Raw genomic sequence first — 56,214 nt, forward strand, 5'->3', positions numbered from 1 at the left:
TAAACACCCAGTGGCGAAGAAAAGCGCGCGGTGCCGGACGTCGGCAACACGTGGTTTGGACCTGCGCAATAGTCGCCCAGGGCTTCGGACGTGTGACGGCCCATGAAGATCGCACCGGCGTGACGGATCTGCGGCAACCAGGCCTGCGGATCGGCAACCGACAACTCCAGGTGTTCTGGCGCGATACGGTTGGCGACTTCGATGGCTTGTTCCATGTCGCGAACCTTGATCAACGCACCGCGGCCATTGATCGAGGTTTCGATGATTTCGGCGCGCTCCATGGTTGGCAGCAGTTTGGCGATGCTGGCGGCGACCTTGTCGAGGAACTCGGCGTCCGGGCTGACCAGAATCGCCTGGGCGTCTTCGTCGTGCTCGGCCTGGGAGAACAGGTCCATGGCGATCCAGTCCGGATCGGTCTGACCATCGCACACCACGAGGATCTCGGAGGGACCGGCGATCATGTCGATGCCGACCTGGCCGAACACGTGGCGCTTGGCGGTGGCGACATAGATGTTGCCAGGGCCAACAACCTTATCGACCTTCGGCACGCTTTCGGTGCCGTAAGCCAGCGCCGCAACTGCCTGGGCGCCGCCGATAGTGAACACCCGGTCAACCCCGGCAATGCAGGCCGCGGCCAGCACCAGCTCGTTGATTTCGCCGCGCGGAGTCGGCACGACCATGACCACTTCGGTCACGCCGGCAACCTTGGCCGGAATTGCGTTCATCAGCACTGAGGACGGGTACGACGCCTTGCCGCCCGGCACATACAAACCGGCGCGATCCAGCGGCGTGACCTTCTGGCCCAGCACCGTGCCGTCGGCTTCGGTGTAGCTCCAGGAATCCTGTTTCTGTTTTTCGTGGTAGCTGCGCACGCGGGCCGCGGCTTTTTCCAGGGCTTCGCGCTGAGGCACGGTGATGCGCGTCAATGCCAGTTCCAGGCGTTCGCGCGGAAGGATCAGGTCTGCCATGGAGGCGACTTGCAGGCCGTCGAACTTCTGGGTGAATTCCACCAGCGCCGCATCGCCACGCTCGCGCACAGCCTTGATGATGTCCAGCACCCGCTGATTGACCGAGTCGTCAGACACACTTTCCCAGCTCAGCAGATGATCCAGATGATGTGCGAAATCCGGGTCAGCAGCGTTGAGTCGGCGAATTGCAGTCGGTGCGGTCATAGCGAGAGCCTCATAGGAATGGCAAAAACTCAGGCGCCCTAACTTAGCAGTCGTTTCCGCTTGGGCACCTGAGAATTCTGGCTATGAGGCGGATAGACGGGCGCGACTCAAGGTCGCGCGGGTAAATCAGCCGCGGTGTCGAGACTCCACTGCCTTGCGCAGGGTGTCGATCAACGCCTGGATACGGGCGTGTTGCATTTTCATCGAAGCTTTGTTGACGATCAGCCGCGAGCTGATGTCGGCGATGAAATCCTGGGGTTCCAGGCCATTGGCACGCAGGGTGTTACCGGTGTCGACCACGTCAATGATCTTGTCTGCCAGACCGATCAGCGGCGCCAGCTCCATCGAGCCGTAGAGCTTGATGATGTCGACCTGACGGCCCTGCTCGGCGTAGTAACGCTTGGCGACATTGACGAATTTGGTCGCCACCCGCAGACGGCCCTTGGGCTCGACATCGCCGACACGGCCGGCGGTCATCAGCTTGCAGAGGGCAATTCGCAGATCCAGAGGCTCGTACAAGCCCTGGCCGCCATATTCCATCAGCACGTCTTTACCGGCGACGCCCAGGTCGGCGGCACCATGCTCGACGTAGGTCGGCACATCGGTGGCACGCACGATCAGCAGGCGCACATCGGCCTGGGTCGTGGGGATGATCAGCTTGCGGCTCTTGTCCGGATTCTCGGTCGGCACGATGCCCGCTTCAGCCAGAAGCGGCAGGGTGTCGTCAAGGATGCGGCCCTTGGACAGTGCGATGGTCAACATGGGAAACGTCAGTCCTTATCAGGCTACTGATGCCCGGTCGCAAACGGCGCCGGACACACATCGAGGGCGTCTCTCTAATGAAAAGACTACCCTCGACTTTAAACGAAACCAACGGGCGCGTCCCTGCGCCCATGCAGCAGAAACTAGCCCGGTACGCGGCGGATCTTGGCGCCGAGCATCTGCAGTTTCTCTTCGATGCACTCGTAACCACGGTCGATGTGGTAGATGCGGTCGATCAGGGTATCGCCTTCGGCGATCAGCGCCGAGATCACCAGGCTGGCCGAAGCACGCAGGTCGGTGGCCATTACTGGCGCGCCCTTGAGCTTTTCGATGCCGGTGACGATGGCGGTGTTGCCTTCGACCTGGATATGAGCGCCCATGCGGTGCAGTTCGTAAACGTGCATGAAGCGGTTTTCGAAGATCGTCTCGATCACCGCACCCGTGCCTTCGGCAATGGCGTTGAGGGAGATGAACTGCGCCTGCATGTCGGTCGGGAACGCCGGGTATGGAGCGGTCCGCACGTTGACGGCTTTCGGCCGCTTGCCGTGCATGTTCAGCTCGATCCAGTCTTCGCCGCAGGTGATTTCAGCACCGGACTCGCGGAGCTTTTCCAGAACGGCTTCGAGGATGGTCGGATCGGTGTCCTTGACCTTCACACGACCGCCGGTCACCGCTGCCGCCACCAGGTAGGTGCCGGTCTCGATACGGTCAGGCATCACCTTGTAGGTGGTCGGGTGCAGACGCTCGACGCCATCGATGGTGATGGTGTCGGTGCCGGCGCCAGTGATCTTGGCGCCCATGGCGTTCAGGAAGTTCGCCAGGTCGATGACCTCAGGCTCGCGAGCGGCGTTCGCCAGCACGCTGCGGCCCTTGGCCAGAGCGGCTGCCATCATGATGTTCTCGGTACCGGTCACACTGACGGTGTCGAAGAAGAAGTGCGCGCCACGCAGGCCGCCTTCAGGGGCCTTGGCCTTGATGTAGCCGCCTTCAACGTCGATGACCGCGCCCATGGCTTCGAGGCCACGGATGTGCAGGTCGACCGGACGCGAACCGATGGCGCAACCGCCAGGCAGTGCGACTTCGGCTTCACCGAAACGGGCAACCATCGGGCCCAGCACCAGGATCGAGGCCCGCATGGTTTTCACCAGTTCGTACGGTGCGATCAGGGTCTTGATGGTGCGAGGGTCGATTTCGACGCTGAGCTTCTCGTCGATCACCGGCTCAATGCCCATGCGACCGAACAGCTCGATCATGGTGGTGATGTCGTGCAGGTGCGGCAGGTTGGCAACGGTAACCGGGCCATCGCACAGCAGGGTTGCAGCCAGGATCGGCAGGGCAGAGTTCTTTGCCCCGGAGATGCGGATTTCGCCATCAAGACGAACGCCACCGGTAATAATCAATTTATCCATAAGAATCTCGACGCCCTTGGGCTCAGGTGCGCTCGGCCCAGGCCGCGCTGCTGAAAAATTTCATAGTGACCGCATGGATGCTGCCATCGGTGATCCATGGGTTCAAATGGGCATAGATCTGCTGCTGACGCTTCACCGGGCTCAACGCCGCCAGTTCATCGCTAATCACGTTCAGCTGAAAGTTGCAGCCTTCGCCCTCAACTTCTACCTGAGTTCCTGGCAGCTTTCCTTCAAGGAAGCTCTTCACTTCTACGGCCTGCATGCTCAACCTCAATCGGCGCCCTGTGCGCGCGGGTCGGACATCATACAAAAAAGCCCCGCGCCTGCGAACCCCGCGAAGCAGGACTCTGACGGGGGGCTTCTTTATAGATGTGGTTCAGGGATGCGCCAACAGCTCGGTCAATTCGCTGACCTGAGCGATTTCACGCATATCTTCGGGCATCTCACGAATGCTCAGGGCCTTGCCGGCCGCCTGGGCATCGCGCATGAAGCACAGCAGCAGCGACAAGCCGACGCTGCTGGATTTCTCCACCGCGGAGCAATCAACCACCAGCGCAGCCGCGTTACTGGACTTGATCAGCGCCTGCCCCTGCTTGCGCAGGTTCGGGCCTGTCCGGTAATCCAGCACGCCACTGAGCAGCAGCTCGCCGGATTCGCTCATGCGAATGGCCGACTCACTCATTGGGTTTGCTTCTCGGTAGATTGCCCAGTGGTTTCCTGGGTTTTTGCAACTTCCTTGGCCTTGGCGACTTCACCGGCCCAACCATCGATGGTCTTTTGCAGATCATTGCCATTGCGCTGCATCGCGTCAGCGAACTGATCGCGGAACAGCTTGCCAATGTTGATGCCGTTGATGATCACGTTGCGCAGTTTCCACTCGCCGTTGATCTTCTCCAGTGTGTAGGACACAGGATAGATCGAGCCGCTACTGCCTTTGACCGTCATGCCAACGCTTGTGCGGTCTCCCGACTCATCCTTGGCAGGTTCAACGGTGATGCCCTGGTTGTTGTACTCGAGCAAGGCGTTACCGTAGAACTGGAACAGGCCTTTCTTGAAGTTTTCCTGAAAGGTCTGCATTTGCTCTGGCGTAGCTTTGCGCGAGTACTTGACCGTCATGATGCTTTTGGAAATGCCCTCGGCATCCACCACAGGCCCGACGATGGTGTTCAGCGCCGTGTAGAAGTCTTGTGGGTCCTGCTTGTACTTTTCTTTGTTGGCGGCGAGATCCGCCAGCATCCGGCTCGTAGTGTCCTGGACCAGATCGTGCGCCGACTGTGCCGCCACGGCATTAGCGATCAACGGCAGCGCCGCGAGCAATACCAACAGGCCACGTCGAAAGATAGAGATCATTCAAAAGCTCCTCATTTAGCTTCTTTGCTAACGGTATTGAGCAGGAATTTACCGATCAGGTCCTCGAGCACCAGCGACGACTGCGTGTCGTGGATGGTTCCACCATCCTTGAGCGGGGTCTCTTCCCCGCCCACGCTGATACCGATGTATTTCTCACCCAACAGGCCAGCGGTCAGGATAGATGCAGTGGAGTCAGTCGGCAGGTTATCTACGCGCTTTTCCAGTTGCATGGTCACCCGACCGGTGAAGCTGTCGCGGTCCAGATCGATCGCCGTGACCTTGCCGATGGTCACACCGGCCATGGTCACTTTAGCTCTGACCGTCAAACCGGCGATATTATCGAAATATGCATAAAGTTTATAAGTATCGGTGGCTGCGCTCGGGGACAGACCACTGACCCGCAACGCAAGCAACAACAAAGCCAGGATGCCAGCCAGCAAGAAAAGGCCGACACCGATTTCCAGGGTGCGGTTTTGCATCAGAAATCTCCAAACATCAAGGCGGTCAGAATAAAGTCCAGGCCGAGTACAGCCAAAGAGGCATACACCACGGTCTTGGTAGTGGCACGACTGATTCCCTCGGAAGTGGGCTCGCAGTCATAGCCTTGGAATACGGCGATCCAGGTCACGACGAAGGCAAAAACGATGCTTTTGATAATGCCGTTGAGCACATCGTCGACAAACGTCACGCTGTTTTGCATGTTCGACCAGTAAGAGCCTTCATAGACACCCAGCCAGTCGACGGCCACCCACGAACCACCCCAGATGCCCACCACGCTGAAGATCATCGCCAGCACCGGCAGGGAAATGAAGCCGGCCCACAGGCGCGGGGCAACGATGTACTTGAGCGGGTCAACCCCGATCATCTCCAGACTGGACAGCTGTTCGGTGGATTTCATGTTGCCGATTTCGGCGGTCAGTGCCGAACCCGCGCGCCCGGCGAACAGCAAGGCCGTGACCACCGGACCCAGTTCACGCAACAGCGTCAGTGCAACCATCTGCCCGACTGCCTGCTCCGAACCGTAGCTGGACAGAATGTTAAAGCCCTGTAACGCCAGCACCATGCCGATGAATACCCCGGAGACCACAATGATCACCAGGGACATCACGCCCACCGAATGCAGCTGCTTGACCAGCAGGCCAAAACCGCCACCGATGCCGCCACGACCGAGCAAGGCATGGAACAGGAACAACGCCGAACGCCCGAACACCTCCAATACATCGATGCCGGCGCGGCCGAACCGGCGCACTCTTTCTATCAGTGAAATCTTGCGCATCAGCGCTTCCCCAGAAGATCTGCGCGGTAATCCGGCGCTGGAAAGTGGTATGCGACCGGACCGTCGGGTTCGCCTGTCAAGAATTGACGAATACGTGGCTCATCCGATTTCATCAAATCCTTCGGTGCGCCCTGGCCCAACACTTGCCCGTCGCCCACCACAATGAGGTGGTCGGCAATGCTCGCGGTCTCGGCCAGATCGTGGGAGACCACGATGCTGGTGATGCCCAGCGCATCATTGAGCAGGCGGATCAGGCGTACCAGCACGCCCATGGCGATCGGGTCCTGGCCAACAAAGGGCTCGTCATACATGAGGATTTGCGGATCGAGAGCAATGGCCCGGGCCAGCGCAACGCGACGCTTCATGCCGCCGGACAATTCGTCAGGCATCAGGTCAATGGCGCCACGCAAGCCCACGGCCTGCAATTTGAGCAGGACAATGTCGCGGATCATTTCTTCCGGCAGCTCGGTATGAACACGCAGCGGAAAGGCGACGTTCTCGAACACATCAAGGTCGGTAAACAGTGCGCCGCTTTGAAACAGCACACCCATTTGCTTGCGCGCATCGAACAGATCGCTGCGCGACAACGTCGGCAGGTTCTGGCCATTGACCCAGACTTCGCCGCTGGTAGGGCGCAATTGTGCACCTATCAGCCGCAGCAGCGTGGTCTTGCCACACCCGGAAGGCCCCATGATGCCGGTGACCTTGCCGCGTGGTATGCGGATATCGACGTTATTGAAAATGCTGCGCGCACCGCGCTTGAAGGTCAGTCCCTTCAGCTCGACCGCGTAGGCGTTATCGGCACTCATCTAAACTCCTTGCGATGCAGCCTCTCACTCGGACGCCTGGCTTTCTGGCGAAAGCACATACCTCCCCGGGCAGGCCGAACTGGCGGCGAACTATATCACCGCAAAGGCCAAGCGCCCAAGGCCCAAGCCGGGCACGTTCAGCATCATGACCACCTGAAATCATCTATTTAGAGAGATTCGGTAACAAGTAATGACAAACCGCGACGAACTTGCGTGAGGGTTTTGATCATTACCGTTATAATCGCCGCCTTTTCATCAGGCTATTCGATTTCCGACATGAACCAATCCAGCGACCTGATTCAATCAGCACAACGTACCATCCGCCTCGAACTGGAAGCCGTACAAGGTTTGCTGCCCCATATCGATGCAGATTTCGTACGTGCTTGCGAGATGATTCTGGCCAGCAAAGGCCGCGTAGTCGTGGTCGGCATGGGCAAATCGGGGCACATCGGCAACAAGATTGCCGCCACCCTGGCCAGCACCGGCACCACGGCCTTTTTCGTGCACCCGGCCGAGGCCAGCCATGGCGACATGGGCATGATCACCCGTGACGACATCATTCTGGCGCTGTCGAACTCCGGTTCCACCAACGAAATCGTCACCTTGCTGCCGCTGATCAAGCGCCAGGGCATTCAAATGATCAGCCTGACCGGCAATCCCGAGTCGCCGCTGGCCAAGGCAGCGGAAGTCAACCTCAATGTAAGCGTCGAACACGAAGCCTGTCCGCTGAACCTGGCACCCACCTCGTCGACCACCGCAGCGCTGGTCATGGGTGATGCTCTCGCCGTTGCCTTGCTTGAAGCTCGAGGCTTTACCGCTGAAGATTTCGCTTTTTCCCACCCGGGCGGTGCCCTTGGCCGCCGCTTGTTGCTGAAAGTGGAAAATGTCATGCATGCCGGCACCGAATTGCCGCAAGTGACATGCGGTACGCTGCTCAAGGATGCCTTGATGGAAATGACCCGCAAGGGGTTGGGCATGACCGTCGTACTAAGCACAGATGGAAAACTTGCCGGGATCTTCACCGACGGCGACCTGCGTCGCACTCTGGACCGCACCATTGATATCCACAGCACGACCATTGATGAAGTGATGACAGCCCACGGCAAGACCGCACGCGCCGAGATGCTCGCCGCCGAGGCGCTGAAAATCATGGAAGACCATAAAATCAACGCACTGGTAGTAGTCGACAGCGAAGACCGTCCGGTCGGCGCCTTGAACATGCACGACTTGCTGCGTGCGGGAGTAATGTAATGGGCACGGACCTGCTGCAACGCGGCAAACAGATCAAACTGGCGGTGTTCGACGTTGATGGCGTGCTGACCGACGGGCGCCTGTACTTCCTCGAAGACGGTAGCGAATTCAAGACGTTCAACACCCTCGACGGCCAGGGCATCAAGATGCTGATGGCCGCCGGCGTGCAGACCGCTATCATCAGCGGCCGCAAGACCCCAGTGGTTGAACGGCGCGCGAAGAACCTCGGTATTCCACACCTTTATCAGGGTCGCGAAGACAAACTGGTGGTGCTCGACGAACTTCTTGCCCAGCTCAACCTGAGCTATGAACAAGTGGCCTACCTTGGCGACGACCTGCCGGACCTGCCAGTGATTCGCCGCGTAGGCCTGGGTATGGCGGTGGCCAACGCTGCCAGTTTCGTGCGCGAACATGCCCACGGCATCACCCAGGCCCGCGGTGGCGAGGGTGCTGCTCGCGAATTCTGCGAATTGATCCTGCGCGCCCAGGGCCACCTCGATGCGGCCAACGCCGCGTACCTGTGAGCCCATCATGCTGAGCAAAAAAATTCGCAACATCCTGGTGTTCGGTTGCATAGCAGCGATTTTTGCGGCGGTCGGCTACTGGAACATCAGCCCGGAACGCTTCCTCGACAAGCCGGTGGCGAAGATCGATGAAAGCGCGATCGACTATTACGCCGTCAACGCCCACAGCGTGCAGTACCTGCCTGACGGCAAACTGCAATACGAGATGACGTCGGACAAGGTCGAACACCTGAAAGCGACCGAAGTGACGTTGCTGACCAATCCTGACCTGAACATGTTCCGCGGCACCGAATTCCCGTGGCATGTCCAGAGCGAGAAGGGTGAAGTCAATCCGGACGGCACTCAGGTCGAGCTGATTGATTCAGTACGTATCACCCGTTTCGACGAAAAAAACCGCAAAACCCTGATTACCACCACCCGTATGACAGTGTTCCCGCAGCAGCAATATGCGCAGACCGATCAACCCGTTAGAATCGACGGCGCTGGCGGTGTATCGACAGGCAACGGAATGAAAGCGTACTTGAAAGAAAGCAGGATACACCTGCTATCGAACGTAAGAGGACAGTATGAGGCTCGTTAAAACTCTCCCTATTTTGCTCAGTCTGGGCGCAGCACTGGGAAGCGTGAGCGCCTGGGCTCTGCCGAACGATCAAGAGCAGCCTATCCGCATTCAGGCCGACGATGCCCAACTGGACGACAAGAATGGCGTTGCCACCTATAAAGGTGACGTGATCATTACCCAGGGCTCGATGAAGGTTACCGGCAACACCGTGACCATCACCCGCACCCCGGCTGGCGACATCGACGTGGTGACTTCGGTGGGCAACCTCGCCTATTTCGAACAACTGCAAACGGCGGGCGATACCAAGCCGGTTCAGGGCTACGGCGTAACTATCCAGTATCACGCCTCGCAAAACCGCGTCGTGCTGATCGATCGCGCCAAAGTCATCGACAAGGACAACAACGTCACCCAAGGCGAGAAAATCGTCTACGACACGGTCAAAAAGCTTGCGAGCGCCGGTCGCGCCACGGGTAACAAGGTCACTGAGGCACGTCCTCGCATTGACATGGTGATCCAGCCGAAGAAGAAAACCGACGAGCAAAAGGCCCAGTAATGGCAACTCTGAAAGCTCAGCATCTGGCCAAGAGCTACAAGAGCCGCCAGGTCGTGCGCGACGTCAGCCTGTCCATCGACAGCGGTCAGATCGTCGGCCTGCTTGGTCCCAACGGTGCCGGTAAAACCACTTGCTTCTACATGATTGTCGGCCTGGTGCAGGCCGATCAGGGTCGCGTACTGATCGATGATCTGGACGTCAGCCACCAGCCGATGCACGGCCGTGCGAAGGCAGGTATCGGCTATCTTCCGCAAGAAGCGTCGATCTTCCGCAAACTGTCGGTGGCCGACAACATCATGGCCATCCTCGAGACCCGCAAGGAACTCGACAAGGCTGGTCGTCGCCAGGAGCTGGAAAGCCTGCTGCAGGAATTTCACATCCACCACATCCGCGACAACCTCGGCATGAGCCTGTCCGGTGGTGAACGCCGCCGCGTGGAAATCGCCCGGGCACTGGCCACCAATCCGAAATTCATCCTCCTCGACGAACCTTTCGCCGGCGTGGACCCGATTTCGGTGGGCGACATCAAGCAGATCATCCATCACCTCAAAGCCAAAGGCATTGGCGTACTGATTACGGACCACAACGTCCGCGAAACCCTGGATATCTGCGAAACCGCCTACATCGTCAACGATGGCCAACTGATCGCTGAAGGCGACTCTGCCACCATCCTGGCCAATGAACTGGTCAAGGAAGTGTATCTGGGCCATGAGTTCCGCCTGTAAGCACTGAGGTGCCCGGGTCGCCGAGAGCGCGCTCGCTTCAATAAAAAATCAATAAGTTTTTATTGTTACAGCGCTCTAGGCAAACACTTCAGTTTCGGGCATATAATTTGCTTATGTTTGGCGCTTCGGCGCTCTGTAGTGGATGGCGCATGTGCGCCGGCGAATAAGGTGTTAAGCCCCTGCCATGAAACCATCGCTAGTCTTGAGAATGGGCCAGCAGCTGACGATGACACCGCAGCTGCAACAGGCCATCCGCCTGCTCCAATTGTCGACCCTGGACCTGCAACAGGAAATCCAGGAGGCCCTGGAGTCCAATCCGATGCTCGAACGCCAGGAAGAAGGCGACGACTTCGATAACGCCGACCCCTTGGCCGATAGCGCCGAACAGAAACCCAACGCCGACATTCAGGAACCCTCCTACCAGGAAACCGCCCCAACGGTGGATAACCTTGAGGAAGGCGACTGGAACGAGCGCATCCCCAACGAATTGCCCGTCGACACGGCCTGGGAAGACGTCTACCAGACCAGTGCCAGCAGCCTGCCGAGCAACGATGACGACGAGTGGGATTTCACCACCCGCACATCGGTCGGTGAAAGCCTGCAAAGCCATTTGCTCTGGCAACTGAACCTGGCACCGATGTCCGACACCGATCGCCTGATCGCCGTGACCCTGATCGACTGCATCAACAATCAGGGCTACCTGGACGAAACCCTCGAGGAAATCCTCGAAGCCTTCGACCCGGAACTGGACATCGAACTGGACGAAATCGAAGCCGTCCTGCACCGCATCCAGCAATTCGAACCCGCTGGCATCGGCGCCCGCAACCTCGGTGAATGCCTGCTGCTGCAACTGCGTCAGCTGCCCGCCAAGACCCCTTGGCTGGCCGAGGCCAAGCGTCTGGTCACCGATTACATCGACCTGCTCGGCAGTCGCGACTACAGCCAGCTGATGCGCCGCATGAAGCTCAAGGAAGATGAACTGCGTCAGGTCATCGAATTGGTCCAGAGCCTCAACCCGCGCCCGGGCTCACAAATCGAGTCCACCGAAGCCGAATACGTCGTTCCCGACGTGATCGTGCGCAAGGACAACGAGCGCTGGCTGGTGGAACTGAATCAGGAATCGGTGCCACGCCTGCGGGTCAACGCCCAATACGCCGGTTTCGTGCGCCGCGCCGATACCAGCGCTGATAACACGTTCATGCGTAATCAGCTGCAGGAAGCTCGCTGGTTCATCAAAAGCCTGCAAAGCCGCAATGAAACCCTGATGAAAGTCGCCACCCAGATCGTCGAGCATCAACGCGGCTTTCTTGAATACGGTGACGAAGCCATGAAGCCGCTGGTGCTGCACGACATCGCCGAAGCGGTGGGCATGCACGAATCGACGATTTCACGGGTGACCACGCAAAAATTCATGCATACCCCACGGGGCATCTATGAACTGAAATACTTTTTTTCCAGCCACGTCAGTACCTCCGAAGGCGGTGAATGCTCGTCCACGGCGATCCGCGCGATCATCAAAAAACTGGTTGCCGCGGAAAATCAGAAAAAGCCGTTGAGTGACAGCAAGATCGCTGGTTTACTGGAGGCACAAGGCATTCAGGTAGCCCGTCGCACCGTCGCCAAGTACCGCGAATCCCTGGGGATCGCGCCTTCCAGCGAACGGAAGCGGTTGATGTAACCGCCGGGCTCGCCACAGCGTTCCAGTGGCAGGCATTTCTGCCTGCCGCTTTATGCACTGGCAACGAAGGAGAAGCTGTATGCAAGTCAACATCAGTGGACACCAACTGGAAGTGACCGAACCTCTGCGCACCTACATCGGCGAAAAACTCGACCGATTAGAGAGGCATTTCGACAAGATCACCAATGTGCAAGTCACGATGAACGTCGAAAAACTGCTGCAGAAGATCGAAGCCACGCTGCATATTCCCGGCGGAGAAGTGGTCGCCAATGCCGAGCATACGGACATGTATGCCGCCATCGACCTGCTGACCGACAAGCTGGATCGCCAACTTAAAAAGCATAAGGAAAAGACCCAGAGCCTCCTCCAGGGCGCGACCGGTCGTTAACACTCCCAATCCATGATCCGACTAGAAACCATCCTGACCCCCGGCCGTTCCCAAGTGAACGCGCCGGGTGGCAGTAAAAAGAAAGCCCTCGAGCAAATTGCCAACCTCATCCACCGCGAAGTACCGGATCTGGAAATGCAGGACGTCTTCGAGGCCCTGATTGCCCGTGAGAAACTCGGTTCTACCGGTTTCGGCAACGGCATCGCCATTCCCCACTGCCGGCTTAAAGGCTGCACCTCGCCAATCAGTGCGCTGTTGCACCTGGAAGCCCCTATCGATTTCGACGCCATTGACGGCGCCCCGGTTGACCTGCTGTTTGTGCTGCTGGTCCCGGAAGCCGCCACCGATGCACACCTGGAATTGCTCCGCCAGATCGCCAGCATGCTGGATCGCAAGGAAGTGCGTGAAAAACTGCGCAGCGCCCCGAGCAACGAAGCCTTGTATCAGGTTGTCCTGGACGAGCAGAACGGTCACTAATCATGCGCCTGATCATTGTCAGTGGCCGCTCCGGCTCAGGTAAAAGCACCGCCCTCGATGTTCTCGAGGACAACGGCTATTACTGCATCGACAACCTGCCTGCCGGCTTGCTGCCGGAACTGGCCGAACGCGCGCTGATTCACACCGAACTGGCACAACCGCTGGTGGCCGTATCCATCGATGCCCGCAACCTGCCAAGCCACCTGTCACGGTTCCCCGAATTGCTGGAAGAGGTCCGCAGCCGGCATATACAGTGCGATGTGCTGTATCTGGACGCCGACGAAGAGACCTTGCTCAAACGCTTTTCGGAAACCCGCCGTCGTCACCCGCTGAGCAGCGCCAATCGCTCGCTGGCGGAGGCAATACAGGACGAAACCAATCTGCTGGGGCCGATTGCCGATCTGGCTGACCTCAAGGTCAACACCACCAATCTGAACCTGTATCAGCTGCGCGATACCATCAAGTTGCGCCTGCTGAATCAGCCGGAACCGGGCACTGCGTTCCTGGTGGAATCTTTCGGCTTCAAGCGAGGCATGCCGGTGGACGCCGATCTGGTGTTCGACGTGCGCTGCCTGCCCAACCCTTACTGGAAGCCGGAGCTACGGGCACAGTCCGGGCTCGATCAACCGGTGGCCGAGTACCTAGCGGCGCAGCCGGATGTCGAAGAGATGTTCCAGGACATTTCCTCCTACCTGCTCAAGTGGCTGCCCCGCTTTGCCGCCAGCAACCGCGCCTATGTCACCATTGCCATTGGCTGCACCGGCGGGCATCACCGCTCTGTCTACCTGACCGAACGTCTGGGTCAGGTCCTGCAAAAAACCCTGAAGAACGTCCAGGTCCGCCACCGCGACCTCAGCTAAAGGATTCACATCGCGATGCCTGCTCTGGAAATCGAAATCATCAACAAGCTGGGCCTGCATGCCCGCGCGTCTGCCAAGTTCGTCGGGGTTGCCGGTCAATTTCCGGATTGCACGATCAGAGTAGGCCGCACGTCAGAGACCACGGTCGATGGCAAAAGCATCATGGCCATGATGATGCTCGCCGCTGGCAAGGGCACCAAAATCCACCTGAGTACCGAAGGTGAGCAGGAACAGGAAGCGCTGGACGCACTGGTGGCGTTGATCAACAACTTCTTCGACGAAGGCGAATAAGAATAAACAGCGCCTCTATCGAGCGGGCTCTTGTGGCGAGGGAGCTTGCTCCCGCGGGGCTGCGAAGCGGCCCCAAAATTGCCACCCTTGTACACAAACATAACCGCATTCGCTGCTTTCACGACTGCTCCGCAGCCGAGCGGGAGCAAGCTCCCTCGCCACAAAAGCACCTCTTCGCTAAATCTGTGCACCTCAAGCCAACGCTGTATCCATCACCATCATCAGACAAAATCCGATCAGCAACCCAAGGCTGGCCAGTTTGTCGTGACCATGGCGGCGCGATTCGGGGATGACTTCGTGAGTCACCACCAGCAACATCGCACCGGCCGCCAGTGCCAGCCCCAACGGCAACAGCAGTTCGGCCAGGCTCACCAGCCAGGCGCACAACAATGCGAAGACCGGCTCGACCAACCCTGACGCAGCACCGATCAGGGACGCCTTGACCCGCGACATCCCTGCTCCGGCCAACACCAATGCAATCACCAGCCCTTCCGGCACATCCTGCAAGGCGATGCCCATAGCCAGGCTGTCGGCGTCGGGCATGCCACCGCCGGCCGAGACGCCGACCGCCATGCCTTCGGGGATGTTGTGGGCAATGATGGCAAACACAAACAACCAGATCCGCGGTGGAATCACCGGTCGCGCCAACGTTCCCACGAGCATTTCAGGCGTAGCGCCAGACACCTTGCGATCCACCAGAAACAAGCCGAATGCGCCCAGCATGATGCCGAAGCTGATCAGGCCGCTGGCCGCCCAAGGCGTCAGCCCGAGGTTTTCGGCCGCGGCAATGCCCGGCACGATCAGCGAAAACGCCGTCGCCGCGAGCATCACCCCGGCTCCGAAACCGAGCAATATGTCGCTGACTACCTGAGGCATCTGCCGAATCACCAGCACCGGCACCGCGCCCAAAGCCGTGCCCAAGGCACAAATCGCCCCGCCTTGCAGGGCACGCTGCAGTTTCGGTTCGAGGTCCAGCCAGCTCAGCCCTTGAGCAGCCAATAACGTCACGCCCGCCAGCAGTAACAGCGATCCCAGTGCGTAACGAAACATCCGTCCACTTCCGACCGCCAGTGTTTCAGTGCCCATAGTCAGCCCTGGATTGTTTTATAGAGACTTAGGGGGCGTTCTCAACTAGTTCCCCCACCGCGTTGTCGCCTTAAAGCGGGCCAGGCAAGGCGCAGGCCGCTGGGAATGGTTGTTCCCTTTCCAAGGCCTGCAACGCAGCCTGGCCCGTTTTAAGGCACAACCCGAAGGGCCGGGCCTGCTGCTGTGCAGGGCTGCGTTGCTCGAAGCTTATTTGGAATGACCAAACCACGCTTCTCGCGCCTTGCCCTGCACAACAGCAGACCCGGCGCGGAGGGGAAACTAGTTGAGAACGCCCCCTAAACCAGCGCAGCCTGATAACGCGCGGCGACTTCGGGCCAATTGATCACGTTGTAGAACGAATTGATGTATTCCGGACGTCGGTTCTGATAGCGCAGGTAATAAGCGTGCTCCCAAACGTCCAGGCCGAGAATCGGCGTATTGCCGTTCATCAATGGGCTGTCCTGATTGCCACTGCTTTCAACAATCAAGGTCTTTTGCGGCGTCACGCTCAACCAGGCCCAACCGCTGCCAAAACGGGTCAGCGCAGCTTTGGTGAAGGCCTCCTTGAAGTTGTCGAGACCACCCAGCTGTTCGTCGATTGCCTTGGCCAGCGCGCCTTCAGGTTGGCCTCCGCCGTTGGGTGCCATGACTTCCCAGAACAACGAATGGTTGGCATGCCCACCGCCCTGATTGATCACCGCCGCGCGAAGTTTTTCCGGTAATTGCTGGACAGCCGCCACCAGTTTTTCCACGGGCCATTCAGCAAACTCAGTGCCTGAGACTGCAGCGTTGAGGTTGTTGATGTAGGTCTGGTGGTGTTTGGTGTAGTGGATTTCCATGGTCTGCGCATCGATGTGCGGTTCCAGGGCGTCGTAGGCGTACGGCAAGGCAGGCAGGGTAAAAGCCATTTCAATGAACTCCATGTTGTAAGGGCGCAGGCTGATACGAGGGCGAAGCGGTGTCGGTGTGCAGCAAACGGTGGGTGCGTGGATACTCGCCGTGATCGCTGATGAAATTCAGCAGCTCGACATAGGTTTTGCTGCTCTGGCGCAGCGCGGCTTCACGCAAAGCCGGCGCCAGTCGCGGGTTCTGCATAGTCTGCAACAGTCGTTGATGGATCGCACACAGGTACTCGACGCTCTCCTCCGGCTGGTTCAGACGCAAGTGCAGGTCCGCCAGGTTGTGGTGGGAAATCACGCAGGCCGCCACCGCTTGGTCGGCATCCGCCCAGCGCTCGAACAACACTTGGGCCAGCGCCAGTGCCTGCAAGTAAGCCTCGCGGGCATCAACGAGTTCGCCCAGCATGAAATGGCGGTTGGCCCTTTCGATCGTGCGTTTCCAGTGCTCCATGGTGAGCCTCCAAAGCGGTAGCAGTGATTACACGCCGCCTGCGGTGAGCTTCTCTGGGTTGAGCAGTTCTTCCAGTTGGCTGCGCGTCAGGTCGGTGTGTTCCAGGGCGACATCGATCACCGGCCGGCCCTGCTGATAAGCCTTCTTGGCAATTTCAGCGGCTTTTTGATAACCAATGATCGGGTTGAGTGCAGTGACCAGAATCGGATTGCGCGAGAGCGCTTCCTTGAGCCGGGCCTCGTTGACCTTGAAGCTGGCGATAGCCTTGTCGCCCAGCAGACGGCTGGCGTTGGCCAGCAACTCGATACTGCTCAGCAGGTTCTGGGCGATGATCGGCAGCATGACATTCAACTCGAAATTGCCCGACTGGCCGGCGACGGTGATCACCGTGTCGTTGCCAATCACTTGAGCGGCGACCATCGCGGTAGCTTCCGGGATCACCGGGTTGACCTTGCCGGGCATGATCGACGAGCCCGGTTGCAAGGCTTCGAGTTCGATTTCACCGAGCCCCGCCAATGGGCCGGAATTCATCCAGCGCAGGTCATTGGCGATTTTCATCAAGGAAACCGCTGTGGCCTTGAGCTGCCCTGAAACGCTGACCGCCGTGTCCTGCGAGCCGATCAGCGCAAACAGGTCCTTGCCCGGCCTGAACTGCACCTGGGTCAGTTGGCTGAGTTGCTGGCTGAAACGCGCCGCAAACTCTGGATGGGCATTGATCCCGGTGCCCACCGCTGTACCGCCCTGGGCCAGGGATTGCAGGCTTGGCAGCAGATCTTGCAGATGACCGATATTGGCCTTGAGCTGTTGCGCCCAACCATCGAGCACCTGACTCATGCGCACGGGCATGGCGTCCATCAAATGGGTACGCCCGGTTTTGACGAACGGATGAACCTGCTCGGCCTTGTGCTCGATCACCTGCACCAGATGCACCAGCGCCGGCAGCAACTGCTCATGCAAGCTCAATGCGGCACTGACATGGATGGTGGTCGGGACGATGTCATTGCTGCTCTGACCGCAATTGACGTGATCATTGGGATTGACCGGCTCGCCCAACAAGCGGCTGGCCAGGGTGGCGATCACTTCATTGGCGTTCATGTTGGAACTGGTGCCGGAACCGGTCTGGAAGATATCCACCGGGAAGTGCTGCATGAAGTCGCCTTCGAGCAGGCCTTGAGCTGCGTCGACGATCGCCTTGCCCTGGGATTCGCTGATCTGCTTGAGCTCGACGTTGGCTCGGGCGGCCGCAGCCTTGGCCAGGATCAGCGCCCGGATGAACTGCACGGGCATCGGTTTGCCGCTGATCGGGAAATTATCCACCGCGCGCTGGGTTTGCGCGCCGTAAAGGGCGTCTATCGGGACTTGCAGTTCACCCATGCTGTCGCGTTCGATACGTGTGTTACTCATCAGGAGATCCTTGCACCAGTTCTATGAGGGGGATGGAGGGTTGCAACTCGCAGGTCGCCAGTCGCTAGGCGTAGCTTTGCCAGCGCTTGAGGCGGCAGCCGCAGAGTGATTGCCGTTCGAGATCGCGCAACGGCCGCCAGGCTTGGTCGAGACACAGGCTGCGCCAGTGCCAGGGCAGTGCGACATCGGCGGCGGTGTCGAGCAGCAAACGGAAAGAGGTTTCGGCGATAGTCCAGGGAGAGGTGGCCGTGCAACACGCCAGATACCGGCCTTCGGCCAGGTAATGTTCGATCAGACGCGGCTCGTCAGGGTCCATGGCGCAACGGATCTGGCGACTCATCCAGCGCCAGCTTTCGAGGTAAGGCTGCTCGTGCAAGGCAGAACTCATAATCCGGGCTCATTCGGTAATGAGATTTATTATTAGATGATAATGAGAACCAAAACAAGCTCAGTAACACACTGAGCACTTTGTGGGAGCGGGCTTGCCCGCGATGACGATTGAAGATTCAACATCGAAGTCGACTGAAATGACGCTATCGCGGGCAAGCCCGCTCCCACAGGATTTGTGTTGCGGCAAATAAAAAAAGGCGCGCCACCCAATTGGGTGGCGCGCCTTTTTGTGCAGTCGGAGGTTAGCTACCCGCCACCGTCATCCGCTCGATCAACACCGAACCGGTGCGAATGTTGCTGCGCAATTCCAGGTCATTACCCACCGCAATGATCTGCTTGAACATGTCGCGCATGTTACCGGCGATGGTCACTTCTTGAACCGCGAACTGGATTTCCCCGTTCTCGACCCAGAAACCCGCCGCACCACGGGAGTAATCACCAGTGACCATGTTCAGGCCCTGGCCCATCAACTCGGTCACCAGCAGGCCACGACCCATGCGCCGCAGCAAGGCAGCCTGGTCTTCGTCGCCATGGGTGACGAACAGGTTATGTACGCCGCCGGCATTGGCGGTGCTCGGCATCCCGAGCTTACGGCCGGAGTAGGTGCCGAGTATGTAGGACACCAACTCGCCCTTCTCCACGAACGGCTTGGCGTAAGTCGCCAGGCCATCGCCGTCGAAGGCCGAACTGCCCAGGGCGCGCATCAAATGCGGACGCTCATCGATGGTCAGCCATTCCGGGAACAGCTTCTGCCCCAGCGTGCCTTCGAGGAACGATGATTTGCGGTACAGACTGCCGCCAGAGATCGCCGACAGGAAGCTGCCGAACAAGCCACCGGCCAGCTCCGCGGAAAACAGCACCGGCACTTCGCAGGTCGGCACCGGACGCGCGCCCAGACGGCTCGCCGCCCGTTGCGCGGCACGTAGACCGATGCTCTCTGGAGAGGCCAGCAAATTGCCCTGACGGTTCACGTCATACCAGTAATCGCGCTGCATCTGGCCATCGGCTTCGGCGATCATCACGCAGCTGAGACTGTGACGAGTCGACGCGTAACCGCCGATAAAACCGTGGCTGTTGCCGTAAACCCGGCAGCCCTGGTGAGTGCTGAGGGTGGTGCCGTCGGCATTCTTGATCCGGCTGTCGGTGGCAAACGCCGCCGCTTCACAGGACAGAGCCTGCTCGATGGCTTGCTCCGGGGTAATGTCCCATTGATGGAACAGGTCGAAATCCTGCAGATCCTTGGCCATCAACGCGGCATCCGCCAAGCCCGAGGCTTCGTCTTCGGAGGTGTGCTTGGCAATGGCCAGCGCGGCGGCGACGGTTTCGCGAATTGCTTCCGAACCACTGGCCGAGGTGCTGGCCGAGCCTTTGCGCTGCCCCACATACAAGGTGATGCCAAAGCCCTGATCGCGATTGAACTCAACGGTTTCGACTTCCCGCTGACGCACCGTGGTCGACAAGCCCTGCTCCAGCGACACGGCCACTTCACAGGCACTGGCGCCCTGGCGCTTGGCTTCAGCGATGATCTGCTCGACTTGTTCTTGCAGTGCCGGCAACGCTTGCGGGCCGACGCTTTCAACTGCACTCATGCTGTTCTCCACTCAAATTCTGCTTTCGGCTGGGGCCTTCGAGCGACCGGGCCGGACAAGCGGCCCCCGACTGGTTATCATGGCGGCGTTTCTTTGCGGACGGCCACCATGGTTGATTCTTACGACGACTCCCTCGATACGGGAGAAAAAAGCAAATCCCAGGTTAAACGCGAGCTTCATGCTCTGGTTGACCTCGGCGAGCGCCTTACAACACTCAAGCCTGACTTGCTGGCAAAACTGCCGTTGACCGACGCTATGCGCCGGGCCCTGGCCGATGCGCCCAAGCACACCGCGAATATCGCGCGTAAACGGCACCTTATGTTCATCGGCAAACTGATGCGCGATCAGGACACTGACGCCATTCTGACTCTGCTCGATCAACTGGATGCCTCCACTCGGCAGTACAACGAACGTTTCCATGGTCTGGAACGCTGGCGCGATCGCTTGATCGCCGGCGACGATGCAGTCCTGGAGAAGTTCGTGCTCGACTACCCGGAGGCTGATCGTCAGCAATTGCGCTCCCTGATCCGTCAGGCCCAGCACGAACTGGCGACCAACAAGCCACCGGCTTCGAGCCGTAAAATCTTCAAGTACATCCGTGAGCTGGACGAGACTCAACGCGGTCTGCGTTAAGTCCCGAATCGGGTGAGTTGCCTCGCAACTCACCCGAAGCTTCACTTTTTCAAGAGCCCCTTACGATCCTGTGCCACCCACAGTGATCGCATCAATTTTCAGCGTTGGCTGGCCGACACCCACCGGCACCGACTGCCCATCCTTGCCACACGTTCCCACACCGCTGTCCAGCGCCAGATCGTTACCGACCATCGACACCTTGCTCATGGCTTCCGGCCCGTTGCCGATCAACGTCGCGCCTTTGACCGGGGCAGTAATCTTGCCGTCTTCGATCAGGTATGCCTCGCTGGTGGAGAACACGAACTTGCCGCTGGTGATGTCCACCTGACCGCCGCCGAGGTTGGCGCAGTAGATGCCCTTTTTCACCGAGGCGATGATTTCCGCCGGGTCGCTTTCGCCAGCCAGCATGTAGGTGTTGGTCATGCGCGGCATCGGCAAGTGCGCGTAGGATTCGCGACGACCATTACCGGTGCGGGCCACGCCCATCAGGCGCGCATTGAGCTTGTCCTGCATGTAACCTTTGAGCACGCCGTTTTCGATCAGCGTGGTGCACTCGGTCGGGGTGCCTTCGTCGTCGACGCTCAACGAACCACGACGCCCGGCAAGGGTGCCATCATCGACGATGGTACAGAGCTTCGAGGCAACCATCTCGCCCATGCGCCCGCTGTAGGCCGAACTGCCCTTGCGGTTGAAGTCGCCTTCCAGACCATGGCCGACGGCTTCGTGCAGCAACACGCCGGACCAACCCGAACCCAACACCACCGGCAACGTACCGGCCGGGGCCGGGATCGCTTCCAGATTCACCAGCGCCTGACGCAACGCTTCGCGGGCATAGCCCATGGCGCGGTCATCGCTGAGGAAATAGCGGTAATCGGTACGACCGCCACCGCCATGACCACCGCGCTCACGACGGCCATTCTGCTCGACGATCACGCTGACGTTGAAACGCACCAGCGGCCGCACATCCGCCGCCAGTCCGCCGTCGGTGGAAGCAATCAAAATCCGTTCCCAGACGCCGGCCATGCTCACGGTGACTTGCTGGATACGCGGGTCGAGGGCACGAGTCGCCACATCGATACGCTTGAGCAGCTCGACTTTCTCGGCACGGGTCATCACTTCCAGCGGGTTATCCGGCCCGTACAATTGGGCGACATCCTGGGTGGTGAACGCTTGCACAGTGCCGTTCTGCCCGGCCCGGGAGATCGAACGGGCCGCACGGGCCGCCGCGCCCAGCGCTTCGAGGGTGATCGCATTGCTGTAGGCGAAACCGGTCTTTTCACCCGATTGCGCACGCACGCCAACACCTTGGTCGAGGTTGAAGCTGCCTTCCTTGACGATCCCGTCTTCCAGCGCCCAGGACTCGGAAATCTGCCCCTGGAAATACAGGTCGGCGGCATCGATGCCCGGGCCGGCCAGATCACCGAGCACACCTTGCAGGCTCTCGATTGTTACGCCGCCGGGTGCCAGGAGGTGTTCACTGACGGAGGACAACAACTCGCTCATATGCTTTACGCCTTAAATTCGTCGTTCTGATGCAGGTCGCTGGGCGCCCTGCGAGAAAAAGCGCCGGTGAGTAGACACCGGCATCCGCGCCCGGATGGACGCCTGTTCGCTGCTGTCGCGTTCGGCCAGCAGCACGGCCTCGCCTTGATCTTGTTGTGCCAGCACACGCCCCCATGGGTCGACGATGGCGGCATGACCAAAGGTTTCTCGTGGCCCCGGATGCGTCCCACCCTGGGCGGCCGCAAGCATGTAACACTGAGTCTCGATGGCCCGCGCGCGAATCAGCACGTCCCAATGGGCCGCGCCGGTCACCGCGGTAAAGGCTGACGGCGCGGTAATCAACTCCGCGCCGGCTGCACGCAATTCACTGTAAAGCTCTGGAAATCGTAAATCGTAACAAACCGTCAGGCCGACTCGACCGACGGGCGTGTCGGCAACCACCACGCCACTGCCATAAGCATAGTCATCGGATTCGCGATAACGCCCGCGATTGTCCGCCACGTCTACGTCGAACAGGTGCAGCTTGTCATACCGTGCAACGGTTTCGCCCTGATCATTAACCAGCAACGAGCATGCATGCACTTTGGCTATCGGTTGATCCACCGGCGGCAACGGCAATGTGCCGGCCACTATCCATAACTTGAGGTCGCGGGCGGTCTGTTTCAACCACGGCAGGATCGGGCCTTCGCCCAAGGCTTCGGCGCGGCCGATGTCGGCAATGTCGCGACGGCCCATGGCAGCGAAGTTTTCCGGCAGCACGGCAAGCCGCGCGCCACCGGTCGCCGCCTGCTCAAGCAGACGACGGGCCTGGGCCAGATTGGCCAGCACGTCGCTCTGGCTGACCATTTGAATCACCGCTACAGACATGGCCTATTCCCTATGTGAAATCTACGCAGACCTGTAGGAGCTGCGGAGTGAAACGGGGCTGCGATCTTTTGACCTTGATCTTTAAAGTCAAAAGATCGCAGCCTGCGGCAGCTCCTACAGGGGTAAGCGGCGTCGCATGAAAACATGCTACTCCATAGGCCCAAAGAGTGCTTTTTCAAAAGAATTCAAAAAGGCTTGTCGAAGGTGATTTTCGGTTCTTTCCATGGGCCTTTGACGGTGTATTTAACGCTGGCAAAGCGCGCCACGCGGTCACCGATCAGCTTATCGATCAGGAACAGCGCCCCGCCGACGGCTGGTGCACCAACGATTAGCGCGGCAATCGGCAGATTGTTGGTCACCGGCAAAGTCACCAGCAACTTGGCATCGACCTGATCACCCACCAGGTCCAGTGTGCCGTTGAGCTCCACATTGCTCGACGGGCCGGTCAGCAAAATGGGCTCACGGGTCACGTAGACCCCGTTGCTGGCGACCAGCAGGCCTTTGACCCGGTCATAGCTCAAGCCTTTACCAAAGAGGTCGGAAAAGTCCAGGCGCAAGCGGCGGCCAATGGAGTTGAAGTTGAGCAGGCCGAATACCCGCAACGCCTGAGCACTGCCCTCGACTTCAACGAACTGACCTTTATTCAGTGACGCATCAAGGCTGCCGGAGAAGCGCTTGGTCGCCAGCCACGCCGGTGACCCAGGCCAGCGACCGTCGACATTCATATGAAATTCTTCACTGGTGACGCTCGGCGCAAAGCCCCAGCCCTTGAGCACGTCGGCGAGGTTCTTGCCACTGACCCGGCCCTTGTACCAACTGCCGGAATTACCCGGCATGCCTTCCCAGCCACCGCTGCCCTGCAAGAGGATGCCCTTGAGGCCCAGATCCAGGGAATTGAAGGCAATGCCCTTGGCGGTCGGCCGGACTTTCAGATGCCACGCGCCCACCAGATCCGGCCCCTGGAACAGCTGATTGATGGTGACATCCAGCGCCGGGATCTTCGTCGGATCCACGGAGGCCAGCGGATCCGGCGAATTCTCGTCAGCCAGCACCGTAGGGTCTGGTGCCGGCAAACGTACGTATTGCAGATTGACCGTAATCGGTGCGGCTTTCGCATCGGGAATACCGATGCTGCCCTTGACCTGCTGACTGTCGAGTTGCAAGGCCCACGCGGCCGGTTTACGCGTCAACTGCACCGACGCCTGATCGAGGGTGGTGCCGAAACCAGTGAGTTTTCCAACCTTCAAATCCACGCTGCTGAGCAACTGTTTGGCGCTGCCACCTGGATCCTGACCGGCATATTTGTTCACCAGATCCTGCCAGGGAGCGACATCCAGCTCGGACAGTACGCCACGCACACGCAAGCCTTTGGCGCCGGGTAACACGGCATTGCCGCCACCGAGAAGCAACTCGCCGCGACCGTCGGCGAAATTGCCGGTCGGTGCCGCAAACGTGAAGTTTGCCAGCTCACCGTAGTTGACCCAGTAACGCCGCTCCGGTCCTTGCAGGGTCATGCGGAACACGGTATCGCGCCCGACATCGGCCGCCATGCCGAACGGCGCCGGCAAATCCACCGACACGCCTTTGAGATTGGAGCTGACCATCAATTGACTGTCGGCGCCATCAAGGTTCAGTTGCAGCTGATAAGGGATCATCCCCGTCACTGGCAATGGCTGAGTGACATTCAGCCAATCGGTGAGTTTCTTGACCTCGACCTCACCCGATGCGGCAACCCGAGTGTTGAGCTTGCCCGGGCTGCCTTCAGCGAAGATCTGTGCGGTCACTGGCTTGTCGAATGCACGAGCCGTGATCTTTTGCCCGCTTAAACCCTTGGTGCTGTCGAAACGGAAATCGCCCTTGAGTTGCGTCAGTTCCAGGGTTGGCTCGCGGAGCTTCAAACGGGCTTTGTCGGTCTTGAAGTCGACGAGGATTTTCGGCTTCTCGCCTTTGACCAGCGGGATATCGAGTTTGAGCTTGCCTTGCAGATCGCCCTCGCCTTCCCAACCGGCGAAGGTGTCGGCGGTGCCGATTGGCGCTTCCTGCAGAATCTTCAGGCCATCGCCCAACCCGCCAGCGAACGCGCCGTCGAGGAACAGATGAGTGCTCTGCCCGGCAGGTACACGGGGAATATTGACGTAGACATCGCTGACCTGGGTGTCGAGCAATTGGCCCTTGCTGGCGAGGATCCGCACACCGCTGTCTTCGATGAACACATCGCCGCTGACCTTGCTGACATGTGGCCAGCCCGGCTGAAACGCCAGCTCGGCATCATGGACCTTGAAGAACAGGCTGATGCTGCGAGCCGTTTCGGCGGCGCCGTGGTTCAGCGAACCCTGGTACTGGAAGAAGCCTTCATCCACCGCGCCTTTGAGAATCGCGGTGCGCAGCCATTCGTCCAGCCCCGGGCTGAGAACCGTCGGCAGGTACTTGGCGGTGTAGCGACCATCACCGTCGACCAGGCCGACCCGCAGGTCCATGTAATCTTCCTGGGTGTGATCGAAATGCAAGCGGATCAGGAAGTCGCCGGCAATCTTGCCCTCCTCGCCCAGTACCTTCAGGTACGGTGCGATCAGGGTGAAACCTTCTTTGTCGAGTTTCCAGGTCAACCGGGCGTTGGCCTGAATGTACTGCCATGGCTTGGCGAAAATCGGGTCCAGGTGCAGGGAGAAATCCTTGCTGTCCATACGCAGCTCGCCCTGCCCGAGGTCGCCGCTGATGTTGCCGCTGACATTTCGCACCGCCGGTGCACCGCGATAAGCGTCGAAGCCGACCTTTTCCAGATTGGCGGCAAAGCTGAATTTGCTGTCATCGGTAGCGGCTGGGCGGAAGTCGATCAGCACGTTGCGCAAAACTCCGGTGACCTTGAGCCGCTCGACCGCCGTGGCGACACCTTCGGGCAGTGGGCCCAGTGCGTTCAGCAGCGGAGTGAGCGGTGTGAGATCGAGACGGTCGGCTTGCAGATGCAAGAGCTCTGGCGCCTTGTCCGTCGCGGCAGTTTGTTGAAATTGCAGTTTCGATTCCCAGCGGGTGTCACCCAGGCTCATCGCCAGAGAATCCAGGGTCACCAGAACGCCTTTGGAACTGCGCTGGAAATACCCGTTCAGCGCCAGATTATTGATCTGGATCGGCTTGCGCTCGGCGTAGGCGCCCTTGAGTTGCGGCGCGTTCAAACGAATCGCGGCGCGTTGCAGGGTGCCCTTGCTCCAGTTCACCCAGAGCTCGCCACCGGCCTTGATCTCGGAGAAGTTCCATTGCCGGGTCAGGCGCTCGGGCAACCATTTCGACCAATCACTCTGCGGCAGGCTCAGGTAAGCGTCCGCTTCGCCGTCCTTCCATTGGGCAGCGCGCAAACGGGTGCGCAGGCTCATCGCAACTGGCTGACCATCGGGCAGGGTCAAACGGGCATCGAGCCGTTGGTGGGATGGACCGGTTTTCAGGTTCAGGCCGACGTATGTCAGGGTCAGCGGCGACTCCCCCAACGGCTGCAAGGTGATCTGGCTGTCGAGTACCGACAGCTGCTGGACGATCTGCATGCGATTGAGCAGTTGCTCCGGGTTCAGCGGCTGGTCCTGCTGCACCGGCAAACCTTCCAGCGCCCAGTGACCGTCCTCACCTTCCTTGAGGCTGATCTTCAGGCCGTTGAGTTCCAGGTGTGCGATGCGCACTTCGCGCGCCAGCAGGCTGGCCCAAAGGTCCGGTACCGCGCGCACCTGATCCAGGCGCAGGGCATTGGAACCCTCGCCGACCATCACGTCATGGGCCAGCAGAACCGGGGCGAGGCCACTCCAGCTACCTTCCAGCTTGCCGATCTGCAGGGGCATGCCCAAGGTATCGCTGGCTTTGTCTTCGACGTCGGCACGGTACTCGGCCACCAGCGGCGTCAGCTCTCGGCCGAGGCTGACGAACAGCGCCATCAGCACTAAAACCAACGCACACAGGCCCAGACCCCAGCGGGTCAGTGCGGCCAAAATGCGTGTCAGACGGTCCATGTCAGTTGGCTCCCATGGCAAAAATACTGCAAAAAGCTGAGGCCAGCCGTGCTAGTGGAGGTGAAACACAGCGATTCAGAGCAACACCACGTCGTATTGTTCCTGGGAGTACATGGTTTCCACCTGGAACCGAATAGTGCGCCCGATAAAGCCTTCGAGCTCGGCGACGTTGCCCGACTCTTCGTCGAGCAAACGGTCGACCACTTTCTGATTCGCCAGCACCCGATAGCCTTCAGCCTGATAGGCCCGGGCCTCACGCAGGATTTCGCGGAAGATCTCGTAGCACACGGTTTCCGGAGTCTTGAGTTTGCCGCGCCCCTGGCAGCTGCTGCACGGTTCGCACAGCACTTGCTCAAGACTTTCGCGGGTGCGCTTGCGGGTCATCTGCACCAGGCCCAACTCGGTGATGCCGATGATGTTGGTCTTGGCGTGATCGCGTTCCAGTTGCTTCTCGAGCGTGCGCAATACCTGACGCTGATGCTCTTCATCTTCCATGTCGATGAAGTCGATGATGATGATCCCGCCCAGGTTACGCAGGCGCAGCTGACGGGCAATGGCGGTGGCGGCTTCGAGGTTGGTCTTGAAGATGGTCTCTTCGAGGTTGCGATGACCGACAAAGGCCCCGGTATTGACGTCGATGGTGCTCATGGCTTCCGCCGGATCGACCACCAGATAGCCGCCGGACTTGAGCGGCACCTTGCGTTCCAGGGCTTTCTGGATTTCGTCTTCGACGCCATACAGGTCGAAGATCGGCCGTTCGCCAGGGTAGTGCTCCAGACGGTCGGCGATTTCCGGCATCAGTTCGGCGACGAATTGCGTGGTTTTCTGGAAGGTCTCCCGGGAGTCGATGCGGATCTTCTCGATCTTCGGGCTCACCAGATCGCGCAAGGTGCGCAGCGCCAGGCCGAGGTCTTCGTAGATCACACTCGGCGCATTGATGGTTTTGATCTGGGCGTTGATCTGGTCCCAGAGCCTGCGCAGGTAGCGGATGTCCATGAGGATTTCATCGGCCCCGGCCCCTTCGGCTGCGGTACGCAAAATAAAACCGCCGGCTTCCTTGATGCCTTCTTTGGCCACGCAGTCGGTGACCACTTGCTTGAGGCGTTCGCGCTCGGCTTCGTCCTCGATTTTAAGGGAAATGCCGACATGGGCGGTGCGCGGCATGTACACCAGATAGCGCGAAGGAATCGACAGTTGCGTCGTCAGACGTGCACCTTTGGAGCCGATCGGGTCCTTGGTGACTTGCACTACCAGGCTCTGACCTTCATGAACCAGCGTGCTGATGCTCTCCACCGCAGGGCCTTCGCGCAGGGAAATTTCCGAGGCATGAATAAATGCGGCGCGGTCCAGACCGATATCGACGAAGGCCGCCTGCATGCCCGGCAATACCCGCACAACCTTGCCTTTATAGATATTACCGACGATCCCGCGCTTTTGCGTACGCTCTACATGGACCTCTTGCAGGACACCGTTTTCAACCACCGCCACGCGCGATTCCATCGGCGTGATGTTGATCAGGATCTCTTCACTCATGGCAGGGTCTCGTTCAGGCATGTTCACGATAATGGCCGCATCTTGTCAGTACGACGCTCAACGCGCGTTAAAGGTTTGCCAACAGGGTATGCCGAAATGGCCGAGTAGCTCGCAGGTTTCGCACAGAGGCAATCCGACCACCGCCGAATAACTGCCGTTGAGCCCGGCGACGAACACCGCGCCCAGCCCTTGAATCCCATAACCGCCAGCCTTGTCCCGGGGTTCGCCGCTGGCCCAGTAGGCCGCCGCTTCGTCGCGGTCGATGGTGCGAAAACGCACCAGGCTGCGCACTACCAAAGACTCGCAGCGCTCGCCATCGCGCACCGCAATCGCCGTCAGCACTTCATGTTCGCGCCCTGACAACAGCATAAGCATGGCGCATGCGTCGGCTTCGTCCACCGGCTTGCCGAGAATTTTCCCGTCCAGTACCACAGCGGTGTCAGCGCCCAGCACGCAGAAATCCGCGTCGGACACGACCGTCCCGTGCCCGGCTTCAGCCTTGCCGCGCGCCAGACGCTCGACATAGGCCGATGGGGATTCTTCAGGTAAAGGGGTTTCATCGATGTCCGCGCTGATGACGGAGAACGACACGCCGATCTGCGTGAGCAGTTCACGCCGACGCGGCGAGCCTGAGGCGAGGTACAACTGCTTCATCGAGACATCTCCCTAGTGCCCTGTCTCACAAATACTGTTCCTTTTTGGCGAGACAGGGCACCAGGTGCGGGCACATGCCTGACCGAATTAATTGATTTTGTAGCGTCGACGCAAACCGCGCAAACCGTAGCTGATCCATGGCCAGAGCAACGCGCTGACCAGTGCCGGCAACACCAGCGCCAGGGTCGGCTGACGATTGCCGGTCAGGGCGCTCAGCCACAACTGAACCAGTTGGGCGAGGCCGAAGATCACCAGGATCACCAGGCTCTGTTGCCACATCGGGAACATGCGCAGGCGCTGTTGCAGCGATAGCACCAGGAACGTAATGAGCGTAAGGATCAACGCGTTCTGGCCCAGCAACGTGCCATACAGCACGTCTTCGGCCAGCCCCAGGCACCAGGCGGTCACCATGCCGACTTTCTGCGGCAGGGCCAACGCCCAGAAGGCCAACAGCAAGGCCAGCCACAGAGGACGCAGGATTTCCATGAATTGCGGCAACGGCGAAACGCTGAGCAGCATGCCAATGGCAAAGGTCAGCCAGACCATCCAGCCGTTTCGGGAGGAAGTTGCACCGCCCATTATTCTCTTCCCCCAGTGGTGGCCGGCGCGGAGACAGGCGGTTTGGCAGCAGGCTTCACGGCTGCGGGTTGGGCTGCCGGAGGTTTGGCGGCTGGAGCCGATGCGGGTGGCTTGCTGGCAGCATGGGCAGCGGCAGGTTTTGCCGGGGTCGCTGCAGCAGGTGCGACAACAGGTGCAGCCGCCGGACCGGCCGGAGCAGCGACAGTAGCCGGTATCACCGACACGGTCGGTTTCGGCACGGTCGCTGGAATGATCGGCCCTCCGCCGTGCTGGTCCAGAGCTTCCTGAGCCTGGGCGGCTTCGTTGGCGCGCTCCTCGGCTGTGCGACCGTCACTGAACACCAACAGCAGATAACGGCTGCGATTCAACGCGGCGGTCGGCACCGCACGGACGATGGCGAACGGCTGACCGGAATCGTGAATCACTTCCTTGACCGTCGCCACCGGGTAACCCGCCGGGAAACGCTGGCCGAGGCCGGAGCTGACCAGCAGATCGCCTTCTTTAATGTCGGCGGTATCGGCCACATGACGCAGCTCAAGGCGTTCCGGGTTCCCGGTGCCGCTGGCAATCGCCCGCAGACCGTTACGGTTCACCTGCACCGGAATGCTGTGGGTGGTGTCAGTCAGCAACAGTACGCGGGAGGTGTACGGCATCAACTCCACCACTTGCCCCATCAGCCCCCGTGCATCGAGCACCGGCTGACCAAGGATCACACCGTCGCGCTCACCTTTATTGATGATGATGCGATGGGTAAAGGGGTTGGGGTCCATGCCGATCAATTCGGCCACTTCGACCTTCTCGTTGACCAGCGCGGAAGAGTTGAGCAACTCGCGCAGCCGAACGTTCTGCTCGGTGAGGGCGGCCAGCTTTTGCATGCGCCCCTGCAACAGCAGGTTTTCGGTTTTGAGTTTTTCGTTTTCGGCGACCAGCTCGGTCCGGCTGCCGAATTGGCTGGCCACACCTTGCCATAGCCGCTGCGGCAGGTCTGTGATCCAGTAAGACTGCATCAGCACCAGCGACATTTGGCTACGCACTGGCTTGAGCAGTGTGAAGCGGGCATCGACCACCATCAGCGCGACCGATAGCACGGCCAGCACCAACAAGCGCACGCCCAGTGAGGGGCCTTTGGTGAAAAGCGGTTTAATAAGCCGCTCCTCCCAGGCAAATGTTCTCTTTATTCATACGGCATCAAACCGGCCTGGATGCAGACTGACAGAAGATAAACGCCAACAGGCAGCACTGCAAAGTGCTGCCTGCGCGCTCAACAGCATAGAGGCGATCCGGCGACTTATTCGCTGGAAAGCAGATCCATGGTGTGTTTATCCATCATTTCCAATGCACGGCCACCGCCACGAGCAACGCAGGTCAGCGGGTCTTCGGCGACGATCACCGGCAGACCGGTTTCCTGGGCCAGCAACTTGTCGAGGTCGCGCAGCAAGGCGCCACCACCGGTCAGTACCAGACCACGTTCGGCGATATCCGACGCCAGCTCCGGAGGCGATTGCTCCAGCGCACTTTTCACAGCCTGAACGATGGTGGCCAGGGACTCTTGCAGAGCTTCCAGCACTTCATTGGAGTTCAGGGTGAATGCGCGTGGAACGCCTTCGGCCAGGTTACGGCCACGAACGTCGACTTCACGAACTTCGCCGCCCGGGTAGGCCGTACCGATTTCCTGTTTGATGCGCTCGGCGGTGGATTCGCCGATCAGGCTGCCGTAGTTGCGACGCACGTAGGTGATGATCGCTTCGTCGAAGCGGTCGCCGCCAACCCGTACGGATTCGGCATAAACCACACCGTTAAGGGAGATCAGCGCGATTTCAGTGGTACCGCCACCGATATCGACAACCATCGAACCGCGAGCTTCTTCTACCGGCAGGCCAGCACCGATCGCAGCAGCCATCGGCTCTTCGATCAGGAACACTTCACGGGCACCGGCACCAAGGGCCGATTCACGGATGGCACGACGCTCAACCTGGGTCGATTTGCATGGAACGCAGATCAGCACACGAGGGCTAGGCTGCAGAAAGCTGTTTTCGTGAACCTTGTTGATAAAGTACTGCAGCATTTTTTCGCAGACGCTGAAGTCGGCGATCACACCGTCCTTCATCGGACGAATGGCAGCAATGTTGCCCGGCGTACGGCCGAGCATACGCTTGGCCTCGGTGCCGACAGCAACGACACTTTTCTGGTTACCGTGTGTCCGAATAGCCACAACGGAGGGCTCATTCAGGACGATACCGCGCTCGCGCACGTAAATAAGGGTGTTGGCAGTGCCCAGGTCAATGGAAAGATCGCTGGAAAACATGCCACGCAGTTTCTTGAACATGGGAAAGGGACCCTAGGCAACGCGTGGGTAAAAAAGTGCGGCAAACTCTAACAACGACAGGGATTTTGGGCAAGGCGCCAATATGTTAAATTGGCCGCTTTTCTGTGCACCAAGCACCACAATCGCGGCCCTGAGACCGTAGATATGCGGTAGTGTTCCGACAATCTAACACACGGACGCGGTCCGTTTTGTTTTCCACTGGAGAATCCCATGGCGCTTGAACGCTCCGACGTGGAAAAAATCGCTCATTTGGCCTGCCTTGGCCTCAATGATGCCGATCTTCCACACATCACTTCGGCCCTGAACAGCATTCTCGGGCTGGTCGACGAAATGCAAGCGGTCAATACCGACGGTATCGAGCCGCTGGCCCACCCATTGGAAGCCAGCCAGCGCCTGCGTGCAGACGTCGTGACCGAAACCAATCATCGCGAGGCCTATCAGTCCATCGCACCAGCGGTCGAAAACGGCCTGTATCTGGTTCCGAAAGTCATCGACTAAAGGGAAAGAGCCTGCAATGCATCAATTGACTCTGGCCGAGATCGCCCGCGGACTCGCCGATAAAAAGTTTTCTTCCGAAGAGCTGACCAAAGTCCTGCTGGCGCGCATCGCCCAGCTCGACCCGCAGCTCAACAGTTTCATCAGCCTCACCGAAGACCTGGCGCTCCAGCAGGCGAAAGCCGCTGACGCTCGTCGGGCCAACGGTGAGAGCGGCGCCCTGCTCGGCGCGCCGATCGCCCACAAAGACCTGTTCTGCACCCAGGGCATCCGCACCAGCTGCGGCTCGAAGATGCTCGACAACTTTAAAGCACCGTACGACGCCACCGTGGTCGCCAAACTGGCTGCGGCCGGGGCCGTGACCCTGGGCAAGACCAACATGGACGAATTCGCCATGGGGTCGGCCAACGAGTCGAGCTACTACGGCGCGGTGAAAAACCCATGGAACCTGGAACACGTTCCGGGTGGCTCGTCTGGCGGTTCGGCGGCTGCGGTAGCCGCTCGTCTGTTGCCTGCGGCGACGGGCACCGACACCGGCGGTTCGATTCGTCAGCCCGCTGCGTTGACCAACCTCACCGGCCTGAAACCGACGTACGGTCGCGTTTCGCGCTGGGGCATGATCGCTTACGCGTCCAGCCTCGATCAGGGCGGCCCATTGGCCCGTACCGCCGAAGACTGCGCGATCCTGCTGCAAGGCATGGCCGGTTTCGACCCGCAGGACTCCACCAGCATCGACGAGCCCGTGCCTGATTACAGCGCCGGCCTTAACGGTTCGCTGCAAGGCCTGCGCATCGGTGTGCCGAAGGAATACTTCAGCGCCGGCCTCGACCCGCGCATTGCCGACCTGATCATGGCCAGCGTTGAAGAGCTGAAAAAGCTCGGCGCCGTGGTCAAGGAAATCAGCCTGCCGAACATGCAGCACGCAATCCCTGCGTACTACGTGATCGCCCCGGCGGAAGCGTCTTCCAACCTGTCGCGTTTCGACGGCGTGCGTTTCGGCTATCGCTGCGAAGACCCGAAAAACCTGGAAGACCTGTACAAGCGTTCCCGTGGCGAAGGTTTCGGAGCGGAAGTGCAGCGCCGGATCATGGTCGGTGCTTACGCGCTGTCGGCCGGTTACTACGACGCCTACTACCTGAAGGCGCAGAAAATCCGTCGCCTGATCAAGAACGACTTCATGGCGGCCTTCAATGAGGTCGACATCATCCTCGGCCCAACCACGCCGAACCCGGCCTGGAAGCTCGGCGCCAAGAACAGCGACCCGGTCGCTGCGTACCTGGAAGACGTCTACACCATCACCGCCAACCTCGCCGGTCTGCCGGGCTTGTCCATGCCTGCAGGTTTTGTCGATGGCCTGCCGGTCGGCGTGCAGTTGCTCGCCCCGTATTTCCAGGAAGGCCGCCTGTTGAACGTTGCCCATCAGTATCAGCTCAACACTGACTGGCACACCCGCACCCCAACCGGCTTCTGAGGAGAAACACATGCAATGGGAAGTCGTGATCGGGCTGGAGATTCATACCCAGCTCACCACCCGGTCGAAAATCTTTTCCGGTAGTTCCACCACCTTCGGTTCCGAGCCGAACACCCAGGCCAGCCTGGTTGACCTGGGCATGCCCGGCGTATTGCCGGTGCTGAACCAGGAAGCGGTGCGCATGGCGGTGATGTTCGGTCTGGCCATCGATGCCGAAATCGGCCAGCACAACGTGTTCGCCCGTAAAAACTATTTCTACCCGGACCTGCCCAAGGGCTACCAGATCAGCCAGATGGAATTGCCGATCGTCGGCAAGGGCCACCTGGACATCGCCATGGAAGACGGCACGATCAAGCGTGTCGGCGTGACCCGTGCGCACCTGGAAGAAGACGCCGGCAAAAGCCTGCACGAAGAGTTCAACGGTGCCACCGGCATCGACCTGAACCGTGCCGGTACGCCGCTGCTGGAAATCGTTTCCGAGCCGGACATGCGCAGCGCCAAGGAAGCCGTGGCCTACGTCAAGACTATCCACGCGCTGGTGCGTTACCTCGGCATCTGTGACGGCAACATGGCCGAAGGCTCGCTGCGTTGCGACTGCAACGTGTCGATCCGCCCAAAGGGCCAGGTTGAATTCGGTACACGCTGCGAGATCAAGAACGTCAACTCGTTCCGCTTCATCGAGAAGGCGATCAACAGCGAAGTGCAACGTCAGATCGAGCTGATCGAAGACGGCGGCAAGGTGATCCAGCAGACCCGTCTGTACGATCCGAACAAGGACGAAACCCGTCCGATGCGCAGCAAAGAGGAAGCCAACGACTACCGTTACTTCCCCGATCCGGACCTGCTGCCGGTGGTCATCGAGGACTCGTTCCTCGACGATGTGCGCGCCACCCTGCCGGAACTGCCACCGCAGAAACGCGAGCGTTTCCAGGAACAGTTCGGTCTGTCGGTCTACGACGCCAGCGTCCTGGCCACCAGCCGCGAGCAAGCCGATTACTTCGAGAAAGTCGTGAGCATCGGCGGCGACGCCAAGCTGGCGGCCAACTGGGTGATGGTTGAACTGGGCAGCCTGTTGAACAAACAAGGCCTGGACATCGACCAGTCGCCGGTTTCGGCCGAGCAGTTGGGCGGCATGCTGTTGCGCATCAAGGACAACACCATCTCCGGCAAGATCGCCAAAGTGGTGTTTGAAGCGATGGCCAACGGCGAAGGCAGCGCAGACGAGATCATCGACAAGCGCGGCCTCAAGCAAGTGACCGACACCGGCGCGATCTCGGCAGTGCTGGACGAGATGCTCGCGGCCAACGCCGAGCAGGTCGAACAATACCGCGCGGCAGACGAAGCCAAACGCGGCAAGATGTTCGGCTTCTTCGTCGGCCAGGCCATGAAAGCCTCCAAAGGCAAGGCCAACCCGCAACAGGTCAACGAACTGCTTAAAAGCAAGCTCGAAGGCTGATGAGAATGGAGCCAGATTTAAAGCCTGGCTCCATTCCCTGTGGGAGCGGCGGTGCGGCGATCCGACTTGCTCGCGAAAGCGGTTCGGCACTCAACACAAGGTTGACTGTCAGAATGCATTCACGAGCAAGTCGGATCGTCGCACCGCCGCTCTCACATTTGTTTCCGGGATATCTTTTATGAAACGCCTGCTCAGTGCCTGCGCCCTGCTCTCTCTGCTGGCCGGTTGTGCCAGTACGGATACCATCGATCCACACGGCTACGACAAGACCGGCGTAGCTTCGTATTACGGCGCCAAACACCATGGCAAACGCACCGCCAGCGGCGAGCGTTTCAACCAGCACGGCCTGACTGCCGCCCATCGCCAGTTGCCGTTCGGCACCCGGGTGAAGATTACCAACCTGAATAACGACAGGTCCTGCGTGGTGCGCGTCAACGACCGCGGGCCATACTCTCGTGGGCGCCTTATCGACGTGTCACGTGAAGCGGCCGAACAGTTGGGCATGCTGCGCAGTGGCACCGCGAAGGTTCGCGTGCAAGCCCTCGACGACTGATAGACGGAGCGCTGACTATTTTCGGACTTGCCGATTTACCCCTGATCAGCGTGATTGAATTGTTCAGCGGTCTGTTTTTACTGATCGCCGGTGCCGAACTGATGGTGCGCGCCGCCGTGCGCCTGGCCGCGCGACTGCATGTGCGGCCGCTGATTATCGGCCTGACCATTGTGGCCCTCGGCAGCAGCGCACCGCAGATGGCGGTCAGCCTGCAAGCCACCCTGGCGCAAAACGCCGACATCGCCGTCGGCAGCGTGATCGGCAGCAGCATCTTCAACATCCTCGTCACCCTCGGGCTCTCGGCGCTGATTATTCCGCTGCGGGTTTCGCGGCAATTGGTGCGCCTGGATATCCCACTGATGATCGGCGCCAGCCTGTTGGTGTTCGTACTGGCGTGGAACGAAGAGCTGAACCGGACAGACGGCATTATTCTGCTGGGCGCACTTATGCTGTACCTGGGCTTGCTGCTGCGCCAGTCGCGACACTCGGCCCGTCCGCCATCGGGGGTTCATGAAGCGCCACAGGCGCCGTGGGTCAGCAGCCTGCTGATGATTATTGCCGGGCTGGCGATGCTGATATTCGCCGGGCACTTGCTGCTTGGTGCCGCAGTAGCGGTCGCGACCGACCTGGGGTTGTCGGAGCGGATCATCGGCCTGACCATCGTCGCCGTCAGCACATCCTTGCCGGAGCTGGCCACGTCGTTGATCGCCGCGTTGCGCGGTCAGCGGGACATCGCGGTGGGCAACGTGATCGGTAGCAACCTGCTCAACCTCTTGGGCGTGCTCGGGCTCACTGCATTGATCGCGCCGTCGCCGCTGTCGGTCTCGCCGAACGCTCTGGATTTCGACCTGCCGGTGATGCTCGGTGTCGCGGTGCTGTGCCTGCCGGTGTTCTATTCCGGCTACCGGGTGACTCGCGCCGAAGGCCTGCTGTTTTTGGGTTTGTACCTGGCCTATGGGCTGCACGTGGTGTCGTTCACCACCGGCATGCCGCTGGCCGGCAAGCTTGAATACCTGATGCTGTTTTTCGTCCTGCCGGCGCTGGTGGCGTTTTTGCTGTTCACCTCGCTGCGCGCCTGGCGTCGCCAACACCACAAGAGGGAATTGCCATGAGCACTGATAAAAAGCCTGGGGTTGAAGTCCGTCGCCAAGTGATGGGCGACGCCTTCGTCGACCGCGCCTTGGGCAACGCCACCGAGTTCACCCAACCGTTGCAGGACTTCGTCAATGAACACGCTTGGGGCGGTGTGTGGAACCGTGAAGGTCTGCCGCTGAAAACCCGCAGCCTGATCACCCTCGCCGCGCTGACCGCATTGAAGTGCCCGCAAGAATTGAAAGGTCACGTGCGCGGTGCGCTGAACAACGGCTGCACCGTGGACGAAATTCGCGAGGCGCTGCTGCATTGCGCGGTGTATGCCGGCGTGCCGGCGGCGATCGATGCGTTTCGGGCGGCGCAGGAAGTGATTGATAGCTACCAGAAGCCGGAGTAAGTCGCTGGATTTTCGCCGTCAGTGACATCGCCATCGCGGGCAAGCCCGCTCCCACAGGGATCTGCCTTGTTGCATAAATTGCATAAGCACTGAAGACCTTTGTGGGAGCGGGCTTGCCCGCGATGAGGCCCTGAAGAACACCGCAAAACCTTCGGTTAAATCCACCCACCCCACTGCAACAAAAAGATCCCGATGTTGGTGGTGACCGCCGCCATCAGCGTGGTAATCACGATGATCGCTGCCGCCAGTTCATGATTGCCATTGGCCTGCCGAGCCATGACGAAACTGGCGGCGGCGGTCGGGCTGCCGAAGTACAGAAACAGAATCCCCAACTCCGCCCCGCGAAAACCCCAGAGCCAGGCACCGAGTGTCGCCAGCACCGGCAGGCCGATCATCTTCACCAGGCTTGAACTCAGCGCCATCGTCCCGCTTTTGCGCATCGCCGCCAGCGACAACGTGCCACCGATGCAGATCAGGGCCAACGGCAAAGTGGTTTGTGCCAGGTACTGGCCGGACTTTTCCAGCCACCCCGGTAAACCGATTTCGAAATAGGCAAATGGCGCCGCCGCAAACACGCTGATGATCAACGGATTGACCATCACGCTTTTGCAGATGCTCCACGGGTCAGACTTGATCACCGGGCTGTAGACCGCCAGCACGATGGTCGAAAGCGTGTTGTAGAACAGGATCACCAACGCCGCGAGAATGGCCCCGAGGGAAATCCCGTAGTCGCCGTACATGCTCGCCGCCAGGGCCAGGCCGATAACGCCGTTGTTGCCGCGAAACGCGCCTTGGGTGTAGATGCCCCGGTCTTCCCGCGGGCATTTCCAGATCGCCCAGCCCCAGGCAATCGCAAAGCACATCAGGGTCGCGACCGAGAAGTAGATCAGCAACGCCGGTTGCAGCGCGGCATGCAGGTCGGCGTGCAAGATGCCCAGAAACAGCAACGCCGGCATGGTGACGTTGAACACCAGGGCCGATGCGGTATGAATGAAGTTGTCGTTGATCCAGTCGATGCGCTTGAGCAGCGCCCCCAGAAACAGCATGGCAAACACCGGCGCGGTGATGTTCAGGGTTTCGAGGAAGATAGCCAGCATGCCGGGGGAACCTTGGGTGGGCGTCGTTAGGGGGCTAATGATAAGCCACCAAGTCCCCTGCCGTCTGGTAGATCGCCATCGCGGGCAAGCCCGCTCCCACAGGTTTCAGTGTTGTTAATCAAATTTGGTGAACACCGAAGATCACTGTGGGAGCGGGCTTGCCCGCGATGAACGATAACGCGGTATCAGGTTATCGGCGCCGGGTTGAACAAGGTGATGTCGTTGTGCAGCTTATGCCGCTCCGCCCACGTCTGTTTCTTGCCGCTGGCCACGTCCAGGTAGTAGTGGAACAACTCCCAGCCAAGGTCTTCAATCGACGCCCGCCCGGTGGCAATCCGCCCGGCATCGATATCAATCAAATCCGGCCAGCGTTGCGCCAGTTCTGTGCGGGTCGACACCTTCACCACCGGTGCCATCGCCAACCCATAAGGCGTGCCCCGCCCGGTGGTGAACACATGCAGGTTCATCCCCGCCGCCAACTGCAACGTCCCGCAGACAAAATCACTGGCCGGGGTCGCGCAGAAAATCAGCCCTTTGCGCTTGAATCGCTCGCCAGGACCGAGCACCCCGTTGATCGCGCTGCTGCCGGATTTGACGATCGAGCCCAGGGACTTCTCGACAATGTTCGACAACCCGCCCTTCTTGTTCCCCGGCGTGGTGTTGGCACTGCGATCCGCTTCGCCCTTGGCCAGGTAACGGTCGTACCAGTCCATTTCCCGCACCAGTTCCTGAGCCACTTCCTCGGTTTCGGCGCGGGACGTGAGCAGGTAAATCGCATCACGCACTTCGGTGACTTCGGAAAACATCACCGTCGCACCGGCCCGCAGCAACAGGTCTGAGGCATAGCCGAGCGCCGGATTGGCAGTGATGCCAGAGAACGCATCGCTGCCGCCGCACTGCATGCCGAGGATCAGCTCGGACGCCGGCACGGTTTCCCGACGACGCAGATCGAGCTTCTTCAAACGAGTCTCGGCCAGCGCCATGATCTGCTCGATCATCTCGGTAAAACCGTGACTGGAATCCTGCAAGCGATACAGCCACGGCTCGCTGAGATCGACCGAACTGTCGTTCTCGTGCATCACTTGCCCGGCCTGCAATTTCTCGCAGCCCAGGCTGATCACCAGCGCTTCGCCACCCAGGTTCGGGTTGCGCGCCAGATTGCGCACGGTGCGAATCGGGATGTACGCGTCGGTGGCGGTGATCGCCACGCCGCAGCCGTAACTGTGGGTCAGCGCCACCACGTCATCGACGTTCGGGTACTTGGGCAGCAACTCGTCCTTGATGCGCTTCACCGCGTGATCCAGTACCCCGGTGACGCATTGCACAGTGGTCGTGATGCCGAGAATGTTGCGCGTGCCGACGGTGCCGTCGGCGTTGCGATAACCCTCGAAGGTGAAGCCTTCCAGCGGTGCCTGCGCGGCCGGCACTTCGGTGGACAGCGGCAGGCTGTCCAGCGGTGGCGCGGTCGGCATGCGCAGTTGATCTTCCTTGACCCAGCTGCCGCGAGGGATCGGCTGCAACGCATACCCAATGGTCTGGCCGTAACGAATCACCTGGCCACCCTCGGGAATGTCCTCGAGAGTGACTTTGTGGCTCTGCGGCACGAAATCCACGGTGACCAGGCCATCGGGGAATTCAGTGCCGGCCGGCACGCCCTGATCGTTGACAACGATCACCACATTGTCCCGCTCGTGCAGGCGGATGTAGCGCGGCGAGTCAGAATGTTCAATCAACTGCATGACGCCGCTCCTCAGGAATGCGCTTCAGATAACTTATTGCTGGCTTCAGGACCGCTGACTGGCGGCTCTTTGAGCACCACACGTTTGATCGGGCCAACGATCACCAGATAGCTGAAGACCGCCACCAGCGCGTTGCAACCGACGAACACCAGCGCCCATTTGAACGAACCGGTGGAACTGATGATGTAACCGATAACGATCGGCGTGGTGATCGACGCGATGTTGCCGAAGGTGTTGAACAGGCCACCGCTGAGACCGGCGATCTGTTTCGGAGAAGTATCGGACACCACCGCCCAGCCCAACGCACCGACGCCTTTGCCGAAGAAAGCCAAGGCCATGAAGCCGACGACCATCCATTCCACGTCCACATAGTTGCAAGCCACGATGCTACTGGAAACCAGCAGGCCAGCGATGATCGGCGCCTTGCGGGCGAAGGTCAGCGAATGGCCTTTACGCAGCAGATAATCGGAAATCACCCCGCCAAGCACACCACCGATAAACCCGCAGATCGCCGGCAGCGAGGCTATGAACCCGGCCTTGAGGATGGTCATGCCGCGCTCCTGCACCAGGTACACCGGGAACCAGGTCAGGAAGAAGTAGGTGATGCCGTTGATGCAGTACTGGCCCAGATACACGCCAAGCATCATGCGGTTGGTCAGCAGCTGGCGGATGTAGTCCCACTTCGGACCGTCGCCCTTTTTGCCTTTGCCTTTGTCCGAGTCCATGTCGACCATGCCGCCGTTGTCGGCGATGTGCTTGAACTCGGCGTCGTTGATCATCGGGTGTTGACGCGGGCTGTGGATAACCTTCAGCCAGATCCCCGAGAAGATGATGCCGATCACCCCCATGACGATGAACACGTGCTGCCAACCGAAGCTGTAGACGATCCAGCCCATCAGCGGTGCAAACAACACGGTGGCAAAGTATTGCGCCGAGTTGAAGATCGCCGACGCTGTACCGCGTTCAGCGGTCGGAAACCAGGCCGCCACGATGCGTGCGTTGCCGGGGAAGGATGGCGCTTCGGCCAGGCCCACCAAAAAGCGCAGCATGAATAGCGCAACCACCGCCGTGGACATGCCGAACTCACCGACATAACCCTGCAGCACGGTGAACAGCGACCAGGTGAAGATGCTCAGCGCATAGACTTTTTTCGAACCGAAACGGTCCAGCAGCCAGCCACCGGGAATTTGCCCGGCCACATAGGCCCAACCGAATGCGGAGAAGATGTATCCGAGGGTGACCGCGTCGATGCCGAGGTCTTTTTGCAGGCTGGAGCCGGCGATTGCGATGGTGGCTCGGTCGGCGTAGTTGATCGTGGTCACCAGAAACAGCATGAGCAGGATCAAATAGCGGACGTGAGTCGGCTTGGTCGATTGCATTGTAGAGGTACTCCCACTGATTATTTTTATGCGGGTAATAACAATTTCTTTGTCGTATCTGGCTTTTGTGGGAGCCGGGCTTGCCCGCGATGCAGGCACCGCGCAGAGTCAGTCTCAACGCGGTGATGCTATCGCAGGCTAACCAGCTCCCACAGGTACTGCGTGTATCAGGAACCGATGTAGGCAGTCTTCACGACCGTGTAAAACTCTTGCGCATAGCGACCTTGCTCACGTGATCCATAGGATGAACCTTTACGCCCACCAAACGGAACGTGGTAATCCACACCGGCGGTCGGCAGGTTGACCATCACCATCCCGGCCTGGGAGTGGCGCTTGAAGTGGTTGGCGTACTTCAGCGACGTGGTAGCGATGCCCGCCGACAGACCGAACTCGGTGTCGTTGGCCATTTCCAGCGCTGCCTCGTAATCGGCGACGCGAACGATGTTGGCCACCGGGCCGAAGATCTCTTCGCGGCTAATGCGCATCGCAGCGTCGCTGTCGGCAAACAGCGTCGGCGCGAGGAAGTAGCCTTCGGTGTCGCACGTCACCAGACCACCGCCGCTGACCAGACGTGCACCTTCGGACTGGCCGATGTCGATGTACTTCATGTCCTGTTCAAGCTGAGCCTGCGAGACGACCGGACCGATATCGGTACCGGTTTTCAGCGCGTGGCCGACCTTGATCGACTTCATGCGCTCGGCCATGGCTTCGACGAATTTGTCGTGAATCCCGGCGGTGACGATGAAGCGGCTCGACGCGGTGCAACGCTGGCCAGTGGAGTAGAACGCGCTCTGTACCGACAGCTCGACCGCTTGTTTGAGGTCGGCGTCATCCAGAATGATCTGCGGATTCTTGCCGCCCATTTCCAGCTGAACCTTGGCCTGACGCGACACGCAGCTGACAGCGATCTGGCGACCCACGCCCACGGAACCGGTGAAGCTGATGCCGTCCACTTTCGGGCTCTGCACCAGCGCATCGCCAACCACGCGACCGCTGCCCATCACCAGGTTGAACACGCCGGCCGGGAAGCCTGCGCGGGAGATGATTTCGGCCAGCGCCCAGGCACAACCCGGCACCAGATCGGCCGGCTTCAGCACGACGCAGTTGCCGTAAGCCAGAGCCGGAGCGATTTTCCACGAAGGGATCGCTATCGGGAAATTCCACGGGGTGATCAGGCCGACCACACCCAACGCTTCGCGGGTGACTTCGACGTTGACGCCCGGACGCACCGACGGCAAATAGTCGCCGGACAGGCGCAGGCATTCACCGGCGAAGAATTTGAAGATGTTGCCAGCGCGAGTCACTTCGCCGATGGCTTCAGGCAGAGTCTTGCCCTCTTCCCGGGCCAGCAAAGTGCCGAGCTCTTCGCGACGAGCGAGGATTTCAGTACCGACTTTATCCAGTGAATCGTGACGAGCCTGAATGCCCGAAGTGGACCAGGCCGGGAACGCGGCGCGAGCGGCGTCGATGGCGGCGTGGACCTGAGCCAGGTCAGCCTTGGCGTAATCGCCGATGGTATCGGTCAGCTCGGACGGGTTGATGTTGGCGCAGTAATCACTGCCCGCCACCCATTCGCCATTGATGTAGTTATCGAAACGCTTTGAATCAGCCACGGGCTGCTCCTTTAAAAGAAGTCCTCACGCAAAAAGCCGCTGATTGCTCGGCGGCCCTGGTTTCATCGAGTGTTATTGCGCACCTTGCTTGTCGATCAGCGCGGCGAGCATTTCGTACTCTTCGCCCGTCAGATCGGTCAGCGGCGCACGCACAGGACCTGCGTCATAGCCGGCAATTTTCGCCCCGGCCTTGACGATGCTCACCGCGTAACCGGCCTTGCGGTTACGGATGTCCAGGTACGGCAGGAAGAAGTCGTCGATGATCTTGCCGACGGTGGCGTGATCTTCACGAGCAATGGCGTGGTAGAAATCCATCGCGGTTTTCGGGATGAAGTTGAACACCGCCGAGGAGTAAACCGGCACGCCTAGCGCCTTGTAAGCCGCGGCGTAGACTTCAGCGGTCGGCAAACCGCCCAGGTAGCTGAAGCGATCACCGAGGCGGCGACGGATCGACACCATCAGCTCGATATCGCCCAGGCCATCCTTGTAACCGATCAGGTTCGGGCAGCGCTCGGCCAGACGTTCCAGCAACGGAGCGGTCAGGCGGCAGACGTTGCGGTTGTAAACCACCACGCCGATTTTTACCGATTTGCATACCGCTTCAACGTGGTCGGCAACGCCGTCCTGGCTGGCTTCGGTCAGGTAGTGCGGCAGCAGCAACAGGCCTTTGGCGCCCAGACGCTCGGCTTCCTGAGCGTATTCGATGGCTTGACGAGTCGAACCGCCGACACCGGCCAGGATCGGCACGCTGGTGGCGCAGGTGTCGACGGCAGTCTTGATGATTTCCGAATATTCGCTGGCCGCCAGAGAGAAGAACTCACCGGTGCCGCCGGCGGCGAACAATGCCGAGGCGCCGTATGGGGCCAGCCATTCGAGACGTTTGATATAGCCCGCGCGATGGAAATCGCCTTGAGCATTGAAGTCGGTGACCGGGAACGACAGCAGACCGGAAGAGAGGATGGACTTCAGTTCTTGTGGATTCATTATTCGAACACCCTGGGAGCAACGTTGTGTGAGAAAACCGTTCAGCCTTCGCCGAAGTTGTAGGTCATCGTACAACTTAAAATACAACCGTCAACTGCATTTCATCGCGAGCCGCAAAATTTGCGTCGGAAAAGTAATTCCTTGACGTAGGAAAGTTCTCAACTATGATTCAGACAGCTGTATATATATACAGTTAAATTTGATTCTACCTACGACATATCAAGGAGCTAGAAATGTCAGGTCTACACGCACAACCGAAGGAAAATTCCCGACAGGTCATTGCCGATCTGGATGATCTTTTTACTGAGCACGGCATCGCCCTTTCTGGCGATGTCGACACGCTTAAACTCACCGCCGGCAGCCCTCACGGCCTCAAACATCAACGCCGGGGCCCGCTGCCGACGCCACCGAAAAAATCGCTGCAAGGCGCGCCCCAGTTGAGGTTTGAGGGTGCAGAACATACCGCGATCGGCGACAGCACCCTGCTGCGCTTCGTCAAGGATGCGCCTGCGCTGCCGGCCTCGCAGGTGGAGTTGCACCTGCCCAATGGCCTGGCATTGACCTATGGACAAGTGATTGCACTGGGAGGGGATTTCTATGGAATTCCCGATCAACCGATCTGCGAAGGCGTAACAGCGGCGGACCGAATCCAGCGCTTTACCAACGCCTTCAACTCCCTGGCGGTACTGCCGGCCTCAAACGCCGAGGCTAAGTTGATCCTCGGCGTCATGCAGAAGGAAATCGCCGCCATCAATCAAGCGATCAGGGACGGTAAACAACCTCACGAAGCTTATGACGCCCTCGGTGATACGTTGTCGGAAGAGTGGAACAAGATCACCGGCGGCGGCAGTTTCGTCTCGGCGCTGTTCCCTTTGGGGCGTTATCTGAAGCTGGCCGCCAACAATGCCGACCACTTTGCCGAATGGGCACTTCTGGCCTACATCGCCGGCCACGCCGCCGCGCTGCAACAAGCGGTGCTGGCCCACAACAGCGGCGATGAAAAGCAGTTGGAGCTGGCCTATGCGATGAACGCTTTTGCCGATCACTACCTGACCGACCTGTATTCCGCTGGCCATTTACGGGTGCCACGCAAACAGTTGGCGGCGGTGGTCACGCCCAGTGATCTCGGTTCGTTGATTACCCGCTTCATGCACGATGAAGACAGCAAGTTCGGTCTCAATGTGAGCAATGGCAACGGCGATCGCTGGCACGCCTACGGCGACAAGCGCTACTTCGACGCCATCGACAGCGCCAATCGCGCCCAGGTCAATCAAGCGGTTCAGGTGTCTGCGGATGAAGTGTTCGCGGCGTACCTCAGCGGCACTACTCCATCGGCCGGCAGCTTTGCTGCGCTGAAAAGGCTGCCCGACCTGCAAGCCGTACTGAACCCGGCAGGCAATTTCTCGCCACTGTTCAAAGTCGAGGGCAACAAAGTATTGCGGCGCAAGGACGTCAACAACCTCAACGACACCGCCACCGTTGACGACTGGTGGGGCTGGAGTACCTATCTGCTGCTCAAGGACTACCAACCAACCGGCGTGCTGAATTCAGCGGCCAATGCCTGATAAGGAGATCACTGATGACTATCAAATTGAAACTGGAACTGGCTTCGGGCCAATCGCTGAAAGGTGCGCCGCTGGAGTTGCTGTCCAAAGGCTTGCCGATTGCCCGGGCGGTTGTGGATGAGCGCGGGAACGTAGTGTTCAACACAAGGTTTGGGGCCGTTGAGCTGGCCGTGAGGGTGGATCGTTCGATTTTGAGGACTGGCTGAAGTAGTGGCGCTCTATCGCGAGATGCGAGCGCCACGGTCTCTGAAATACTTGGTCAAAATCGCGCTCAGCACGCCATGAATGAGCCACGTACAGTGTGACCACGGCCATGAATGGATTGTGGCAGACTTCGCACGGAGAGCGATCATCATGACTTTTTCTATCCCGGTTCTTCCCCAGCTCTCGTCTCACGAGCCCGACAAAGCAATCGTAAAACTGTCGAACCTGGGTGATTCCTTGATAGTCCGCGTCCCGGATCCGAACGATATTCCGCCAAATTGGGATGTCTATCCAATCCTTGGCGCGGATCCGGAAGAACCAGATTGGGAGGGCCTCGCAGAGCCTACCGGTGTCTGGAATGACGCCAGCGACGATATGGTAAAACTGACGGGAATTGAACTGCTAATACCGAAAGCAGAGCTGGCAAAGTACCAGAACACAGAAATTGAACTGCGTTACAAATTTGCGGATGAGTCTAGTCTGGAACCGTATTCGGAGCCCCTGAGACTGTACGTCAAAGCTTGACCCCTTTTCGCGTCTGACCGTTTACCGGTCAGGCGCGTTTTAGTATTGATCGTTCATCGATAAGACGTAATCAGCGTTGCGCCTGCGCCTCTTCATGGGCCTGGCGCAGCCTTTCGCGGCTGTTGGTCAGATGCAGACGCATCGCCGCCCGCGCCGCATCGGAATCCTGGCGGGCAATTGCGTCATAAATCTCTTCATGCTCGCGACTCAGTCGACTCATGTAGTGCTGTTGATCATCATGGGCCAGGCGCGCGGAATTCAGGCGCGTGCGCGGAATGATGCTGGTACCCAGGTGGGTCATGATGTCGGTGAAGTAGCGGTTGCCGGTGGACAACGCGATTTGCAGGTGGAACTGGAAATCTGACGCCACGGCATCGCTGGCGTGGGCGGCACTCTCGTTGAGGGCATCCAGCGCTTCACGCATCGCGGCCAGCTGCTCAGGACTGCGACGTTGCGCGGCAAGGCCGGCGGATTCCACTTCCAGGCTGATGCGCAATTCCAGAATCGCCAATACGTCGCGCAAGGTCACCACGGTGGCCGGGTCGATACGGAAACCGCTCGGGCTCGGCGTGTCGAGCACGAAGGTGCCGATGCCGTGACGGGTTTCAACCTGCCCGGCGGCCTGCAAACGGGAAATCGCTTCGCGCACCACGGTGCGGCTGACGCCATGGGCATCCATGATCGCCGACTCGGTGGGCAATTTGTCGCCACGTTTGAGATGACCGTCGCGGATCTGCTCGGACAGCACCGTCACCAGTTCCTGAGCGAGGCTGCGGCGCTTGCGAGGGAGGCGAGGTGCGTCGATCGGGTTTTCCATGGTGAACGTCTGTCTCGAAAATTCGGCTGAATCCGCATCATAGCTCAACGCGGTTGTACGATCACCGTCAGAAAACACTGGCCCCTGTGGAGCGAGCCTGCTCGCGATGGCCTCGACTCGGTTCGTCTGAAAAACCGCGTTATCGTTCATCGCGAGCAGGCTCGCTCCCACAGGGTTAGTGGTGTTCAGGCAGTCACGGTTTGGTCCACCAGATGCCCATTCTCGATGCGCACATGCCGTGGATGGAAACGCTTCAGGCTGCTGCGATGCCCGACGCTGACGATGCTCAGCCCCGGCAACTCATCGATCAATGCCTGATACAGCGACGCTTCATCTTCTTCGTCCATCGCCGAAGTGGCTTCGTCCATGTACAGCCATTGGGGCGCATAAAGCAGCGCACGGGCGAAGGCCAGACGTTGTTGCTCACCCGGTGAGAGCATGCGCTGCCAGTGATTGGCTTCATCCAGACGCGAAACCAGGTGCGGCAAACGGCAGGTTTCCAGCACATGGACGTAGCGCTCATGCGGGTAGGTGTCGCCAGGCTGTGGATAACTCAGCGCCTCGCGCAGGGTGCCAATCGGCAGATAGGGTTTTTGCGGCAGGAACAGATAACGCCCCGCTGGCAGACGGATGCTGCCGTGGCCGGCCGGCCAAAGGTGCCCCATCGCCCGCAGCAAAGTCGATTTGCCGCTGCCGGAACGACCGCTGAGCATGACGCGCTCGCCCTCCTCCACGGTCATGTCGGCGTTGGTCAGCAAGTGACGACCATCAGCGAGATCGAGGCCCAGGTTATGCACCTTCAACGCCGAGCCCTGATTCTGCACGTCGATGGCCGGTGCGCGTTCTTCGTTGTCGGTCATGGCCTGACGGAAACTCAGCAGACGATCACTCGTGGCGCGCCATGCCGCCAGATCCGTATACGCGTTGATGAACCAGCTGAAGTTCTCCTGTACGTTGCCGAAGGCCGAGTTGATTTGCATCAGCTCACCGAGTTCGATCTTGCCGGTGAAGTAACGCGGCGCCGCAACGATGAACGGGAAAATGATCGCGATCTGGCCATACCCCGAGGTGAAGAAAGTCAGGCGTTTGGACACGCGCATGATGTCCCAGAAGTTGTGCCAGACCAGCCCGAAGCGGTTGCTCAAGCGCCGGTTTTCGTTCGGCTCGCCGTTGTACAACGCGATGCTTTCGGCGTTTTCGCGCACCCGCACCATAGAGAAACGCAGGTCGGCCTCAAAGCGCTGCTGGTTGTTGTTCAGGCCGATCAACCGTTTGCCGATCAGGTGCGTCAGCCAACTGCCGACCATCGCATACACCAGCGCGCACCAGAACATGTAACCGGGAATGGTGAAACCGAGCACCTCGATACTGCCCGAGACGCCCCACAAAATGATCGAGAACGACACCAGGCTCACCACGGTGCGGATCAGCCCGATACTGAGGCTCAGGGTCGTAGTGGTAAACGTGTTGAGGTCTTCGGAAATCCGCTGGTCCGGGTTATCGGTGTAGCCGCCCTGCTCCAGCTGGTAGTAGTTCTTGTGCCCGAGCCAACGGGCGAAGTGCTTTTCGGTAAGCCACGCCCGCCAGCGGATGGTCAGCATCTGGGTCAGGTACTGACGATACACTGCGCCAAGGATCGCCACCGCCGCGATGCCGCAGAAATACAGAATCAACTGCCAGAACGCCGCTTCGTCCTTCTTCTGCAGGGCGTTGTAGAAATCCTTGTACCAACTGTTGAGCCACACTGAAATCGCCACGCTGAACAATGACAGCGCGATCACTGCGATCAGTAACGTCCAGGCCTTGCCCTTCTCTTCGCTGCGCCAGTAAGGCGTGGTCATCGCCCAGACTTTGCGAAAAAACTGCCCGCGCACAGCATCGTTGACCGCGGAATATTCAGCGTTCTGATTCATGGATAAGGCTCGATAAAGAAAAGAACACACACGAGCCGATCATAAATGATCGACCCGGCTTGTAACGAGGTGTGACAACAATTGTTCAGCGCCAGTTCAGCGACGGACCGGGCGCTTCTGCAGTTTGCGCTGCAGCGTGCGGCGGTGCATGCCCAAGGCGCGGGCAGTAGCGGAGATGTTGCCTTCGTGCTCGGTCAGTACGCGCTGGATGTGCTCCCACTGGAGACGGTCCACAGACATCGGGTTTTCCGGCACCAGCGTATCGAGGTCGGCGTGCTCAGAGAGCAATGCGGCCAGCACGTCATCGGCGTCCGCCGGTTTGCACAGGTAATTGCAGGCACCGCGCTTGATCGCCTCGACGGCGGTGGCAATGCTCGAGTAACCGGTGAGGATCACCACGCGCATTTCCGGGTCGAGTTCGAGCAGTTTGGGCAGCAACACCAGGCCCGAGTCGCCGTCCATTTTCAGATCAAGGGCGGCGTAATCCGGGATGTCGGCCTGGGCGATGGTCAGGCCTTCTTCGGCGGAACCTGCTGTGCTGACGCGAAAACCGCGGCGGGCCATGGCACGGGCCATCACGCGGGTGAAGGTCGCGTCATCGTCTACCAGCAGCAAATGCGGCAGTTCTTCGCCTTCGACTTGGATCTCGTCACTCATGTTCGTCTCCTCGGGCGACACGGGGCAGGCGCAGCTCGGTGAGCGTGCCGCCTTCCTCATGACTGTAGAGTTTCACTGAGCCGCCGGCGCGTGTCACGCTGGCCTTGCTCAAAAACAGGCCCAGGCCGAAACCTTTGCCCTTGGTGGTAAAAAATGGTTTGCCAATCTGCTCGGCAATGGCCAGTGGCACACCGGCGCCATGGTCGCGAATGCTGATGGTCAAATCCTCGGCATTCCAGTCCAGGGTCACTTGCAAGCCTTCGGGGCATGCATCGGCGGCGTTGTTCAGCAAATTTAGCAGGGCTTGGGTCAGATCCGGCGGCGGCGCCATGCGCGGCACGGTCCCCTGGCCCAGGCGCTGGAAGCGATAACTGGCTTCCGGGCGCATCAGGTGCCAGCGGTTCAGGGCTTCGTCGAGCCAGTCGGTGACGTCTTGCATCTCCACCGCCAAGCGACGATTGGCTTCCGCCGCCCGAACCAACTGCTGCAAGGTTTCTTTGCAGAGTTTGACCTGATCCTGCAGCACGCTCAAATCGTCCTGCAACAACGGGTCGGGGTGGTCCTGACGCATTTCCTTGAGCAATACGCTCATGGTCGCCAGCGGCGTGCCCAGTTCATGGGCGGCGCCGGCAGCCTGGGTTGCGACGGCCAGCAATTGCTGATCGCGCAGGCCTTCTTCGCGACGAATGGCGCGCAGCTCTTCCTGACGACGCAGCTCTTCGGCCATGCGGGCAGCAAAGAACGTGATGACCGCTGCGGCCAGGGCGAAGCTCAGCCACATGCCGTAAATCTGCAAGTTCTCCCGAGCGATCGGGAACGTTTCCAGCGGATAAAACCGCGCCAGCAGCAACGTATAAAGCGCCAACGCGATACCCGACAGAATCACCGAGTAGCGCCATGGCAGCGTCACGGCGGCAATGGTCAGCGGCACCAGGTAATAAGAGACGAACGGATTGGTCGAGCCGCCGGAGAAGTACAGCAAGGCACTGTGGATAAACAGGTCGCAGGCCAGTTGCACAGCGTATTCGAGCTCGGTCACCGGCCACGACGTGCGCAGACGAATCGCGGTCAGCGCGCAGAGCACCATGGAAAAACCGAGGGTGATCGCCAGTTGCAGCCAGGGTAATGGCAACAGGTCGAACCAGTAGGCCAGGCCTACGGAGCCGGCCTGAGCGGCCAGCACCAACGTGCGGATGAACGTGAGCCGCCAGAGGTTCTGGCGAGTGGCGGAAGTGATTTGAACGGGGGCGAGCATGAGCTCTCCTGATGAGCGCTCCAGGCGGATCGCACGGAGTATAACCAAGCACGGGGGCTGGCAGGCAAAAGTGCGGCAAACGGCCACAGTTACTACACGTGGATTTACCTTCAGCGATGAGTTCCCCTGTGGCGAGGGAGCTTGCTCCCGCTGGACTGCGAAGCAGGCCCCCACCATTCGACCGGGTGAAACTGACAAACCGTGCATACCGATTTTACGACTGCTTCGCAGCCGAGCGGGAGCAAGCTCCCTCGCCACAAAAGCTCTGACATCACTTGAGACTGTATAGAAGTTGTAACTGGGCGAACCGGACCATTGAAGCTAGAGTCTGATGGTTTCACGCAGGTTCGGACCTTAACCCCTGCGCATCGTCCAAGGAGCTTTTCATGCACACATTGCGCCGCAGCGCCGCCCTTCTTGCCTTAAGCGTTGGCACCGTCGCCAGCCTCCCGGCCCTGGCCGTCGACGAACTGCATTACAACCAGATATCCCTGCGCGCCGAAGTCAGCCAGGAAGTGGCCCGCGACCTGATGATCGTGACCCTCTACACCGAAGAGCAAAACACCGACCCGGCCAAACTCGCCGCCGACGTCAGCACCACCATGAACAAAGCACTGGCCCAGGCTAAAGAAGTCAAAGACATCACCCTGCGCCAGGGCAGCCGCAACAGCTACCCGATCTACGACACCAAAGGCCAGAAAATCACCGGCTGGCGTGAACGCGCCGAACTGCGTCTGGAAAGCTCGGACTTCGCCGCCCTGTCCAAACTCACCGGCGAACTGCTCACCGACCTGAAAATGGGCGGCATGGACTTCGCCATCGCCACCCCAACCCGCAAGGCCAGCGAAGACGCCCTGCTCAAAGAAGCCGTGACCGCCTTCAAGTCCCGCGCCCAACTGGCCACCGACGCCCTGGGCGGCAAGAGCTACAAAATCGTCAACCTGAACCTCAACAGCAACGGTTATCCACAACCGTACATGCGCGGGCCGATGATGATGAAAGCTGCCGGCATGGACTCCGCGCCGGTGACGCCCGAGGTTGAAGCGGGCACCAGCCAGGTCAGCATGACGGCGGATGGGGCGATTGAAGTATTGATGCAGTGATTCAATAACCCGTACAAAAAACGGCGATCACCGAAGTGATCGCCGTTTTTTTTGTGCCGGAAGAATCTGGTTGTGATAGTCAGTCCTGTGGTGAAAGCACGGCCGCCATCGCAGGCAAGCCAGCTCCCACAAGGTCATGCGCCATTTCAAGATCTATGCAGAGCCTGTGGGAGCTGGCTTGCCTGCGATGAACGATGACGCGGTGATTCAGGATTAAGACTGCGGGTCGACATTATCCAGCGCCCGATTCACCGCCAATTCCGCCAACATGATGATCTGTTGAATCGCCAACACTGTATTGCGTTGCGGGCCGATCAGGTTAGTGGCGAAATCACTGGCCAGGACACTGGCCGAGGCCAATGACTCGCAAGCTTGAAACAGAAGACTTTCAGTGTCGCTGTCCGGGGAAACCAGGAACATCGTGCTGGGGCGACGTGGTTTTGCGGCGTAAGGTTTGGGCGGATCGAGGTAGTAGTCGAGCGCACGTTTTATGGCTTCGCGGTCTTTGAGTAGCTCTTCGGTACGCAAAGCTTCGGCGTTTGGGTTGGTTTTGTTGAAGGTCGAATCGGAATCATCGTTGTCCATTTGCAGCTCCTAATCACAATTGGAGCCATCACTTGCCATTATGGTCGTGAGGGCATTCGCCCTACTGATTTCAGGTTTCCACACCTGCTCGCTGGTTTTGCAGCGACAGTCAAAGACTAGGGAGCCCGCTTCCGACGCACAACCTGAAAAACATGTGGGAAGGTTCTGATGTTTTTACCAACCAATAAACATCGTTGCCTGTAAGGCCGCCATCGCGGGCAAGCCCGCTCCCACAGTGGAGCGGTGTATGTCTGCAATGAATTGGTCGGCTGTCAGGCCGCCAAGATCAAAAGATCGCCGAGATTCCGAATGATCCAGGGTGTATGCCACAACAGAGGGGTCCCCCTCAAAAAACGATATTTCCGCCCTCCCCACCAACAACGCTACCCTCAGGAAAACACCGCCGCCAAGCCCTCGGGGACTCCATGGAAAGAACCACCGTCAAACCACTTCTGCTCGCTCTCGCCCTAGCCACAACCGCACCACTCGCACAAGCCGCCCAAGCCGCCGCCACCCTGGTCTACTGCTCCGAAGCCAGCCCCGCCGGCTTCGACCCCAGCCAATACACCAGCGGCACCGACTTCGACGCCTCCGCCGAAACCGTCTTCAACCGTCTCACTCAATTCAAACGCGGCGGCACCGAAGTCGAACCCGGTCTGGCCACTAGCTGGGAAGTGTCCAAGGACGGCCTCACCTATACCTTCCACCTGCGCGACGGCGTGAAATTTCACACTACCGACTACTTCACGCCGACTCGCGACTTCAACGCCGATGACGTGTTGTTCACCTTCCAGCGCCTGCTCGACCCGCAGAATGCGTTCCGTAAAGCCTACCCTGCCGAGTCGCCGTACTTCACCGACATGGGCCTGAACACCACGATCAAAAGTATCGACAAGATCGACGACCACACCGTGCGCTTCAGCCTGAACAACATCGACGCCGCGTTCGTGCAAAACCTCGCCATGAGCTTCGCCTCGGTGCAATCCGCCGAATACGCCGCCCAACTGTTGAAAGAAGGCAAAGCCGCCGACCTCAACCAGAAACCGGTCGGCACCGGCCCATTCGTGTTCAAGCGCTATCAAAAGGACTCGCAGATCCGCTACGCCGCCAACAAGGCCTACTGGAAACCCGAGGACGTGAAACTCGATAACCTGATTTTCTCAATCACCCCGGACGCCGCCGTGCGCTTGCAGAAACTCAAGGCCGGCGAGTGCCAGGTCAGTGGCTATCCGCGCCCGGCAGACATCGAAGTGATGGAGAAAGACCCGAATCTGCAGGTACTCAAACAAGCCGGTTTCAACCTCGGATTCCTCGCCTACAACGTGACCCACCCGCCGCTGGACCAGCTCAAGGTCCGTCAGGCCCTGGACATGGCCATCGACAAACCAGCGATCATCAAAGCGGTCTACCAGAGTGCCGGGCAACTGGCGCAGAACGCTTTGCCGCCGGCGCAATGGTCCTATGACCCGAGTATCAAAGACGCACCACACGACCCGACCAAAGCCCGCGCGCTACTAAAAGAAGCAGGGGTTGCGCCCGGTACCACCATCGATTTGTGGGCCATGACCGTGCAGCGCGCCTCCAACCCCAACGCGCGAATGTCGGCACAGATGATTCAGCAGGATTGGGAGAAAGTCGGCATCAAGGCCAACATCGTCAGCTATGAATGGGGCGAGTACATCAAGCGCGCCAAGAACGGCGAACACGACGCCATGATCTACGGTTGGACCGGCGACAACGGTGACCCGGACAACTGGCTTGGCGTGCTCTACAGCTGCGCCGCAGTGAAAGGCAGCAACTACGCCAAGTGGTGCGACCCGGCCTACGACAAGCTGGTGCAGCAAGCCAAGGTGTCCACGGACAAACAGCTGCGAGTCAAACTGTACCAACAGGCACAGCAAATCCTTAAGCAACAGGTGCCTATTACACCGATTGCGAACTCGACTGTGTTCCAGCCACTGCGCAAGGAAGTGACCGACTTCAAGATTAGCCCGTTCGGCCTCACTCCCTTCTATGGAGTGGGTATAAATAAGTAACACCAGGCTCCAACCGGGTGCGCGAGACGCCCCGGTTGCCCCTTATCGGTGCGCGATTTGCACCGTAAAAAACCTGCGCAAATGGTCAAATACGCCAGCATTTATACATATGCGACATTAAGGTACGTTCGTTCCACTGTTTAAGGTTTGTGGCCATTCAGGATCTTGCATTGGGTATGGCCCCTGCATAAGTATCCGCAGGTCGACTCACGAGGTCGTCCTCTAATTCCAAAAATGACAACAAATCATGAGGCCACCATGCTTAAACACGCGGTCATTCCGTTTTTAGTCGGCGCAAGCTTATTAGCCAGCGCACCTTTCGCCGTCGCTGCGACTAACCTGGTGTTTTGCTCCGAAGGGAGCCCGGCCGGTTTTGATCCTGGTCAGTACACCACCGGAACCGACTTCGACGCCTCTGCAGAAACCATGTTCAACCGCCTGACTCAGTTCGAGCGCGGCGGTACCGCCGTTATTCCTGGCCTGGCGACCAAGTGGGACATTTCCGATGACGGCCTGACTTACACCTTCCACCTGCGTGAAGGCGTCAAGTTCCACACCACCCCGTACTTCAAGCCAACTCGTGAGTTCAACGCCGACGACGTGCTGTTCACCTTTAATCGCATGATTAACAAGGATGACCCGTTCCGCAAAGCGTATCCGACTGAATTCCCGTACTTCACCGACATGGGGATGGATACCAACATCACCAAGATCGATAAAGTCGACGACAAAACCGTCAAGTTCACCCTCAAAGAAGTTGATGCCGCGTTCATCCAGAACATGGCCATGAGTTTCGCCTCGGTCCAGTCCGCCGAGTACGCTGCCCAGCTGCTCAAGGAAGGCAAAGCCGCCGACATCAACCAGAAGCCGGTCGGTACTGGCCCGTTTGTATTCAAGAGCTACCAGAAAGACTCCAACATCCGCTACACCGGGAACAAGGACTACTGGAAGCCTGACGACGTGAAGATCGACAACTTGATCTTCGCCATCACCACCGACCCGTCGGTGCGTATTCAGAAGCTGAAGAAGAACGAGTGCCAGATCACTCTGTTCCCACGCCCGGCCGACCTGAAGGCGCTGCAAGAAGACAAGACTTTGAAGGTGCCTAACCAGGCTGGTTTCAACCTGGGTTACATCGCCTATAACGTGATGGACAAGATCAAGGGCAGCGATCAGCCGAACCCGATGGCTCAGTTGAAAGTGCGTCAGGCACTGGACATGGCCGTCAACAAGCAACAAATCATCGATTCGGTTTACCAGGGTGCTGGCCAACTGGCCGTCAACGCCA

General features: G+C 59.4%; 55 protein-coding genes and 1 pseudogene (2 of these 56 only partly in view). 23 read left to right on the top strand and 33 right to left on the bottom strand.

All coding sequences use genetic code 11. From position 1 onward, the window contains the following. From hisD to ACZ3HH_RS21935, 9 genes are all read right to left on the bottom strand, one after another. Positions 1–1,172: the 5' portion of a histidinol dehydrogenase gene (hisD, locus tag ACZ3HH_RS21895; RefSeq protein ID WP_007901571.1), read on the bottom strand. It extends 154 nt beyond the left edge of the window; only the first 1,172 of its 1,326 coding nucleotides appear in the window; its start codon is at positions 1,170–1,172; its stop codon lies off the left edge, out of view. Between the two features lie 126 nt (positions 1,173–1,298). Continuing rightward, on the bottom strand, positions 1,299–1,934 hold the full coding sequence (hisG, locus tag ACZ3HH_RS21900; protein WP_007901570.1) for an ATP phosphoribosyltransferase: 636 nt from the start codon (positions 1,932–1,934) through the stop codon (positions 1,299–1,301). Between the two features lie 143 nt (positions 1,935–2,077). Continuing rightward, positions 2,078–3,343, bottom strand: a complete 1,266-nt coding sequence (gene murA / locus ACZ3HH_RS21905) for a UDP-N-acetylglucosamine 1-carboxyvinyltransferase (protein WP_007901567.1) — start codon at positions 3,341–3,343, stop codon at positions 2,078–2,080. 22 nt (positions 3,344–3,365) lie between these two features. Then, the gene (locus tag ACZ3HH_RS21910; protein WP_046052891.1) at positions 3,366–3,605 is read right to left on the bottom strand and encodes a BolA family protein; all 240 of its coding nucleotides are present in this window, start codon (positions 3,603–3,605) and stop codon (positions 3,366–3,368) included. 114 nt (positions 3,606–3,719) lie between these two features. Further along, a complete protein-coding gene (locus tag ACZ3HH_RS21915; protein WP_465807602.1) occupies positions 3,720–4,025 on the bottom strand; it encodes an STAS domain-containing protein in 306 nt (101 codons plus the stop codon). Beyond that, a complete protein-coding gene (locus ACZ3HH_RS21920; protein ID WP_465807604.1) occupies positions 4,022–4,693 on the bottom strand; it encodes an MlaC/ttg2D family ABC transporter substrate-binding protein in 672 nt (223 codons plus the stop codon). Before ACZ3HH_RS21920 ends, ACZ3HH_RS21915 begins: the two co-directional genes overlap by 4 nt. A gap of 11 nt (positions 4,694–4,704) precedes the next feature. Continuing rightward, positions 4,705–5,172 (bottom strand): outer membrane lipid asymmetry maintenance protein MlaD, encoded by a 468-nt coding sequence (gene mlaD, locus ACZ3HH_RS21925; protein WP_460147920.1) that lies wholly within the window; start codon positions 5,170–5,172, stop codon positions 4,705–4,707. After that, positions 5,172–5,969, bottom strand: a complete 798-nt coding sequence (gene mlaE / locus ACZ3HH_RS21930) for a lipid asymmetry maintenance ABC transporter permease subunit MlaE (RefSeq protein WP_465807607.1) — start codon at positions 5,967–5,969, stop codon at positions 5,172–5,174. The genes mlaD and mlaE overlap by 1 nt, the downstream gene beginning before the upstream one ends. Then, the gene (locus tag ACZ3HH_RS21935) at positions 5,969–6,778 is read right to left on the bottom strand and encodes an ATP-binding cassette domain-containing protein (protein ID WP_367374183.1); all 810 of its coding nucleotides are present in this window, start codon (positions 6,776–6,778) and stop codon (positions 5,969–5,971) included. The genes mlaE and ACZ3HH_RS21935 overlap by 1 nt, the downstream gene beginning before the upstream one ends. A 276-nt stretch (positions 6,779–7,054) precedes the next feature. Between ACZ3HH_RS21935 and ACZ3HH_RS21940 the strand changes: the two genes are divergently transcribed. The 10 genes from ACZ3HH_RS21940 to ACZ3HH_RS21985 all read left to right on the top strand — a co-directional run bounded on the left by ACZ3HH_RS21940 (position 7,055) and on the right by ACZ3HH_RS21985 (position 14,087). Continuing rightward, positions 7,055–8,029 (top strand): KpsF/GutQ family sugar-phosphate isomerase, encoded by a 975-nt coding sequence (locus ACZ3HH_RS21940; protein WP_123720006.1) that lies wholly within the window; start codon positions 7,055–7,057, stop codon positions 8,027–8,029. Beyond that, positions 8,029–8,553 (top strand): KdsC family phosphatase, encoded by a 525-nt coding sequence (locus tag ACZ3HH_RS21945; RefSeq protein WP_465807609.1) that lies wholly within the window; start codon positions 8,029–8,031, stop codon positions 8,551–8,553. The genes ACZ3HH_RS21940 and ACZ3HH_RS21945 overlap by 1 nt, the downstream gene beginning before the upstream one ends. Positions 8,554–8,560: 7 nt before the next feature. Then, positions 8,561–9,133, top strand: a complete 573-nt coding sequence (gene lptC / locus ACZ3HH_RS21950) for an LPS export ABC transporter periplasmic protein LptC (RefSeq protein ID WP_460147923.1) — start codon at positions 8,561–8,563, stop codon at positions 9,131–9,133. Next, positions 9,120–9,668: a lipopolysaccharide transport periplasmic protein LptA gene (gene lptA / locus ACZ3HH_RS21955; RefSeq protein ID WP_030128010.1), complete on the top strand. Its 549-nt coding sequence runs from the start codon at positions 9,120–9,122 to the stop codon at positions 9,666–9,668. The genes lptC and lptA overlap by 14 nt, the downstream gene beginning before the upstream one ends. Beyond that, positions 9,668–10,393, top strand: a complete 726-nt coding sequence (gene lptB, locus ACZ3HH_RS21960; protein WP_030128011.1) for an LPS export ABC transporter ATP-binding protein — start codon at positions 9,668–9,670, stop codon at positions 10,391–10,393. The genes lptA and lptB overlap by 1 nt, the downstream gene beginning before the upstream one ends. Before the next feature lie 184 nt (positions 10,394–10,577). Continuing rightward, the gene (locus ACZ3HH_RS21965; protein WP_032835202.1) at positions 10,578–12,071 is read left to right on the top strand and encodes an RNA polymerase factor sigma-54; all 1,494 of its coding nucleotides are present in this window, start codon (positions 10,578–10,580) and stop codon (positions 12,069–12,071) included. Positions 12,072–12,150: 79 nt separating this feature from the next. Next, positions 12,151–12,459: a ribosome hibernation-promoting factor, HPF/YfiA family gene (gene hpf, locus ACZ3HH_RS21970; RefSeq protein WP_003178005.1), complete on the top strand. Its 309-nt coding sequence runs from the start codon at positions 12,151–12,153 to the stop codon at positions 12,457–12,459. A gap of 12 nt (positions 12,460–12,471) precedes the next feature. Further along, positions 12,472–12,936, top strand: a complete 465-nt coding sequence (gene ptsN / locus ACZ3HH_RS21975) for a PTS IIA-like nitrogen regulatory protein PtsN (protein ID WP_007901530.1) — start codon at positions 12,472–12,474, stop codon at positions 12,934–12,936. A 2-nt stretch (positions 12,937–12,938) separates the two neighbouring features. Beyond that, complete coding sequence (gene rapZ, locus ACZ3HH_RS21980) at positions 12,939–13,796, top strand: RNase adapter RapZ (RefSeq protein ID WP_123498993.1); 858 nt, start codon at positions 12,939–12,941, stop codon at positions 13,794–13,796. A gap of 15 nt (positions 13,797–13,811) precedes the next feature. Beyond that, positions 13,812–14,087: an HPr family phosphocarrier protein gene (locus tag ACZ3HH_RS21985; protein WP_465807616.1), complete on the top strand. Its 276-nt coding sequence runs from the start codon at positions 13,812–13,814 to the stop codon at positions 14,085–14,087. A gap of 192 nt (positions 14,088–14,279) precedes the next feature. Here ACZ3HH_RS21985 and ACZ3HH_RS21990 read toward each other — a convergent pair whose 3' ends face one another. From ACZ3HH_RS21990 to pmbA, 6 genes and pseudogenes are all read right to left on the bottom strand, one after another. Further along, a complete protein-coding gene (locus ACZ3HH_RS21990; protein WP_465807618.1) occupies positions 14,280–15,173 on the bottom strand; it encodes a ZIP family metal transporter in 894 nt (297 codons plus the stop codon). 296 nt (positions 15,174–15,469) lie between these two features. Continuing rightward, positions 15,470–16,081 (bottom strand): superoxide dismutase, encoded by a 612-nt coding sequence (locus tag ACZ3HH_RS21995; RefSeq protein WP_465807619.1) that lies wholly within the window; start codon positions 16,079–16,081, stop codon positions 15,470–15,472. Position 16,082: 1 nt separating this feature from the next. Beyond that, entirely contained in the window at positions 16,083–16,523 is a 441-nt protein-coding gene (locus ACZ3HH_RS22000; RefSeq protein WP_465807621.1) for a hypothetical protein, read from the bottom strand. A gap of 27 nt (positions 16,524–16,550) precedes the next feature. Continuing rightward, positions 16,551–17,927 (bottom strand): class II fumarate hydratase, encoded by a 1,377-nt coding sequence (locus tag ACZ3HH_RS22005; RefSeq protein WP_465807623.1) that lies wholly within the window; start codon positions 17,925–17,927, stop codon positions 16,551–16,553. Then, a pseudogene (locus ACZ3HH_RS22010) lies at positions 17,920–18,315 on the bottom strand (FagA protein). The gene ACZ3HH_RS22005 and the pseudogene ACZ3HH_RS22010 overlap by 8 nt, the downstream one beginning before the upstream one ends. 244 nt (positions 18,316–18,559) lie before the next feature. After that, a complete protein-coding gene (gene pmbA / locus ACZ3HH_RS22015) occupies positions 18,560–19,906 on the bottom strand; it encodes a metalloprotease PmbA (RefSeq protein ID WP_465807625.1) in 1,347 nt (448 codons plus the stop codon). Positions 19,907–20,014: 108 nt separating this feature from the next. Here pmbA and yjgA point away from each other — a divergent pair, with 108 nt between their 5' ends. Next, positions 20,015–20,539 carry a ribosome biogenesis factor YjgA gene (gene yjgA / locus ACZ3HH_RS22020; protein WP_007901505.1) on the top strand — a complete coding sequence of 175 codons (525 nt, stop codon included), beginning with the start codon at positions 20,015–20,017 and terminating at the stop codon, positions 20,537–20,539. Positions 20,540–20,599: 60 nt separating this feature from the next. Here yjgA and tldD read toward each other — a convergent pair whose 3' ends face one another. The 8 genes from tldD to mreB all read right to left on the bottom strand — a co-directional run bounded on the left by tldD (position 20,600) and on the right by mreB (position 31,990). Then, positions 20,600–22,042, bottom strand: a complete 1,443-nt coding sequence (gene tldD, locus ACZ3HH_RS22025) for a metalloprotease TldD (RefSeq protein WP_123498976.1) — start codon at positions 22,040–22,042, stop codon at positions 20,600–20,602. A 12-nt stretch (positions 22,043–22,054) separates the two neighbouring features. Further along, positions 22,055–22,909, bottom strand: coding sequence for a carbon-nitrogen hydrolase family protein (locus tag ACZ3HH_RS22030; protein ID WP_465807628.1), 855 nt, complete (start codon positions 22,907–22,909; stop codon positions 22,055–22,057). A 185-nt stretch (positions 22,910–23,094) separates the two neighbouring features. After that, positions 23,095–26,898: a YhdP family protein gene (locus ACZ3HH_RS22035; RefSeq protein WP_465807630.1), complete on the bottom strand. Its 3,804-nt coding sequence runs from the start codon at positions 26,896–26,898 to the stop codon at positions 23,095–23,097. 75 nt (positions 26,899–26,973) lie between these two features. Continuing rightward, positions 26,974–28,431 (bottom strand): ribonuclease G, encoded by a 1,458-nt coding sequence (gene rng / locus ACZ3HH_RS22040; protein ID WP_465807632.1) that lies wholly within the window; start codon positions 28,429–28,431, stop codon positions 26,974–26,976. Between the two features lie 57 nt (positions 28,432–28,488). Then, a complete protein-coding gene (locus tag ACZ3HH_RS22045; RefSeq protein WP_465807634.1) occupies positions 28,489–29,085 on the bottom strand; it encodes a Maf family protein in 597 nt (198 codons plus the stop codon). A gap of 87 nt (positions 29,086–29,172) precedes the next feature. Beyond that, positions 29,173–29,664, bottom strand: a complete 492-nt coding sequence (gene mreD / locus ACZ3HH_RS22050; RefSeq protein WP_038978956.1) for a rod shape-determining protein MreD — start codon at positions 29,662–29,664, stop codon at positions 29,173–29,175. After that, entirely contained in the window at positions 29,664–30,809 is a 1,146-nt protein-coding gene (mreC, locus tag ACZ3HH_RS22055) for a rod shape-determining protein MreC (protein WP_465807871.1), read from the bottom strand. The genes mreD and mreC overlap by 1 nt, the downstream gene beginning before the upstream one ends. Before the next feature lie 143 nt (positions 30,810–30,952). Further along, positions 30,953–31,990, bottom strand: coding sequence for a rod shape-determining protein MreB (gene mreB / locus ACZ3HH_RS22060; protein WP_002555108.1), 1,038 nt, complete (start codon positions 31,988–31,990; stop codon positions 30,953–30,955). Between the two features lie 210 nt (positions 31,991–32,200). Between mreB and gatC the strand changes: the two genes are divergently transcribed. The 6 genes from gatC (at position 32,201) to ACZ3HH_RS22090 (ending at position 37,454) form a co-directional block, all read left to right on the top strand. Beyond that, a complete protein-coding gene (gene gatC / locus ACZ3HH_RS22065) occupies positions 32,201–32,488 on the top strand; it encodes an Asp-tRNA(Asn)/Glu-tRNA(Gln) amidotransferase subunit GatC (RefSeq protein WP_007901429.1) in 288 nt (95 codons plus the stop codon). A gap of 16 nt (positions 32,489–32,504) precedes the next feature. Next, positions 32,505–33,956 (top strand): Asp-tRNA(Asn)/Glu-tRNA(Gln) amidotransferase subunit GatA, encoded by a 1,452-nt coding sequence (gatA, locus tag ACZ3HH_RS22070; RefSeq protein WP_465807668.1) that lies wholly within the window; start codon positions 32,505–32,507, stop codon positions 33,954–33,956. Positions 33,957–33,966: 10 nt separating this feature from the next. Beyond that, positions 33,967–35,412, top strand: a complete 1,446-nt coding sequence (gene gatB / locus ACZ3HH_RS22075) for an Asp-tRNA(Asn)/Glu-tRNA(Gln) amidotransferase subunit GatB (RefSeq protein ID WP_008008595.1) — start codon at positions 33,967–33,969, stop codon at positions 35,410–35,412. 178 nt (positions 35,413–35,590) lie between these two features. Then, positions 35,591–35,965, top strand: coding sequence for a septal ring lytic transglycosylase RlpA family protein (locus ACZ3HH_RS22080; protein ID WP_123355900.1), 375 nt, complete (start codon positions 35,591–35,593; stop codon positions 35,963–35,965). Positions 35,966–36,015: 50 nt separating this feature from the next. Further along, the gene (locus tag ACZ3HH_RS22085) at positions 36,016–37,077 is read left to right on the top strand and encodes a calcium/sodium antiporter (RefSeq protein WP_465807671.1); all 1,062 of its coding nucleotides are present in this window, start codon (positions 36,016–36,018) and stop codon (positions 37,075–37,077) included. Further along, a complete protein-coding gene (locus ACZ3HH_RS22090; protein WP_460147941.1) occupies positions 37,074–37,454 on the top strand; it encodes a carboxymuconolactone decarboxylase family protein in 381 nt (126 codons plus the stop codon). Before ACZ3HH_RS22085 ends, ACZ3HH_RS22090 begins: the two co-directional genes overlap by 4 nt. A gap of 155 nt (positions 37,455–37,609) precedes the next feature. On the opposite strand, the gene ACZ3HH_RS22095 is transcribed toward ACZ3HH_RS22090, so the two are convergent. From ACZ3HH_RS22095 to kdgD, 5 genes are all read right to left on the bottom strand, one after another. Next, positions 37,610–38,551, bottom strand: coding sequence for an AEC family transporter (locus ACZ3HH_RS22095; RefSeq protein WP_465807673.1), 942 nt, complete (start codon positions 38,549–38,551; stop codon positions 37,610–37,612). Between the two features lie 185 nt (positions 38,552–38,736). After that, positions 38,737–40,290 carry a galactarate dehydratase gene (gene garD / locus ACZ3HH_RS22100; protein ID WP_465807675.1) on the bottom strand — a complete coding sequence of 518 codons (1,554 nt, stop codon included), beginning with the start codon at positions 40,288–40,290 and terminating at the stop codon, positions 38,737–38,739. 11 nt (positions 40,291–40,301) lie between these two features. Beyond that, positions 40,302–41,669 (bottom strand): MFS transporter, encoded by a 1,368-nt coding sequence (locus tag ACZ3HH_RS22105; protein ID WP_465807678.1) that lies wholly within the window; start codon positions 41,667–41,669, stop codon positions 40,302–40,304. A gap of 167 nt (positions 41,670–41,836) precedes the next feature. Further along, complete coding sequence (locus ACZ3HH_RS22110; protein WP_465807680.1) at positions 41,837–43,282, bottom strand: aldehyde dehydrogenase family protein; 1,446 nt, start codon at positions 43,280–43,282, stop codon at positions 41,837–41,839. 72 nt (positions 43,283–43,354) lie between these two features. After that, entirely contained in the window at positions 43,355–44,266 is a 912-nt protein-coding gene (gene kdgD / locus ACZ3HH_RS22115) for a 5-dehydro-4-deoxyglucarate dehydratase (RefSeq protein ID WP_048396583.1), read from the bottom strand. Between the two features lie 233 nt (positions 44,267–44,499). On the opposite strand from kdgD, the gene ACZ3HH_RS22120 reads away from it, so the two are divergent. The 3 genes from ACZ3HH_RS22120 (at position 44,500) to ACZ3HH_RS22130 (ending at position 46,560) form a co-directional block, all read left to right on the top strand. Further along, positions 44,500–45,831: a phospholipase gene (locus ACZ3HH_RS22120; RefSeq protein ID WP_465807682.1), complete on the top strand. Its 1,332-nt coding sequence runs from the start codon at positions 44,500–44,502 to the stop codon at positions 45,829–45,831. Between the two features lie 14 nt (positions 45,832–45,845). Continuing rightward, the gene (locus ACZ3HH_RS22125) at positions 45,846–46,037 is read left to right on the top strand and encodes a hypothetical protein (protein WP_465807684.1); all 192 of its coding nucleotides are present in this window, start codon (positions 45,846–45,848) and stop codon (positions 46,035–46,037) included. Between the two features lie 148 nt (positions 46,038–46,185). Continuing rightward, a complete protein-coding gene (locus ACZ3HH_RS22130) occupies positions 46,186–46,560 on the top strand; it encodes a hypothetical protein (protein ID WP_465807686.1) in 375 nt (124 codons plus the stop codon). Positions 46,561–46,630: 70 nt separating this feature from the next. Here the strand turns inward: ACZ3HH_RS22130 and ACZ3HH_RS22135 are convergent, their stop codons facing one another. From ACZ3HH_RS22135 to ACZ3HH_RS22150, 4 genes are all read right to left on the bottom strand, one after another. Next, entirely contained in the window at positions 46,631–47,377 is a 747-nt protein-coding gene (locus tag ACZ3HH_RS22135) for a FadR/GntR family transcriptional regulator (protein WP_465807689.1), read from the bottom strand. 185 nt (positions 47,378–47,562) lie between these two features. Then, on the bottom strand, positions 47,563–49,290 hold the full coding sequence (locus ACZ3HH_RS22140) for an ABC transporter ATP-binding protein/permease (RefSeq protein WP_465807691.1): 1,728 nt from the start codon (positions 49,288–49,290) through the stop codon (positions 47,563–47,565). 96 nt (positions 49,291–49,386) lie between these two features. After that, positions 49,387–49,947, bottom strand: a complete 561-nt coding sequence (locus ACZ3HH_RS22145; protein WP_007901386.1) for a response regulator transcription factor — start codon at positions 49,945–49,947, stop codon at positions 49,387–49,389. After that, complete coding sequence (locus ACZ3HH_RS22150; protein ID WP_007901384.1) at positions 49,940–51,202, bottom strand: ATP-binding protein; 1,263 nt, start codon at positions 51,200–51,202, stop codon at positions 49,940–49,942. The genes ACZ3HH_RS22145 and ACZ3HH_RS22150 overlap by 8 nt, the downstream gene beginning before the upstream one ends. Positions 51,203–51,588: 386 nt before the next feature. On the opposite strand from ACZ3HH_RS22150, the gene ACZ3HH_RS22155 reads away from it, so the two are divergent. Then, positions 51,589–52,305 (top strand): SIMPL domain-containing protein, encoded by a 717-nt coding sequence (locus tag ACZ3HH_RS22155; protein WP_052965606.1) that lies wholly within the window; start codon positions 51,589–51,591, stop codon positions 52,303–52,305. Between the two features lie 213 nt (positions 52,306–52,518). On the opposite strand, the gene ACZ3HH_RS22160 is transcribed toward ACZ3HH_RS22155, so the two are convergent. After that, positions 52,519–52,890, bottom strand: coding sequence for a DUF6124 family protein (locus ACZ3HH_RS22160; RefSeq protein ID WP_465807694.1), 372 nt, complete (start codon positions 52,888–52,890; stop codon positions 52,519–52,521). A gap of 425 nt (positions 52,891–53,315) precedes the next feature. On the opposite strand from ACZ3HH_RS22160, the gene ACZ3HH_RS22165 reads away from it, so the two are divergent. Next, positions 53,316–54,926, top strand: a complete 1,611-nt coding sequence (locus ACZ3HH_RS22165) for an ABC transporter substrate-binding protein (protein WP_465807696.1) — start codon at positions 53,316–53,318, stop codon at positions 54,924–54,926. Positions 54,927–55,184: 258 nt separating this feature from the next. Beyond that, positions 55,185–56,214: the 5' portion of an ABC transporter substrate-binding protein gene (locus ACZ3HH_RS22170; protein ID WP_465807698.1), read on the top strand. It continues 596 nt past the right edge of the window; only the first 1,030 of its 1,626 coding nucleotides appear in the window; its start codon is at positions 55,185–55,187; its stop codon lies off the right edge, out of view.

It is taken from the genome of Pseudomonas sp. PME37.24/025 (genome assembly GCF_055556615.1).

What these genes read in the sequence shown, in the direction of transcription:
- hisG (WP_007901570.1), bottom strand. Translation starts at nt 1,934, where the DNA reads ATGTTGACCATCGCACTGTCCAAGGGCCGCATCCTTGACGACACCCTG.
- murA (WP_007901567.1), bottom strand. Translation starts at nt 3,343, where the DNA reads ATGGATAAATTGATTATTACCGGTGGCGTTCGTCTTGATGGCGAAATC.
- ACZ3HH_RS21910 (WP_046052891.1), bottom strand. Translation starts at nt 3,605, where the DNA reads ATGCAGGCCGTAGAAGTGAAGAGCTTCCTTGAAGGAAAGCTGCCAGGA.
- ACZ3HH_RS21915 (WP_465807602.1), bottom strand. Translation starts at nt 4,025, where the DNA reads ATGAGTGAGTCGGCCATTCGCATGAGCGAATCCGGCGAGCTGCTGCTC.
- ACZ3HH_RS21920 (WP_465807604.1), bottom strand. Translation starts at nt 4,693, where the DNA reads ATGATCTCTATCTTTCGACGTGGCCTGTTGGTATTGCTCGCGGCGCTG.
- mlaD (WP_460147920.1), bottom strand. Translation starts at nt 5,172, where the DNA reads ATGCAAAACCGCACCCTGGAAATCGGTGTCGGCCTTTTCTTGCTGGCT.
- mlaE (WP_465807607.1), bottom strand. Translation starts at nt 5,969, where the DNA reads ATGCGCAAGATTTCACTGATAGAAAGAGTGCGCCGGTTCGGCCGCGCC.
- ACZ3HH_RS21935 (WP_367374183.1), bottom strand. Translation starts at nt 6,778, where the DNA reads ATGAGTGCCGATAACGCCTACGCGGTCGAGCTGAAGGGACTGACCTTC.
- ACZ3HH_RS21940 (WP_123720006.1), top strand. Translation starts at nt 7,055, where the DNA reads ATGAACCAATCCAGCGACCTGATTCAATCAGCACAACGTACCATCCGC.
- ACZ3HH_RS21945 (WP_465807609.1), top strand. Translation starts at nt 8,029, where the DNA reads ATGGGCACGGACCTGCTGCAACGCGGCAAACAGATCAAACTGGCGGTG.
- lptC (WP_460147923.1), top strand. Translation starts at nt 8,561, where the DNA reads ATGCTGAGCAAAAAAATTCGCAACATCCTGGTGTTCGGTTGCATAGCA.
- lptA (WP_030128010.1), top strand. Translation starts at nt 9,120, where the DNA reads ATGAGGCTCGTTAAAACTCTCCCTATTTTGCTCAGTCTGGGCGCAGCA.
- lptB (WP_030128011.1), top strand. Translation starts at nt 9,668, where the DNA reads ATGGCAACTCTGAAAGCTCAGCATCTGGCCAAGAGCTACAAGAGCCGC.
- ACZ3HH_RS21965 (WP_032835202.1), top strand. Translation starts at nt 10,578, where the DNA reads ATGAAACCATCGCTAGTCTTGAGAATGGGCCAGCAGCTGACGATGACA.
- hpf (WP_003178005.1), top strand. Translation starts at nt 12,151, where the DNA reads ATGCAAGTCAACATCAGTGGACACCAACTGGAAGTGACCGAACCTCTG.
- ptsN (WP_007901530.1), top strand. Translation starts at nt 12,472, where the DNA reads ATGATCCGACTAGAAACCATCCTGACCCCCGGCCGTTCCCAAGTGAAC.
- rapZ (WP_123498993.1), top strand. Translation starts at nt 12,939, where the DNA reads ATGCGCCTGATCATTGTCAGTGGCCGCTCCGGCTCAGGTAAAAGCACC.
- ACZ3HH_RS21985 (WP_465807616.1), top strand. Translation starts at nt 13,812, where the DNA reads ATGCCTGCTCTGGAAATCGAAATCATCAACAAGCTGGGCCTGCATGCC.
- ACZ3HH_RS21990 (WP_465807618.1), bottom strand. Translation starts at nt 15,173, where the DNA reads ATGGGCACTGAAACACTGGCGGTCGGAAGTGGACGGATGTTTCGTTAC.
- ACZ3HH_RS21995 (WP_465807619.1), bottom strand. Translation starts at nt 16,081, where the DNA reads ATGGCTTTTACCCTGCCTGCCTTGCCGTACGCCTACGACGCCCTGGAA.
- ACZ3HH_RS22000 (WP_465807621.1), bottom strand. Translation starts at nt 16,523, where the DNA reads ATGGAGCACTGGAAACGCACGATCGAAAGGGCCAACCGCCATTTCATG.
- ACZ3HH_RS22005 (WP_465807623.1), bottom strand. Translation starts at nt 17,927, where the DNA reads ATGAGTAACACACGTATCGAACGCGACAGCATGGGTGAACTGCAAGTC.
- pmbA (WP_465807625.1), bottom strand. Translation starts at nt 19,906, where the DNA reads ATGAGTGCAGTTGAAAGCGTCGGCCCGCAAGCGTTGCCGGCACTGCAA.
- yjgA (WP_007901505.1), top strand. Translation starts at nt 20,015, where the DNA reads ATGGTTGATTCTTACGACGACTCCCTCGATACGGGAGAAAAAAGCAAA.
- tldD (WP_123498976.1), bottom strand. Translation starts at nt 22,042, where the DNA reads ATGAGCGAGTTGTTGTCCTCCGTCAGTGAACACCTCCTGGCACCCGGC.
- ACZ3HH_RS22030 (WP_465807628.1), bottom strand. Translation starts at nt 22,909, where the DNA reads ATGTCTGTAGCGGTGATTCAAATGGTCAGCCAGAGCGACGTGCTGGCC.
- ACZ3HH_RS22035 (WP_465807630.1), bottom strand. Translation starts at nt 26,898, where the DNA reads ATGGACCGTCTGACACGCATTTTGGCCGCACTGACCCGCTGGGGTCTG.
- rng (WP_465807632.1), bottom strand. Translation starts at nt 28,431, where the DNA reads ATGAGTGAAGAGATCCTGATCAACATCACGCCGATGGAATCGCGCGTG.
- ACZ3HH_RS22045 (WP_465807634.1), bottom strand. Translation starts at nt 29,085, where the DNA reads ATGAAGCAGTTGTACCTCGCCTCAGGCTCGCCGCGTCGGCGTGAACTG.
- mreD (WP_038978956.1), bottom strand. Translation starts at nt 29,664, where the DNA reads ATGGGCGGTGCAACTTCCTCCCGAAACGGCTGGATGGTCTGGCTGACC.
- mreB (WP_002555108.1), bottom strand. Translation starts at nt 31,990, where the DNA reads ATGTTCAAGAAACTGCGTGGCATGTTTTCCAGCGATCTTTCCATTGAC.
- gatC (WP_007901429.1), top strand. Translation starts at nt 32,201, where the DNA reads ATGGCGCTTGAACGCTCCGACGTGGAAAAAATCGCTCATTTGGCCTGC.
- gatA (WP_465807668.1), top strand. Translation starts at nt 32,505, where the DNA reads ATGCATCAATTGACTCTGGCCGAGATCGCCCGCGGACTCGCCGATAAA.
- gatB (WP_008008595.1), top strand. Translation starts at nt 33,967, where the DNA reads ATGCAATGGGAAGTCGTGATCGGGCTGGAGATTCATACCCAGCTCACC.
- ACZ3HH_RS22080 (WP_123355900.1), top strand. Translation starts at nt 35,591, where the DNA reads ATGAAACGCCTGCTCAGTGCCTGCGCCCTGCTCTCTCTGCTGGCCGGT.
- ACZ3HH_RS22090 (WP_460147941.1), top strand. Translation starts at nt 37,074, where the DNA reads ATGAGCACTGATAAAAAGCCTGGGGTTGAAGTCCGTCGCCAAGTGATG.
- ACZ3HH_RS22095 (WP_465807673.1), bottom strand. Translation starts at nt 38,551, where the DNA reads ATGCTGGCTATCTTCCTCGAAACCCTGAACATCACCGCGCCGGTGTTT.
- garD (WP_465807675.1), bottom strand. Translation starts at nt 40,290, where the DNA reads ATGCAGTTGATTGAACATTCTGACTCGCCGCGCTACATCCGCCTGCAC.
- ACZ3HH_RS22105 (WP_465807678.1), bottom strand. Translation starts at nt 41,669, where the DNA reads ATGCAATCGACCAAGCCGACTCACGTCCGCTATTTGATCCTGCTCATG.
- kdgD (WP_048396583.1), bottom strand. Translation starts at nt 44,266, where the DNA reads ATGAATCCACAAGAACTGAAGTCCATCCTCTCTTCCGGTCTGCTGTCG.
- ACZ3HH_RS22120 (WP_465807682.1), top strand. Translation starts at nt 44,500, where the DNA reads ATGTCAGGTCTACACGCACAACCGAAGGAAAATTCCCGACAGGTCATT.
- ACZ3HH_RS22125 (WP_465807684.1), top strand. Translation starts at nt 45,846, where the DNA reads ATGACTATCAAATTGAAACTGGAACTGGCTTCGGGCCAATCGCTGAAA.
- ACZ3HH_RS22130 (WP_465807686.1), top strand. Translation starts at nt 46,186, where the DNA reads ATGACTTTTTCTATCCCGGTTCTTCCCCAGCTCTCGTCTCACGAGCCC.
- ACZ3HH_RS22135 (WP_465807689.1), bottom strand. Translation starts at nt 47,377, where the DNA reads ATGGAAAACCCGATCGACGCACCTCGCCTCCCTCGCAAGCGCCGCAGC.
- ACZ3HH_RS22140 (WP_465807691.1), bottom strand. Translation starts at nt 49,290, where the DNA reads ATGAATCAGAACGCTGAATATTCCGCGGTCAACGATGCTGTGCGCGGG.
- ACZ3HH_RS22145 (WP_007901386.1), bottom strand. Translation starts at nt 49,947, where the DNA reads ATGAGTGACGAGATCCAAGTCGAAGGCGAAGAACTGCCGCATTTGCTG.
- ACZ3HH_RS22150 (WP_007901384.1), bottom strand. Translation starts at nt 51,202, where the DNA reads ATGCTCGCCCCCGTTCAAATCACTTCCGCCACTCGCCAGAACCTCTGG.
- ACZ3HH_RS22155 (WP_052965606.1), top strand. Translation starts at nt 51,589, where the DNA reads ATGCACACATTGCGCCGCAGCGCCGCCCTTCTTGCCTTAAGCGTTGGC.
- ACZ3HH_RS22160 (WP_465807694.1), bottom strand. Translation starts at nt 52,890, where the DNA reads ATGGACAACGATGATTCCGATTCGACCTTCAACAAAACCAACCCAAAC.
- ACZ3HH_RS22165 (WP_465807696.1), top strand. Translation starts at nt 53,316, where the DNA reads ATGGAAAGAACCACCGTCAAACCACTTCTGCTCGCTCTCGCCCTAGCC.